The organism is Streptomyces sp. NPDC040405 (genome assembly GCF_055595765.1).
Window position 1 is genome coordinate 1580802 of record NZ_JBVIVI010000001.1, and the last position, 52823, is coordinate 1633624.

A 52823-nucleotide genomic window follows, 5' to 3' on the forward strand; every position below is an offset into this window, starting at 1 on the left:
CGGAGTGGCGCCGCAGATCGCATCTCCTTCAGCGCCCTCCCACCACGTCTCCCTCCCCCCCCCCCCCTCCCCCTTCCCCCCCCCCCCCTCCCCCCCCCCCCCCCCCGGGACGGTGGGATCAGGCCCGGCGGAAGCTCAGGGTTTCGCCCAGGGCGCCTGCGCGCCAGAGGTCCTGGCAGGCGTCGGCCATGCGGTCGAGGCCGTCGACCACCGAGCCCCAGACGATGCCCGGGACCCAGCCCGCGTCACCGTTGATGAGCAGGTTGTTCCGCTCGTAGAACAGCGCCAGGTCGACCACTTGGCGCTTGCCCTGGTGCTTGGCCTGGGACTCGTAGCCGTAGGACTTCGTGCCGAGCTGGGTGTCGGAGAAGGTGAAGTAACACAGGTCCCCGGGGATGGGCGTGATCGTGGGGTTCTCCAGCGGTGGCTCCTCGGGGGCGAAGGGTGACAGCAGCGCGTAGATCTCGTTCCGCGCGTACTTGGCGTGATATACGTCACCCCCGAGCGGCAGCGCGTTCCAGACCGCCTCGCAGGTGATCGGTGCGCGGTCGTCGAGGAGTTTCGCGGTGCAGGTCACTCCGCGCTTTTCGAGCGAGACCTCGATGAACCGGTCGGCTCGGTCAACCATCGACATTCCTCCAGGTCGCTTCGGAACCAGTCTTTACCAGTCCTACCCCAGGGGACACGCTCAGCATCGTCTGTATCAAGGGCTGGAAACGACCGGCATATATTTCGTGGGTTCGGGTAGCCGCGCGCCCATGGCTCCACCACGTGGGAAAGACATCGATAGCAGAGCAAAAGGGGCATCCCGTCGATCGCTTCTGGTCGGCGGCGCGGCTCTTGGCCTGCTGGGCGCGGTCGGCTGTAGCCGGGTGTCCAGCACGGACGCCAGGGACGGGGGCAATCTGCTGGAGCGCCTGCGGGCGCAGGGTACGGTCCGACTGGGAATTGCGGGGGAGATCCCATTCGGCTATATCGACAAGAATGGCGACTTCACCGGTGAGGCGCCGGAGATCGCGAAGGTCATCTTCAAGCGGCTGGGGGTGGACAAGGTCCAGCCGGTGCCGACCGAGTTCGGCTCCCTGATTCCGGGACTCCGTTCGCAGCAGTTCGACGTGGTCTCCGCGGGGATGTACATCAACCCCGAACGCTGCGCCCAGGTGATCTTTTCCGACCCGGACTACCGCATGCGGGACGCGTTCATCGTCCGCAAGGGCAATCCGAAAAATCTGCACAATTACGACGACATCGTCAAACAGAAGGCCAAAATGGCCACCGGTACGGCTTATGCCGAGATCGATTACGCCAAGAACGCCGGGGTCAAGGAGAGCGACATGCTGATCCTCCCGGACCAGCTGGCCGGTCTGCTGGCGGTGGAGCAGGGCCGGGCCGATGTGTTCGCGGGCACGACCGTGACCGTGCACAACGTGGTCAAGCAGCGGAACAGCAAGCGGGCCGAGGCGACCGAGCCGTTCCAGGCCATGCTCGACGGCAAGCCGGACATCGGGGCGGGCGGCTTCGCCTTCCGGCCGGAGGAGACCAAGCTCCGCGATGCCTTCAACGTCGAGCTGCACAAGATGAAGAAGAGCGGTGAGCTGTTGCGCATCGTGCGGCCCTTCGGTTTCACCGAGGGCGAGATGACTGATCTGACCGCCGAGGAGCTGTGCAAATGACGGCCGGGCTGTGGGAACACTGGCTTCTTCCGGGCGTCTGGATCACGATCCAGCTGACCCTGTTCAGCGCGGTCTTCGCCCTTGTCGTCGCCTTCGGCATCGGCATGGCGCGCACCTCGCGGTCGCGGTTCGTCCGCTTCCTCACCGCCGCCTATGTGGAGATCTTCCGCGGTACGTCGGCCCTGGTGCTGATGTTCTGGCTGGCGTTCGTGATGCCGCTGGCCTTCGGCTGGCAGCTGTTCCCGATGTGGGCGGCGGTGCTGGCCATCGGGCTGAACTACGGGGCGTACGGCTCCGAGATCGTCCGCGGCGCGATCGCCTCCGTGGCGCCCGCGCAGCGCGAGGCGGCCATCGCGCTCAGCTTCACCCCGGCGCAGCGGATGCGGCGGGTGATCCTGCCGCAGGCGGTCCCCGAGATGATCCCGCCGTTCAACAATCTGCTGATCGAGATCCTGAAGGCGACGGCGCTGGTCTCAGCCGTGAACGTCGCCGACATCACCTTCGCCGCCCAGCTCTCCCGGCTGGCGACGGGTGAGAGTGCGCAGATCTACTCGATCATCCTGGTCCTCTACTTCGTCCTGGCGTTCATCCTGACCCGGCTGATGCGGCTGCTGGAGCGGCGCGCCAAGGCGAACATCGGTCAGGCGCCGGCGAAGGGCTCGCTGGTCACGCGCAAGCTGATCGGCAAGCAGGAGACCGAGCAGTCGCGCAACATCGTCGTCGGAGGAGGTGCCCAGTGAAGTGGGACTGGGACGTGGCCAAGGACTTCCTCCCGCAGCTGGGCCACGGGCTGCTGATCACGCTGGAGGCCACCGCCCTCGGCTCGATCCTGGCGTTCGCGCTGGGGCTGGTGTGGGCGATGGCGTTCCGCTCGCCGAGCCGCTTCGTACGCTGGCCGGTGGGGGCGGTGACGGAGTTCATCCGCAACACCCCGCTGCTGGTGCAGCTGTTCTTCTTCTTCTATGTGCTGCCCACCTGGGACATCAAGTTCTCGGCGCTGACCACCGGTGTGATCGCGCTCGGGCTGCACTACTCGACGTACACCGCCGAGGTCTACCGGGCCGGTATCGACGGGGTCCCGGTGGGCCAGTGGGAGGCGGCCACCGCGCTCAGCCTCTCCCGGGGCCGCACCTGGCTGGCGGTGATCCTTCCGCAGGCGATCCGCCGCGTGGTGCCCGCCCTCGGCAACTACGTCATCGCGATGCTCAAGGACTCCCCGATGCTCGCGCTGATCGGCGTCGTCGACATGCTGCAGAAGGCGCGGGGCGAGGCCTCGTCGTCCTTCCACTACATCGAGCCGTTCACGATGGTCGGCATCGCCTTCATTCTCATCGCCTATCCGGCATCTCTTCTCATGCGAGCCCTGGAGCGTCGTCTTGGCCACTGAAACCGACCACACGAATCCTGCCGTGGACGGCAGTGAACTGATCCGCTTCGACAAGGTGACCAAGCGCTTCGGCAGCAATACGGTCCTGGACGACCTCGACTTCTCGGTCTCCTCCGGGAAGCACGTCACCCTCATCGGCCCGTCCGGCTCCGGCAAGACCACGATCCTGCGGCTGCTGATGACGCTGCTCAAGCCCGACGAGGGCACGATCAAGGTCGACGGGGACTACCTCACCCACGAGGACCGGGGCGGCCAGCTGGTCCCGGCGGGCGAGAAGCACACCCGTGAGGTGCGCAAGAAGATCGGCATGGTCTTCCAGCAGTTCAACCTCTTCCCCAACATGCGGGTGCTGCGGAACATCACCGAGGCCCCGGTGCACGTCCTGGGCCTGGACAAGGACGAGGCCGAGACGCGGGCGCGGGAGCTGCTCGACCTCGTCGGCCTCGGCGACAAGTGCGACATGTATCCGACGCAGCTGTCCGGCGGACAGCAGCAGCGGGTGGCGATCGCCCGCGCGCTGGCGATGCGGCCGCAGGTGATGCTGCTGGACGAGGTGACCTCGGCGCTCGACCCGGAGCTGGTGGCCGGCGTGCTGGACGTCCTGCGGGACATCGCCCATACGACGGACATCACCATGCTGTGTGTGACGCACGAGATGAACTTCGCGCGGGACATCTCCGACGACGTGCTGATGTTCGACGCGGGCCGGGTCATCGAGTCCGGCCCGCCAGAGAAGATCTTCTCGGAGCCGGAGCACGAGCGGACCCGGGAGTTCCTCAGCGCCGTGCTGTAACCCGGGGCCGAATCCCCTGCAGCCCCCGACCCGAGGGGGCGAGGTGGGCGGCTTGACGACGGCATATGCCATCGCTCAACTTCCGCTCCATTTCGCCCCCTTGAGGGCTATCGTGGTACGAAACCGCCTCCTGCGGAGGCCGTCCGGGCTACCCCACGGCCGTGACCCGCAGCGACGGCGATGACGCAAGCGGTCACCACCTGCGAGAGGGGACGCCGTGGTGCTGGGGCCCGAGCCGATCGCACCGCTCCGCTCGGTGCGGCACGCCCTGCGCATCCTGGAGGTCGTCGCCCGGCACTCCAGCGGGGTGAGCCACGCCGGGATAGCCCGCGAGACCCGGCTGCCGAGCGAGCGGCTCACCGAGCTGCTGCGGATGCTGCGCCGCGAGGGGTACGTCGAGCAGATCGCCGACGGGGCGTACATCGGCGGCGCCTCCCTCACCCTGCTGGACACCGGCCTCCCGGGGCGCGGGCAGGCCGTCGAGGACAAGCTGCAGAAGTCGCTCGGCGCGCTCCGTGACTCTGTGGGCGCGGCGGTCTACTTCAGCCGCTACGTGGACGGCGAAGTCAAGATCACGCAGTATGCGGACAGCCCGCATACGCCCAAGGTCAACGAGTGGGTCGACTTCCGCTCCGCCGCCCATGCGATGGCCGTCGGAAAGTGCCTGCTCACCCAGCTCGACCACGATGGCCGCCGCGACCACCTCGCCCGCCACAAAACGGTCCGCCTCACCTCGCGCACGACGACCAGCGAGAAGGTGCTCTTCCGCAAGCTGGACAGCCAGCCGCCCACCGTGCCCGTGCTCGACCTCCAGGAGTACGCCGTGGGCACGGTCTGCGCGGCCGTACCCGTCACGGCGGGGCACACGGTCGGCTGCCTGGCCCTCTCCCTCCCCCTGGAGCGCGCGCACCGGCTGCGGCAGGCCGCCTATCTGCTCAACCGCGAGGCGGCGCCGATGCTGCTCTCGCTGACCATCTGATGTTGGTCAAAAGCACCCTCCCGGACCAGGTAGTATTTACTTCGTCAGCACGCGCCGCTAGCTCAGTTGGTTAGAGCAGCTGACTCTTAATCAGCGGGTCCGGGGTTCGAGTCCCTGGCGGCGCACCACTGATCGACTGAATGGCCCGGTTGTTCTCGGCTTCGAGAGCACCGGGCCATTCAGCTTGTGCGGCCCTTTACCTCCAGCGTGCCCAGCAGCTCCCCGGTGGCGGCGGCGATCGCCTCGACCGCCTTGTCGAAGGCCGCGGCGTTGTGCGGGGCGGGCTGGCGGAAGCCGCTGATCTTGCGCACGTACTGCAGCGCGGCGGCGCGCATGTCCTCGTCGGTGACGGATTCGGCATACGGCGGGCGGAGCGTCTTGATGGATCTGCACATACCCACGACGGTACGCCGCCGGTCCGACAACGCGGCCGGTCGCGAGGGAGCGCGGGTCAGAGGCGGCAGCTGATCTCCATGCCGTCCTCGACGGGGAACGTCACGCCCCGGTAGCCGTTCGCGGGGTCGCGTACGTAGTCGAGATACGGCTTCAGGAGACCTTCGCCCTGGTCGACGTCGTCGGCCACGACGAGGGCGCCGGGCCGCAGGCGCGGTTCGAGCATCCGCAGCACGGGCAGGCACAGGTCCTTCCAGCCGTCGAGCAGGACGATGTCCAGCGGGCCTTCGACGTCGGCGAGGGTCTCCCGGGCGTCGCCTTCGAGCACGGTGATCACGTCGTCCAGCCCGGTCTCGGCGAAGGTCCGGCGGGCCGCGGCGATCTTCTCCTTGCTCATTTCGGTGGTGATGACGCGCCCGGTGCCGTTGTCCCGTACGGCGGCGGCCAGATGGAGCGCGGAGATCCCGAAGGACATGCCGAACTCCACGACCGTGGCGGGGCGGACGGCGCGCACCAGGTTGTAGAGCAGCTTCCCGCCCTCGGCGGATATCGGCATGTAGATCCCGGCCGCGGCGTCGGCCAGCTCCTGCGGGGCCAGCGACTCGATCGCGCCGGGCGGCAGCGACGCGCGGGCGGTGGTTTCGTCCTGCTCGGCCAGCTCGAACAGGCGGCTGAGGGCGGCTTCGACCCGGGGGTCGGCAAGGGTGTCGGTGTGTGTCATGACGGCTAGAGTAGACGCGACGTTGAGTCTTGTCTAGGAGGCCGAAACGGCTATGCTGCTCCAGGGAGGCGAGATGGCACGCGCGACACACACCGCCGAGGCGGACAGCACTAGCCGGACGGCACCGCGCCACCACGGCAACCGGCACGGGCGCAGCGAGCAGGCCCGGCTGGCGGTGCTGGAAGCGGCCGACGACCTGCTGGTGGAGAAGGGCTTCGCGGGCGTCACGATGGAGGGCATCGCCACCCGGGCGGGGGTCGCCAAACAGACCATCTACCGCTGGTGGAGCACCAAGACCGACGTCCTCATGGACGCCTTCCTCCTTGACGTGGCCGAGGACCTCACCCAGCCGGACTCCGGTGAGATCGCCGTCGACCTGCGCGCCTATCTGCGCCAACTGGCCTGGTTCCTCAGCGCCTCCGACTCCGGCGCCGTCTTCAGGGCCCTGATCGCCCAGTCCCAGCACGACCCGGAGTTCGCCCGGGACTTCCGCGCCCGGTACCTGGACGAGCAGCGCCACCGCGACCGCGCCCCGCTGGAACGCGCCGTGGAGCGGGGAGAGTTGCCGCCCGGCCTGGACCTGGCAGCCGAGATCGACCAGCTCATGGGCCCCGTCTACTACCGGGTGCTGGTGACCGCCGAGCCCGTAGGCGAGGAGTTCACCGACCGTCTGGTCGATGCCTTTCTACGGCGTCACGGGCTGGGGTAGGGGGCGTCCAGCACGAAGGCGCGCATCAGGGTGGCCAGCCGGTGCGGCTGGTCCACCGGGATCAGGGTGTAGCTGTCGGGGATCTCCACGTGGCGGCCCTGGGGCAGCAGGGCAGCCAGGCGGAGGCCGTGTTCCGGGGGCATCACGCGGTCCTCGGACGCCCAGGCCACCAGGGCGGGGCGGTCGAAGGTGCGGAGTCGTTCGGCCCAGTGCAGCAGTTCCGTGGCGGGCGGTACGCCGAGTACGTACTTCCGCAGGTCGTGACGGATGGCCGGGGACGTCCACAGGGGCCGGAACCAGGCGTCCATGAGCTCCGGCGGCACCGGGCGTTTGGTCATCCAGCCCCAGGTCATCGGCAGCCGCCGCAAGGGACGCAGCTTGAGCAGGGTGAAGGCGGTGCGCAGCCCGCCCGGGAGGCGGGCGGAGGTGTGCAGGTTCTTGCCCGGCAGGCCCGGCGGGAAGTTCTCGAACGCCTCGCACGAGGTGATGACCAGCCGCCCGATCCGCTCGTCGCGGCCGTCGGCGACGAGGGCCTGGGCGCCGCCCCAGTCGTTCATCGCGAGGGTGACGTCGGTGAGGTCAAGCCGCTCCAGGAACTCGGCGACCAGCCGGGCCACGCCGAGGACGGACAGATCGGCGTCGGGGCGCATGGGGCGGCGGTGGCCGCCCAGCGGCAGAGTGGGGACGACGCAGCGGATGCCGGGGCGGAGCCCGGCGACCACCTCGCGCCACAGCGAGCCGTCCATGGCGACACCGTGCAGCAGAACGGCGACCGGCCCCTCGCCCCCGGTGTCCTCGTACTCGATGGTGCCTGCGGAGAGTTCCACCTCGTCACGATGCGACATATGTCCGAAGGTACCCGACCCGTCACCCCAGCCGTAGACCGCTGAAGGTCACGGCCGGGGCGGCGTCGGCGCGGACGGCGACGGCGGCCTGGTAGCCGGGCGGGGCGGGCAGGTCGGTCAGGGCCCAGCCGGGCGGGGTGGCCGCGTCGGCAGGGGCCGGGGCGCCGAACTCCTCCGCGAGGCCGACGTAATGGGTGCGGAGCCCGCCCGGCAGCCCGGTTCCGATGCCCTTCAGATACGCCTCCTTGCGCACCCAGCAGCTCATGAACGCGCGCGCCCGCCGCTCCTCGTCCGGCAGCGCCGCGATGGCCGCGCGCTCGCCTGGGTGCAGCTGGCCGATCAGGCCGTCGAGCCGGTCGCCGGTGCGCCGGGGGTCGCGTTCCTCGATGTCGGCGCCGATGGGCGCGCCGCCCGACACCGCGCACAGCGCGGCGTCCCCGGAGTGGGAGAGTGAGAAGGCCAGGGTGCCGTCCCCGGCGACGGCGGGGCGGCCGTGCGGCTTGTCGCAGTCCGGCATGCCGCAGGTTTCGCGGGTGAACTCGATGTCCGCCGGGTCCGTCCCCAGATATCCGCCGAGCACGGTCCGCAGCCCCACATGCGAGGTGATGTAGCGCTCGCGCCCCGTCTCCTGCCGCATCCGCGCGGCGCGCTCGCGCTCGCCCGCGTCCAGCAGCCGGTCCGCGACCGCGGCGGCAGCGGCGGCCGACGGCGGGATCCGCAGCAGCCATACGGCGACCTCGCCGGGGCCGGGGCGGTCCTCGGGGCGGGGCGGCCCGGCGAGCGGACCCCAACCGTCAGCGGGCCGGGGGTCGGAGGGCCGGGAGTCGGAGACCGGGGCGGGGTCGACCGGGGCAGAGGCGACCGGGCGTATGAGCGGCACTGTTCCGTTACCTCCGTTGGAGTTCATCCGTGTCCGCCGTCCGGCGTCCGTCCATCGACGACCGTACCCGCCCGTCGCACCGGCAACGCCCGTGCCGCGACGCGACGTTGCCGTACGGGAACGCCCGGTGACTTCGGACACGTTCCGTTCCCGGCCGACCCGGCCACCCGGTGACACCACTACGATCGCGCACGACCGGGCACGATCTGTGATGGGGGTTTGCGATATGGCGACGGGATTCCTGACGAAGGCGGCCTCCGCGGCGACTCTCCCGGTGGCTCCCCTCTACGGCGCCTTCCTCTCGTACTTCATCTACCACCCGCCCCGGCGGCCGCATCACAAAAAGCCCGAGGACCTGGGCCTGACCAGCACCGATGTCCAGGTGCCGCTGAACGGGAAGCCGCGCGGGCTGCATGTGTGGCTCTGCCCGGGCGATACGGCCCGGGTGGTGGTGCTGGGGCACGGCCTGGGGCTGAGCAAGTCGGCGAGCCTGGCCCAGGCGGCGATGCTGAACCGGGCGGGCTACACGGTCGCCCTGTTCGACCACCGCAACCACGGCAAGAGCGTCTCGGACCCGGCGTGCTGGGGCATGAGCGACCGTCACACCGATGACGTGGTGGCGGTCATCAAGTATCTGCGCAAGAAGGAGGAGTACGCGGCGGCGCGCTTCGCCGTCTACGGCTTCTCCATCTCCGCCTTCCCCTCCTTCTATCTGCTGGGGCGGGCGGAGGACTGCCCGGTCGACGCGGTGATCTGCGACAGCGGCCCGGCTCTCGAACTGTCCCCGCTGTTCCGCAACTTCGTCGCGGCCGACGGGCTGCCGATCCCCGGCCCGCTGCGCACCGGGGTCTCCCGGAAGGCCCTGGAGACGGTCGCCGCGTCGGCGGCCCTGGCGATGCTGCGGGTGCAGTGGCCGCCGACGGCGGAGGGGGCGTACGAGCGGACGCCGATGCTCTTCCTGGCCGGTGAGCGCGACACGATGATCCCGGCCGCGGGGGTGCGGGCGCTGGGCGAGCGCTACCCGCTGGCCGAGGTGCACACGCTGCCGGACACCGACCATCTGCAGGGCATCAAGACCCAGCCGGACGTGTACGCGGACACGGTGCTGGGCTTCCTGGAACGGACGCTCAAGGACTGAGGCGCCCGGACATCGGCAGGCCCCTCCCCCGTAGGACGCGTAGGACGGGGTGGGGCCTGCCGAGGGGTGGCGCGGGGTCCGGCGTCAGTCCTTGACCTCGCAGATCACGGCGCCGGAGCTGACCGAGGCGCCGACGTCCGCGTTGAGGTTCTTCACGATCCCGGCGCGGTGGGCGTTGAGGGGCTGTTCCATCTTCATGGCTTCGAGGACGACGATGAGGTCGCCTTCGGCCACGGTGTCGCCTTCGGCGACGGCGACCTTGACGATGGTGCCCTGCATCGGGGAGGCCAGGGCGTCGCCGGAGGCGGCGGAGCCGCCCTTCTTGACGGCCTTGCGCTTGGGCTTCTTCGACGCGGCGGCCGGGGCCGCGGCCATTCCGAGGGAGGCGGGCAGGGAGACTTCCAGCCGCTTGCCGCCGACCTCGACCACCACGGTCTCGCGCGCGCCGGTGTCCTCGTCCTCGTCGGTGGCGGCGGGGGCGGCGGCGTAGGGGGCGATGGTGTTGGTGAACTCGGTCTCGATCCAGCGGGTGTGGATCGTGAACGGGTCGCTGGTGAAGGCCGGATCGGCGACCACGGCGCGGTGGAAGGGGATGGCGGTGGCCATGCCCTCGACCTGGAACTCCGCCAGCGCGCGAGCCGCCCGCTGGAGGGCCTGGGTACGGGTGGCGCCGGTGATGATCAGCTTGGCCAGCAGCGAGTCCCACGCCGGACCGATGACGCTGCCGGACTCCACGCCCGCGTCCAGCCGGACGCCGGGGCCGGTCGGCGGGTCGAAGGTGGTGACGGTGCCGGGGGCGGGGAGGAAGTTGCGGCCCGGGTCCTCGCCGTTGATGCGGAACTCGAAGGAGTGGCCGCGGATCTGCGGGTCGTCGTAGCCCAGGGCCTCGCCGTCGGCGATACGGAACATCTCGCGGACGAGGTCGATGCCGGTGACCTCCTCCGTGACCGGGTGCTCGACCTGGAGACGGGTGTTGACCTCAAGGAACGAGATCGTGCCGTCCGTCCCGACCAGGAACTCCACCGTCCCCGCGCCGACGTACCCGGCTTCCTTGAGGATGGCTTTCGAGGCGCGGTACAGGTCGGCGTTCTGCTCGTCGGTCAGGAACGGCGCGGGCGCCTCTTCCACGAGCTTCTGGTGGCGTCGCTGGAGGGAGCAGTCGCGGGTGGAGACGACGACCACGTTGCCGTGGGTGTCGGCCAGGCACTGGGTCTCCACATGCCGCGGCTTGTCCAAGTAGCGCTCGACGAAGCACTCACCGCGCCCGAAGGCGGCGACCGCCTCGCGGACGGCGGAGTCGTACAGCTCGGGGACTTCCTCCATCGTGCGGGCGACCTTCAGACCGCGTCCGCCGCCGCCGAAGGCGGCCTTGATCGCGATCGGCAGCCCGTGCTCCTGCGCGAAGGCCACGACCTCGTCCGAGCCGCTCACGGGGTCGGGGGTGCCCGCGACGAGGGGGGCTCCGGCGCGCTGGGCGATGTGGCGGGCGGCGACCTTGTCGCCCAGGTCGCGGATGGCCTGCGGGGGCGGGCCGATCCAGGTCAGCCCGGCGTCGAGGACGGCCTGGGCGAATTCGGCGTTCTCCGAGAGGAAGCCGTAGCCGGGGTGGACGGCGTCCGCGCCGGACTCGGCGGCCGCGGCCAGGACCTTGGCCTGGTCCAGATAGCTGGCCGCCGGGGTGTCACCGCCCAGCGCATAGCCCTCGTCCGCCGCGCGCACATGAACGGCGTCCCGGTCCGGATCGGCGTAGACGGCTACGCTCGCGATCCCGGCATCCCGGCAGGCACGGGCAACACGGACAGCGATCTCGCCACGATTGGCGATGAGCACCTTCTGCATGCTCTCTCTTCCCTCTTCAGAAGTTACCGTCCGGCGAGGACGGTCACGTTGCTACCCCAGGGCCCGCTTGAGGAAATCCAGTACCACGCTCGCGTAGCCTTCAGGATCGGATTGCAGCCCGAGCAGATGCTCGGCTCCCGGGAGGACGTGCGTCTCGGCCTGCGCATAGCGCTCGGCCAGCGCGTCCACCGAGGAGGGCGGCACGATCGCATCGTGCTCGCCCGACATGAACAGCAGTGGGATCTTGGCGAACTTGCCGGTCGCGGGCGGTGGCCATTGGGCGCGCAGCATCGCGGGCCCCAGGGCGCACAGGGCCCGGGTCACCACGGAACGGGACGGCTCGCCGCTCAGCGCGGGGGGCATCGGCAGCGCCTCCGCCTCCAGATACTTGCGCAGCAGCGGCGGTACGTCGTGCCCCGGGCCGCTGTCGCACACCAGCGCGTCGAACTCGAACCCGTCGTGGGTCAGCGCCCACATCGCCGAGAAACAGGAGAAGGAGAAACCGTAGACGGCGATGCGCGCCGTCGCGTACCCCTGCTTGCCGCGCAGCCAGGACACCACGGAGGTGACATCGCTCGCGAACCGGTCACCGAGCCCGAACAGCGCCCGGTCGTCGCTACTGGCCCCGTGGTTGCGGTGGTCGAACAGGCAGACCGTGTACCCGGCGTCATGCAGGAACTTGGCGTGGCCGAGGCTGTGGTGCTTGCCCGCGCCCATGCTGTGCCCGAGCACCACCACCTTCTCCGTGGAGCCGGGGCAGAGCCAGGCGTGCACCCGTTTCCGGCGGCCGAACGGGATCTCCAGATCGACGCAGGGCAGCCCGTGGTCCCGGGGATGCTCCCGCTGGGTCCGGTCGCGCGGATGGAAGGCGAGATACGCCAGCTGGGCCCCGTACAGCGGGGCTATCGGCAGCGCCGCGACCGAGAGGGCGCGGGACCCCAGCGAGGGTGGCCGCACCGGCGTCCGGGGTGGCTCGGGCATCGGCGTCCTCCGTGAGGGGGTGGAGTGTCCGTCGGCGGTCAGGGCGGTCTCGTCTCGGTCGGTGCCGTGCGGTGGGGCAGCGGGGGCGGGTACGTAAGGATGACGGCTACGAGGGGGTACGGGCGGTCACCCGCACCCCCCGGCGTGGCCCTGGTCGCCGGACCGGGCGGCCACGAAGTCCGCGTCGCCCGGTGGTCCGGAAGTGGGGGGAACGGTGGGCGGCGCGGAGCAGGAGCGGACCGCCCCGGCGAACGCCGGGAGCCGGTCCACGCCCCAGTACTTGTCGTAGCCGAGGGTGAAGAACGGCACGCCGAATGCCCCGTCCTCGCTGAGGTCCAGCAGCGCCCGGAGCCCGCGCCCGGCGCGCAGCTCCGGGTCGTCGGCGGCGGTGGCCATCCGGTCCGCGTCGGCGAGCGGAAGGCCCAGGTCGGTGGCGAGGTCCGCGATGACCTCGCGGTCGCAGACGTCCCGGCCCTCCTGCCAGCGGGCCCGGTGGACCCGCTCGATGTACGCAGGGCCGAATCCCGCGTCCAGCGCGGGAAAATACGCCAGATGCGGTACCTCCCAGACCGGGTCCCGGTCCACCGGCCAGGTGACGGCGAGCCCGCGGTCGGCGGTCAGTCGGCGCACGTCCTGAAGGATATAGAGGTGCTTGTCGCGTGACATCGTCGTGTACGGAAATGACCGCCGGTGCTCGGCCATACGGCGCTCGCCGTCCGCGTCCGGCTCCCACCAGGGGCGCCATTCCGCCACCTGTGCGACATCCGGAAAGCGGTCCATCAGATCACGGTAGGCGATCCAGCTGTACGGGCTGCGGAAATTGAAATAGAAGCGCGGCACCCTGCCGCGGCCGCCTCTGCTGCGCCTGGCCGTCATGTCCGTCCCCCTTCACCGGGACCGCTCGGATCGCTCCGACCGCCACCCGCTCACGTACTCGCTCAGATCACAATGCCACCGTCGACCTGGAACACCGCCCCGGTCACATACTCCGCCCCGACCAGGTACGCGACCATGTCGGCGACTTCCTCCGGGCGGCCGAAGCGGCGCAGCGGGATGCTCTGCTCCGCCTCCTTGCGCACACTCTCGGACAGCGCCGCCGTCATATCCGTCTCCACGAAGCCCGGCGCGACCACATTGGCCCGGATGCCGTACCGTCCGACCTCCTTGGCGAGCGATTTGGTGAAGCCGATGATCCCGGCCTTCGAGGCCGCGTAATTCGACTGTGCCGCATGGCCGTGCACGCCCGCCACCGAGGAGATGTTGATGATGCATCCGGACTTGCGCTTCATCATGCCGAATACGACCGAACGGCATATGTGGTACGTGCCGTCCAGGTTGACTTCCATGACGCCCCGCCATTCCTCGTCCTTCATCAGCAGCAGCGGATTGTCCCGCGCGATGCCCGCGGACACCACCGCCACGTCGAGAGGACCGAGCCGGTTCTCGGTGAACGCCACGAAGTCGCGCACCGCGTCGGCGTCCCGTACGTCCGTCTGGCGGCCGACCACCCGGCCGCCGTCGAGCCCGGCGGCCTCCTCTTCCAGGGCGCGGGCCGCGTCGGGGCTGGACTGGTGGCAGAACGCCACGTCGTAGCCGTCCCTGGCCAGCCGCAGCACGGTCGCGCGGCCGATGCCCCGGGAGCCGCCGGAGACCAGGGCCACCTTGCTGTGCACTTCGGACATGGTGTTACGTCACCTCTCCTGCCGGGGCCTTCAGTTCGGCGGCCGGGCGCATCGTCATCACCAGCCGCCCGACGGTGAGCACGGTCGCGTCCCCGACCAGGCTCTCCCCCTCGAACATGTACGTCTCCCCGACCTGCCGGTCCAGCCGGACGTGGTGTTCCACCACATCGCCGGGGAGGACCGGGCGGTGGTATTCGGCGTCGGTGATCCCGCCGAGCAGCATCGCCATGCCGTCCAGCACATCCGGATTGGGCTCCTCCCACGCCACCAGCACCCCCGCCACATGGCACCAGGATTCGAGGAGCACCGTCCAGGGGTAGTGGTAAGCCTCCGCGGGGGCGTCGTCCGGAACGGCCTCGTACCAGGGTTCGTTGCAGGTGACGGCCTTGAGCCCGGAGGCGCGCTCGCCCGGGACCAGCTGGGTGACCCGGTCGACCAGCAGCATGGGGTAGCGGTGCGGCAGCACCCGCTTGATCTCGTCCACGGTGATCATCGGGTGGCCTCCCGTCCGGCAGGGGCGGTGAAGCGCAGCCGGACGCGGGCGGCGAGCCCGCGCTCGGTGGTGACCTCGGCCCGGCAGCGCCAGCCGCCCGGCGCGTCGTCCCGCTCGTCCTGCCTGTCCCGCCCTTCCCGCTCGTCCTGCCTGTCCCGCTCGTCCCGTAGCCAGGTGAACTCGCAGCTCAGGGTGGAGCCGGGGAAGACCGGGCCGAGGAAGCGGGCGGACTCGACCGCCGCCAGGACGCTCCCCGGCTCGGGCAGCGTGGCGAGGGCGCCGCGCTGGACGTACTCGACGACGCACACCCCGGGGAAGATCGGGAAGCCGGGGAAGTGACCGGCGAACACCTTCTCCGTGCCGCCGACCACGACCACGCACCGGGCGGGCCGCTCCCCCGGGACCCCGGGGTCGACCACCTCCACGGTGCCGTCGACCGGTCCGCACGCGGTCGCCGTCACCTCACTTCTCCAGTTTCGACGCGAGCAGGTCGTGCACCTTCCGCAGGCAGGTGATGCTCTTCATCTCCCGCTCCTCCAGCTTCACCGCGTACTTCTTCTCCAGCTCCACCATGACCTCCAGGGCCATGAGCGAGTCGACGCCGAGGTCCTTGACGAAGTCGGCCTCGTCGGTCACCTCCTCCTCTTCCACATCGAGGACTTCCGCGACGAAGGCGCGCAGTTCGTCGAGGTCCAGCGCGGCGGTGGCGTCGGCCATGGGGGTTCCTTCCGGGGTCGGGGGTCTTCAGGGGGCGGTGGGTGCGGCGAGCGCGGCGGGCGACTCGACCGGGACGGTCGCCGCGCCCGCCGCGATCCGGCGGATCATTCCGGTCAGCTGACGGCCGGGGCCCAGCTCCACGAACCGGGCGCAGCCCAGCTCGGCTCCGAGGGTCCGGACGCTCTCCTCCCAGCGCACCGGGCTGGTGAGCTGGGCGAGTTCGCGGTCCCGCCACCGCTCGCCGCCGCGGTGGGGGCGGGCGTCCGCGTTGGCGACGACGGGGAGGTGCGCGGGGGCGAACTCCACGGCGGCCAGGGCCGTGCGCAGTTCGTCCGCGGCGGCGGCCATGAGCGGGCTGTGGAACGCGCCGCCGACGGCGAGCCGGAGCACCTTGCCGCCGCTCTCCGCGGCCAGTGCGGCGAGCCGGTCGACGCCCTCGGCGGTGCCGGAGACGACGAGGTTGCCGGGCGCGTTGGCTCCTGCGAGCCAGACCTGAAGCCCCTCCGCCCGCACCCGCCCGGCCAGCTCGTCCACGGCCTCGGCGTCGAGCCGGACGACGGCCGCCATGGTGCCGGGCGCGTGCTCGGCGCAGCGGCGCATGGCGCGGCCGCGGGCGGCGACCAGCCGTGCCGCGTCGGCGAGCGGCAGCGCCCCGGCCGCGTACAGGGCGGTGTACTCGCCGACGCTGTGGCCCGCGCACGCGGCCACCTCGCCCAGCAGCCCGGCGGCGGCCGCCTCGCGGTGGACGATCACCTGGTACGCGAAGACGGCGAGCTGGGCCAGGTCGGTGCGGCGCAGGGTGTCGTCGCCGGCCGTCAGCAGCAGCTCTCCGACGTCCGTGCCGGTGTGCTCGGAGATCTCGGCCGCCAGCGGCCAGGACGCGGTGTCCCGCCACGCCCGGCCCATGCCCGCCTTCTGGGCGCCCTGCCCGGGGAAGACCAGCGCGGTGCGCACGCCCGCCGGTATCTCACTGCCTGTCATGCGCGCCCCTTCCCGCTTCACCGGGTCCGCAGCAGCGCCGCGCCGACCACGCCGTCCCGGTCGACCGTGGTGATCAGGGCGGGGCTGCCGGGGGCGATCTCGCCGCGCTCCGCCAGCGCGAGGACGGCCGCGATCTGGAAGGCCGCGGAGGCGGCGCAGGTGTCGCCGATGGCGTCGGCCGTCGCCAGCCGCAGCGGCCGGTGGCCGCCGAGGACGTCGGCGAGGGCGGCTCGCTCGGCCTCGCCCTCGGCGCCGGGCGCCTGGGAGTCGGCGAGGGCCCGTACGTCGCCGGGCGCGATGCCGGTACGGTCCAGCAGCCGCCGTACCGCGTCGGCGAGCACCGTACGGGCGGCGGCCGGGTCCGTGGCGAAGCCGAACTCCACGCCCGCGACCTCGGCGAGCCCGGCGCGGCCGTGTTCCCGGGCCTCGTCCGCGGTCTCCAGCAGCCAGACCGCGGCGCCCTCGCCGAGCACCGCCGTCGCGTCGTCGTCGGCGCGGGTGTGCCACTCCAGCCAGGCGCGGGCGGAGGTGAACTCCTCGACCGCCCCGCACAGCACGGTGCGGGCGCGCCCCGCGCGCTGGAGCCGCAGCGCGTACCGCAGGGTGAGCAGCCCGGCGGCCCTGCCGCCCGCGATGGTGGTGTTGGGGCCCTTGAGGCCGTGCCAGATGGCGGACTGCCCGGCCGCGCAGTTCATCACCGTGTTGGGGAACCGGGCCGGGTCCACGAAGAAGGGCTTGGCGCTGACGAGCGAGTCACGGGTGAAGTCCATGATGGACTGGGCGCTTCCGGTGCTGGTGCCGAGCGCCAGACCGGTGTGCTCGCCGACACCCGGCAGCCGGTCAGCGCCGTCGCCCGCGCCCTGCCGTTCACCCGGCCGCTCGCCCTGCCGTTCACCCGGCCGCTCGCCCTGGCGTTCGCCCGGCCGGTCGCCCTCCCGCTCGCCGGAGAGCAGATGGCGGATCGCGGTGACGGCAAGCCCGGTGACCCGGTCCATGGAGCGGGTGTTCTTACGGCCGAGGATCTCCCGGATGTGGAAGTCCGGGACGAGGCACGCCTCGCGGAACGGCACCGACCACTCCTCGGGGTCCAGCGGCTTCCCGGTGCCGCGGCCGGACCGCAGCCCGCTGCTGAAGTCCGCGGCCCGCAGCCCCAGGGGCGACACGGCGGTCCAGGCGGAGATGACCGGGCGGACCGCGGCCGGAGCGTTGACCATCGGTACTCCTTCGGTAGTGGCCCGGAGGCCGGACGGGGTGCTCACAGGAACCACACCTGTTCGTACGAGGGCCATCGCGCGGCCAGCCCGTGCGCCTCGATCACCCGGACGCCGGGCAGCAGCCGGTCTGCGGCGGTGCGCCCCAGCGCGGCCAGGTCGGGCCGCTCGACCAGCACGGTCACCCCGGCGTCGAGCACCTTCGCGACGGACGCGCGCGGATCCGGCAGGGTGTCCAGCGTGCGCCCGCCGAGGCGCAGCGGCGGCTGGGGGGCGTCGGTGCGCAGGGCGTAGCCGACGGCGGGTCCGCGCAGCGCCAGATCGCAGCCCCCGCCGCTCTGCCGGTGCAGATCGGGGACGACGTAGAGGGCGTCGGCGAACTGGGTCTCGACCGATCCGCGGTACGCCTTCTCCATGATCAGCAGCCAGCGCGCCTGTCGCACCTGTTCCGTCATGGCTCAGCACACCCCCATGACCAGGCTCTTGTCCGCCGCCTTGACGTGTTCGGCGAACAGGAACGGGGACCGCTTGCTGACCTGGGGGATCTGGTCGGCCGCGCCCCGGTCGTCGGCGCAGAAGCGGCAGACGTACCAGTAGAGCCGGTCGGGGTGGTCGGCGAGCAGATCGCGGACGATCAGCGCGGTGGACGGATGGCGGCGCTCCAGGTCGGTGAGGTCGCGCGGTTTGGTGTCGCCGAGGGCCGCGCTGGTCAGGCCGGTGGCGTCGCCGCAGGTCCAGATCTGCACCCGGGCGCCGCGGTCGAGCAGCGCGGTGGCCAGCCGCAGCGCCGAGGTCACCAGGTCGCTCTGGTGGGGCGCGCCGAAGAGGTTGAGGAGGACATCGGTGGCGGGTACGGGCCGGGCCATCAGTGCCACACCGCCCGCACCTGGGATTCCAGCAGCTTGGCGGCCACGTCGTCCATCTCCACCATGCGGACGTCGGGGGCGAGGTCGGCGGCGGGCAGGGCGCGCTGGCTGGCCGAGAAGGTGTCCACCCACACCTCGCCGCCGTCGCGCAGGAACGTCTCGATGCCGGGCGCGGCGCCGGGGAGGGCGGCGGCGACCCCGTTCTCGACGAGGAACAGCACCACCCGGTGGCCGTCCCCGGCCAGCCGTGCCGCGTCGCCGACGAAGCGCTCACAGGCGGGCCCGGTCTGCGGGCCGCCGCTCTCGATCAGCAGATGGTCCGTCATGTGAGCAGTTCACCGCCGTCCACGCCGATCACATTGCCGGTGATCCACGAGGAGTCGGAGCGGGACAGCAGCGAGACGGCCTCGGCGACGTCCTCCGGCCGGGTGAGCCGCCGGTGCGGATTGAGGTCCCGGGCGTACGCGGCGAGCCGTTCGCTGTCGGGGATGCGCTCCATGGACGGGGTCGGGGTGACCCCGGCGCGCAGCGCGTTGACGGCGATGCCCGAGGGGGCGAGTTCCAGGGCGAGTTGGCGTACGTGGGACTCCAGCGCGGCCTTGGCGGCGGAGACGGCGCCGTAGTGGGGCATGACGCGGGTGCCTCCGGCGGAGGTCATCGCGTACACCTTGGCCCCCTCGCGCAGCAGGCCCGCGGTGAACAGGTCCTGGGTCCAGTAGACGAGGGAGTGCGCCATCACGTCGAGCGTCATGTTCATCTGGCGGGACGTGAGGCTGCCGTCGCCGTCGGGGGTGACGTACGGCAGCAGGGTCCCGAACGCGAGGGAGTGGACTAGGACCCGGATGCCCTTGCCGCCGGTCAGCTCCTCGAACCTCGGCAGCAGTTCCTCGCGGGTGCGGGCGGAGGCGGCGTTGGCGTTGAAGAAGTGCGCCTCGACGCCGTGCGCGCGCATCTCCTCCTGGGCGACCGCCGCCTTCTGCTGCCCCTCGGTGGTGTCGAAGTGGACGCCCAGGATGCCGACGCCCGCGCGGGCCAGCTCGTGGGATATGGCCAGGCCCATGCCGCTGGAGGCGCCCAGGACCAGGCACCAGGATCCTTCGAGTGAGGTGATCATCGGCCGCTCGCCCTCCGTAGTCCGCTCATCGGCTGCTCGCTTCCGTGCCGCCGGATCCGCCCGGGGTGACCAGGCAGACGGCGGTGTTTCCCTCGGCCGCCGCGGTGACGACGGCGTGTGCGCGGTCCGGGGTGCCGCGCAGGGCGGTGGCGAGGTGCGCCATCGGCGCCAGGCAGCCCGCGCCCGCCGGGACCCGCTCGATCCCCTCGCCCAGTGGTTCGCCCAGCGCCTCGCCCAGTGCTTTCGCGACCGCCTCGCCCACCGGGGAGCCGTCCAGCACGGCGGTGCCGGTCAGCGGGTCGCCCGACCGGTGGCCGAGGGCGGCGAGGGCGTCCCGCAGCGCCGCCGCGGCCTCCCCGGCGCCGTCGGCCGAGGCGGCGAGGGCGGGCGGCAGGAAGAACGTACGGACACCGACGCGCCCGTACGCCCGTCCGCCGCGCTCCGCGACGGCCGCCGCGGGCTCCAGCAGCAGCGCAACGGCACCGGCCTCCGAGGCGTCCGCCCCCGGCTCGCCCTCGGGCAGTGCCTCTTCCGTCGCCCCGGCGAGCAGCCGGGATGCGCGCCCGGCGGCGACGGCGCGCGCGCCGGTCTGGAGCGCCTCCAGACCGGCGACGCGGGGGCTGGTGACGGTGAGGTTGAACCCCTTGAGGTCGTGTTCGGTGGCCAGTCGGCTGCCGAAGAGGTTGATGGAGAAGTAGGGGGCGGTGACCGGGCTCAGCGCGTCGGCGCCGCCCTCCCCGACGACCGTACGGTCCATCGCGTGGTGCAGGGACACGGCCGCGCTGTTGGTGCCCACCGCGGCGCCGCGGCGCTCGGGGCCCGCCGCGGTCAGGGCGTCCTCGCCCGCGTCGGCGAGCGCGCGCTTGGCGGCGGCCAGCACGTACTGGGAGGCGCTGGGCAGGTACTTGTAGCCGCGGCGGCCCAGCGCCGTACGGAAGTCGAAGCCGTCCGGGGCCACTTCGCCCACACCTGTGACAACCAGGTCCATCAGCGGGCCTCCGCGAAGACGAGGGAGATATTGTTGCCGCCGAAGGCGTAGGCGTTGACCAGCCCGTATCCGCCGTTCAGCGGGGTGCTCCCGGACGGCAGCGGCACCGCGCACTCCGGATCGGCCGCCCCGACGGGCACGTTCGGCGGCAGCGTGCGGTGGTGCAGCATCAGGGCGGCGGACAGGGCGGCGAACGCGCCCGCCGCGCCGCCGGTATGGCCGATGAGCGCCTTCAGGCTGTACAGCGGCGGGACCTCCGCGCCGAGCACGGCGGTGAGCACCCGGCTCTCCACCACGTCGTTGAGGTCGGTGCCGGTGCCGTGCGGCACCACGAAACCGACCTCGCCCCCGCCCGCCTCGCGCAGCGCCTCCCGCAGCGCGCGCTCGATCTGCCCGCCGCCGGGCTCGGGCGCGGTCGCGTGGTGGGCGTCGCAGCTCCAGCCGCTGCCCGCGAGACGGGCGTAGCCGGGCCCGGCGCCCCGCGCGCGGGCGTGCGCGGCGGACTCCAGGACCAGTACGGCGGCGCCCTCGCCGAAGACCGTGCCGCGCCGGTCGGCGGCGAACGGGCGGCAGCGCTCGGGGTCGATGGCGCCCAGCCGGTTGAAGCAGGCGAGCGCGACCCGGGAGTACGCCTCGGCGCCGCCCGCGAACACCACGTCCGCCTCGCCCGAGCGGATCAGGTCGGCGGCGACGGACAGCGCGTACCCGCTGGCGGAACAGGCGTTGCTGACACAGGTGTTGGGACCGCGCGCGCCGAGCAGGCCGCCGACCGCCGAGGCGACCGGGAAGACCGGCGCCCAGCGGCCGGAGTCCGGGGCGGCCCGGCCCGTCCACCACGCCTCGTGCAGCTCCGTATCGCCCATGCCGCTGCTGATCGCGACGGCCACCCGGCGCGGGTCGACGCTCCCCGGCTCCGCGAGCCCCGCGTCCCGGGCCGCCTGCCCGGCGGCCTCGATGGCGAACCGCGAACCGCGCCCCAGCGGCAGCCCCTCCCACTCCGCTGGCCCGTCCGGCACGTCGGCCCCGGGCACCAGATACATCCGCGGATGGTCCATGTGGGCGTCGCTGTCGGGCACCCGGGACGGGGTGGTGCGCGCGGTGTGCATGCCGTGCCAGAAGGCGTCGACGCCCGTGCCCAGCGGCGACAGCGCCCCCACCCCGGTGACCAGGACGTCGTCCATCAGGTGCCGCTCGGCTTTCCGCTCAGCGCGTCCAGCACCCGCCGGTCGAAGGGGACCAGATGCCAGTCGCGGCGGTTCTCGATCAGCGCGTAGCCGTGCACGATGCCACCGGTGGCGGTGCGGACGAGCGCGCCGTCGCGGACCACGTAACAGTCCATGCGGGCGGTGTAGGTGAGGTCCTTGAAGATCTCCTCCACCGTGTAGACGGTGTACAGGTCCTCCTCCATCAGCGCCTCGCCGGTGATCCGCAGCCAGGAGCGCGGCACGACGGGTATCCACCTGCGGTCGTCCAGCAGCGTCTTGATGGAGATGCCGCGGGACTTCACGAAGCGGTCCTTGGCCTCCTCCATCAGCCGCAGATAGCCGGACATCTGGAGCCGCTCGGTGAAGTGGCAGTAGGGGTAGGAGATGTTCCACTTCCACGCGTGGGCGTTACGGCCCTCCGTGAGCGCCGCCAGTACGGCCCGCTCGTCGCGAGTCCCGTCCGGATACGGCTCGGTGGGGGCCTCCTCGCCCAGCCGGTCCACGGTGAACCGGCCGAACTCGCCGGGCGGTTCGGCGGGACCCGTCAGAGGGTCCGACAGGTAGGTGTCGGCGCGCAGCGAGACATGAACCTTGGCGGTGACGGCCTTGAGGACCGAGCCGTCGCGGACGACCCGCAGGGTCACCCGGAAGGCGAGCGCCGTATCGCCGTCGGAGGTCTGCGGCACCACCTCGGCCTCGGCCTCGTCGTCCAGGTGGAAGGCGTGCAGGATGCGGCTGTCCAGCGCCACGATGTCCAGCCCGAGGCCGTGTTCCTCGTACAGCCTCCGGGCGGGCGCCCCGCAGCGGGCGAAGTGGACGAGCACCGCCTCCTCGATCAGATAGTTGACGTGCTTGAAGCCGATCCAGGTGCAGATGTTGGAGCCCTCGTACCGCGGACGCAGCCGCACCGTGGTGGTGTCGGCCAGCAGGGCCTTCGTCGACATCGGCGGAACGGCGGCTCTCATCAGGTGCACTCCATGGCTGAAATCTGCGACATCGCTGAAACCTTTGGCATCCGCCGCTCGCCCGGCCCGCGCAGCAGCAGTCCGGACACGGCGTCCGCCGTGTCGTCGCCGCTGGTGATCAGCGCCTCGCCCGCACCGGCCCCGGCTTCGGCCCCGGCCGTGCCGAGCCAGCCGACCGCGGCGGCGCACTGGAGGACGCCGAGCGCGCCGGAGGCGCGGCCGAAGGCGGTGGTGAGGTCGTGCCGCGGTACGGAGGGGGGCACCGGTACACCGGCGGTGTCGGCGGCGGGTTCCTCGTAGCGCTCCGGGGTGAACCAGACGCCCGGCCCTTCGCCGCCCTCCGGCAGCAGCGCCCGGACGCAGCCCGCGAGCCCCGCGCGGCGCTCGTACGGCCCCAGGACGGCGACGGCGCGCGCCCCGCGCTCCTCCGCCCAGCGGGCGCCCTCCACGACGAGGGCGGCCGCGCCGTCCAGCAGGTCGTCGGCGGGCCGGGCGAGGAGGTCCGCCACGACGGCGTTGCGGGTCTCGACGCCGACGACCAGGGCGCGGCGGACACGGCCCGCGGCGACGAGCGTCGCGGCCCAGTGGACGGCGTCCAGACCGGACGTCGGCCCGTTGCACAGCATCAGGTTGGGGCCGCGCAGCCCGTGCCGGATCGCGACCCAGGAGGCGATCACATTGCTGGAGGCGTTGGGCAGGCTCATGGGGCTCAGCGACCGGGCCGAGTCCTCGGTGATGGCGGCGGCGGTGAGGCACGCGGTGTCGAGGTTGCCCAGGTTGGAGCTGGCCACGACGCCGACGGTGTCGCCCGGGACGGTCAGCGTCTCGCCGTCGGCTCCCTCGGCGCCATCGGCGGAAACAAGGGCGGCGTCGCATAACGCGTCGAGCGCGGCGCACAGCGCGAGTTGGGTCGCCCGGTCCTTGTAGCGGTGCCCTCGGCGGCCGATGCGGGCGCCCGTGTCGAACGGTTGGGGCGCGCACCCGGGGGCGTGCGCGCCGCGCAGCAGCGCGCCCGGGGTGTCCGCGCCGGGCAGGGCCAGCCCGACCCCCGAGACCACGACGGCGGCGCTCACCGCTCGGCCCTCTCCACTATGGCGACGGCGTTGACCCCGCCGAACCCGAACGCGTCGATCTGGGCGAACCGCAGCGCCTCCCCCTCGGCCGGGGACGGCTCGCGGACGAAGCGGAAGGCCGCCGCCTCGGGCAGCGGGTCGGTGAGGCCGAGGGTCGGCGGGATCCGGCCCGAGGTCAGCGACTTCAGCGCGACGATCACGCTGACCAGCCCCGAACTGCCCGAGGTGTGGCCGGTCATGGACTTGATCGCGGTCATCAGCGGCGTCGTCACCTCGGGGCCGAACACCTCGGCGATGGCGGTCGCCTCCGCGCTGTCGTTGAGCTGCGTACCGGTGCCGTGCAGCAGCACCAGGTCGATGTCGCCGGGGGTGACGCCCGCCCGCTGCTGGGCCTCGTGCACCGCCCGTACGATGCCCCGCGCGTCGGGCGCGGTGACATGGCGCGCGTCGCAGTTCATGCTGACGGCGCGCAGTCTGCCGAGCGCGCCGGAGCACGCGCCGGACTCCCGCGCACCCGGCTCCTCCCGGCGCAGCACCACCGCGGCGGCGCCGTCGCCCATCAGCACCCCGCGGCGCTCCCGGTCGAACGGCCGGACCCGGTCGGGCGGTTCGGCGTTCACCCGGTCCAGCAGTCCGTACATGGACTCGGTGACGGTGTCGACACCGGCCACGATCACGGTGTCCTCGGCGCCGGTGGCCAGCAGGTCGCTGCCGAGGGCGAGGGCGTACAGCGAGGCCGAGCACGCCCCCGCGAAGGTGTGGGTGCGCACCGCGCCGAACCGCTCGCGCAGCGCGGTGCCGAAGTGCAGCCGCGCCCCGGTGTCGAACGCGGTGCCGTCGCGCCAGGCCAGCTCCGCGGAGCGCAGCTCGCGCAGCCCGGTGCCGACCAGGACGGGCACCTGGCTCAGGTCCTCGCCGAGCCCGGCCTGCCGCGCCGCCTCCCCGACGGCGCGCAGCAGCCAGGCGGTGGCCCGGCCGGGCACATCGGCGCCGGGTCCCGGCCGGTCGTCTATCTCGTACGCGTGCCGCCCCCGGTAGCGGCCCGGGTCGAAGCCGCGCAGTTCACCGAGTCCGCTGGTGCCCGCGCACAGGGCCGAGAAGACCTCGTCGACGCCTTCGCCCACGCTCACCACGGCGCCCGCGCCGGTCACCAGCTGACTCATGCCCTTAGGGAGTGTCTTGCCGATCATGCCGGGCTCCCGACGCCTGGCACGGCACCTCGCGGCCCCGCGCTCGTCGCACGCAGCGCCGCTGCGCTCTCCTCACGCGGGTTGCGAGCCACCGCACCAGACGCCGCTCGCTGATCCGGCCTGATCAACAAGACACCCCCTAATCCCAGTCCGTGCCGCGCTTGCCGAAGATCACGACGGCGTTGTTGCCGCCGAAGGCGAGCCCGTTGTTCTGTACGACCCTCAGCTCGGCGTCCACCGCCTCGTTCGGTACGACGTCGAGACCGCACTCCGGGTCGGTCTCCACGTGGTTGATGGTCGGCGGGATGAACCCCTCGGTGAGGGCGAGCGCGCAGGCGATCGAGGCGAGCGCCCCGGCGGCGCCCATGGAGTGGCCGATCATCGACTTGATGGACACGGTGCGCGGCGGTGCGGCGTCGCCGAAGACCTGGCGGATGGCGCGGGCCTCGGTGATGTCGTTGGCCTTGGTGCCGGTGCCGTGCGCGGAGATGAAGTCGACCTCCTCCGGTTTGATCCGGGCGTCGTCCAGGGCGAGTCGCATGCAGCGGGCCACGCTGTCCTGGTTGGGGGCGACGGGGTGGTCCGCGTCGCAGTTGAGGCCGTAGCCGAGGACTTCGGCGTAGATCCGGGCGCCGCGGGCCAGCGCCGATTCCAGGCTCTCCAGCACCAGGACGCCCGCGCCCTCGCCGGTGAGGATGCCCTTGCGGTCCTTGTCGAAGGGCTGGCAGCGCTCCGGCGCTATGGTGCCGAGCCGGTAGAAGCCGGTGAAGGTCTTGCGGCACAGGGCGTCGGCGCCGCCGCACAGGGCGATCTCCACGTCCCCGGCGCGGATGGCGTCGTAGCCGTAGCCGATGGCGTAGTTGCCCGCCGCGCACGCCGTGGGGAGGGTGACCGCCTCGGTCCGGCTCAGGGCGAACTCCTCGGCGATGACGGCCGAAAGCCGCCCGGCGGGCACCCGGCGGGCGACGGTGGGGTCCATCCGCTCGGGCCCGAGATCGACCTCCGTCTCGACCAGCTGGTCGAGGTCGCCCGACTCCCCGTCGGTGGTGCCGATGGAGATCAGCGAGGGAACGGCGCGCAGCGCGTCCTCCGCGATCCCGGCGTCGGCCACCGCCATGCGGGCCGCCGCCACCGAGAACTGGCTCGCCCGGCCGAGGTTCTCCACGTCCAGATTGCGGATCCACCGCCCGGGTTCGAAGTCCGGGACCTCGCATGCCATCGCATGCTCGAAACCCTCGGTGTCGAACGCGGTGACCGGCCGTGCCGCGCTCTTCCCCGCGCGCAGTCCGGCGAGGAATTCCGCGGTGCCGATGCCGATGCCGGACACCGCCCCGAGACCGGTGACGACGACCCTGCGACCCGACTCACCACGCATATCGCCCTGCCTTCCGAGGAGTCCGCCGAAGGTCCTGTCACCAGCCGGCCGCGGCGGAAACGACCTCGTAGACGCCCCTGAGGTTCACCATCCGGCCCAGCTCGGCCTGGTCGATGACGACGTTGAACGTTTTTTCGAGCGCCGCAAGTATTTCAATGGCCCGCAGCGAATCCGCATCATGCTCTTCTTTGAAGAGGCTGGTCTCGGTGACCTCGTCCGGGTCGATCTCAAGGATATCCGTGACGATTTCCTTGATGGTTTCCCGACGCTCTTCGACGATGGCGGCCATTACCGCGCACCTCCATTTTCGGCATGGGCAAAGCGACGACTGCCGATGACGCTATGCGCCGGTTCCGGGGCCGACAAGCCCCGAGTCCACTACCTGTCACACCGCCCGTGAACCCAACCGGACGACAACCACTGCTGTCATAAAGCTGCACTGCGCAGCCGGTTACCGGAACGTCAGGATGCCCAATCTGCAGCAAGCTGCCACGGCGATGCCCACAGACCGCGCAAATCACCCGGAATCCGACTACCCGTCACAGCAGTCGACTAGTCGCGCTCCGCCTCCATGAGCCCCGCGCGCACGGCCCGCACCCCGGCCTGGAAGCGCGACTCCACGTTCAGGTCCCGCATGATGTCAGCCACGTAGCGCCGGTACGTACGCACCGAGAGCCCCAGCTTCCGGGCGGCCGCGTCGTCCTTGTACCCCTCGGCCATCAGCGTCAGCACCTCGCGCAGCACCCGGCCGCGCGCCCCGCCCTCGAAGGACAGCGGCCGCATCGGACGCTGCGCGGTGTCCCACATCCCGCACAGCAGCCGGTGCAGCATCGTGGCCACCGTCGAGTTCTGGATCATCGAGGCGCGGGAGCCCCCCGGGTCGCCCGGGGACCCCTCGGGCGCGATCACCGCCGCGCCGTCCACCGCCACCAGTTCCTGCCGCACGGAGGCGCACACCCGCACCTCCAGCCGCGGCACCGTGCCGACCGTGCGCTGCCACACCGCCCCGCGAATGACCCGCGGCGGGCACAGCATCCGGATCCGCACGCCCTTGCCGGACAGCTGTGCGAGCGTCTGCGCGACCAGCCGCGCATGGTCCTCGTAGGAAACTTCCGGCAGGCTCCAGATCACGTCACGCTCGGCGCGCAGCACCAGCCGCGCCACCCATCCGGCCACGACCTCGCCGTCCACCGGCAGTTCCGCGGTCGCCGAGGCCAGCACGCTGCGGCGGTGCCGGGTCACGGCGGACTCGATCAGCTGTAATGCCTGGCCGAGGGCTTCTTCCAGGTTGTCCGACCTGGCTTCCGGCTCCATACGAACCGCTCTCCTTGTGCCCGTCTCGCCGTCAATACCGTCGATACCCTCAATAGGCGTACGGTCATTTGGTTGAATTCCAAAATGGCTCAAAGGACACCCCCCGTTCCCCAGTCGAGGCACAGTAACGAGCCATCTGCCGAAACGGCAAGGAACATCATGGCTCAACTGCCCGTCAGCCGGGTAAATACCATCGCCCTTCCGCGCGGGAAGACCCTCGAACGGGGTCAAGGGGCTGCGCCCCGGCTCGGCAGATTGGTAACTTCCTCTTGAGCCAGCAAGCCTTGAGCCAGCAAGTCGTCCCTTGCCGTACGAGCGCGGACCCCCCACCCTTCAGTGGTCCCCGAAAGGCGCCGCCCCCATGGCCGCACAGAACACCGCGATCACCGACACGGCACCGGCGGGCACCCCGGGGTCGCCCACCGGCCGTCAATGGCTCGCCCTCGCGGTGCTGGTCTTCTCCCAACTCGCGGTTTGGCTCGACAACACCGTTCTGAACGTCGCTCTCAAGACACTGGCCGACCCGGACGAGGGGCTCGGCGCCAGCCCCAACCAGCTCCAGTGGAGCATCAGCTCCTACACGCTGGTCTTCGCGGTGCTGCTCTTCACCGGCGGGGTGCTCGCCGACCGCTACGGCCACCGCAATCTGCTGCTCACCGGCATGCTCGTGTTCGGCGGCGCCTCGGCCTGGGCCGGGTACGCGGGCTCGGCCACCGAACTCATCGTCGCCCGCGGGGCGATGGGCATCGGCAGCGCCCTGATCATGCCCGCCACGCTCGCGCTGATCGCCCAGGTCTTCGACGAGCGGCACCGCGCGACCGCCATCGCCATCTGGTCCGGCTCCAGCGGTATCGCCATCGCCACCGGTCCGATGCTCAGCGGGGTGCTGCTCGACCACTTCTGGTGGGGGTCGGTCTTCCTCGTCAACGTGCCGATCGTCGTGCTGTGCGTGGCCGGTTCGCTGGTGTTCCTGCCCGGGGCGGGCGCCAGGGTGCGGCAGAAGTTCGACCCGCTGGGCGTGGTGCTCTCCACCGTCGGCCTCTTCGCCATCGTGTGGGCCGTCATCGAGGGCGGTCACCGCAACGACTGGAACGATCCGGCCATTCTCGGCGCGTTCGCCGTCGGCGCGGTCCTCGTTCTGGTGTTCGTCCTGGTCGAACTGCGGGTCGCCAACCCGAGCTTCGACGTCCGGCTCTTCCGCAACCGCCGGTTCACCGGAGCGAGCGTGGCCGTGATGCTGACCTTCTTCGGCCTCAACGGCTCGATGTACTACACCAGCTTCTACCTCCAGGGCGTCCACGGGCAGACCCCGCTGGAGTGCGGGCTGTCCATCGCCCCCGTCGCGATCGGCGTGCTGCTGGGCGCGCCGCTCTCGGCGAAGCTGGTGCGGGCGTACGGGGTGCGCCGCGTCGTCGGCGTCGCCATGGTCATCGCCACGGTCGGCTTCTTCGCGTACGTCTTCCTGGACGAGCACAGCGGCCTGGGGCTGTTCTGGGTCTTCCTGATCCTCCAGGGACTCGGCATGGGCGCCGCCGTGGCCCCCACCACCGAGGCCATCATGGCCGTCCTGCCCGCCGACCGCACCGGCGCCGGGTCCGCCGTCAACAACGCGATGCGGCAGATCGGCGGCGTCCTCGGGGTCGCGGTCCTCGGCTCCATCCTGGCCGGTGTCTACCGCGGCGAGATCAGCCCCAAGCTGGACGGTCTGCCGCCGGGCGCCGCCGGTGCCGCCGAGGAGTCCCCCGAGGCCACCCGGCTCGTCGCCGGGCAGCTGCGCATGCCGCGGCTGTCCGACTTCGCCGACCAGGGGTTCGTCCACGCCATGCACGTCGCCGCGGTGATCGGGGCGATCGCCGCGGCGGTCGGCGCGGCCATCATCTGGTGGACGTTCCGGCGGGCGTCGTACGCCGAGGGCACCCGCTGATCGCCCCGTGATCCTTTCCTTGCCTCCCCGGGGGTACGGGCATAGCCTCCCGGCACAACGTCCGTATTCCGGAAGGCTGTTCCCATGCGTACAGCGGTCATCACCGCGGCAGGCGAGGTCGAGTTAAGACGGATACCCGTGCCCGACGTCGGTGACTCGGAAGTGCTGGTGCGCATCGCGGCATGCGGCGTCTGCACCATGGAGGCCAACCTGTACGCCGGGCGCATGCCCGTCTACCCGGCCGCGGCCGGACACGAGATCTCCGGGTGGGTCGAACGCGTCGGCGCCAGCGCCGCCGGGCTAGAGGACATGCCCGCCGTCGGCTCCCTCGTCACCCTCGACGGCCTCCCCCGCTGCGGCGCCTGCCGCGCCTGCCGCCGCGGCCAGTCCGCCATCTGCGTCGCCCTCCAGGGCCGGGTGCGCGAGGCGGACGGCGCGATCGCCATGGGCGCCGGGCTCGCCGACCACATCGTGCTCCCCGCCTCCCGCGTCTGGTCGGTCGGCGACACCGACCCGGCGGTCGCCGCCATGGGCGAACCGCTCGCCTGCGTCGTCCACTCCCTGCGCCGCGGAGGCTTCCGCGCCGGGGACCGGGTGACCGTCATCGGCGCCGGGTACATGGGCCATCTGCACCTGGCCGTGGCCCGCGAGCTGGGCGCGCGCGAGGTCGCGGTGGTGGAGCGCGACGAGGAGCGCCGCGCGGCGGTCCCCGAGCGCGCCGTACGCCCCGAGGACGTCCGCCAACTCCCCTCCGCGGACGTCGTCTTCGTCACCATCGCCAGCGCCGAATGCATCGCCGCCGCCCTGGCCGCCGTGGCGGACGGCGGAACGATCGTCCTCTTCGGCGGCGCCTCGGGCGGCCCATCCGCCGACCTCCCGGGCTACGAGGTCCACCGCCGCCAGCTGACGGTGACGGGCTCCTTCAGCCACGAACCGGACGACTGGCGCACGGCAGCCGAACTCCTGCGCGGCGGCGCGCTGACGGCCCGCCTGGCCGAGCTGGTGACGGCCCGGTACGGCCTGGAAGAGGTGGAGAAGGCGCTGAAGCAGGCCGCGGAAACCCCGGTCTACCGCGTGGTAGTAACCCCGTAGCCGACTCCGGCCCAGGAGGCTGCGGCCACCCTGCGGCACCGTACGTACGCCCCGACCCGCCGCCCCGCATCACCCGCCCGGAAGCGGGCGCTTGCCCCGCCGGTCGGCGTGGGCGGGGTCCAGGGGCTGTGCCCCTGGGGCTGGGAGGGGCGGGGTGGGGGAAAAACAACCGAAGGGACCACCGTTGCGCATCGGCGTACAGCTTCACCCCCAGCACACCGGCATCCAGGAACTCCGCACCGCCTGGCGGCAGGCCGACGCGCTCGGCGTCGACTCGCTGTGGACCTGGGACCACTTCCTTCCCCACAGCGGCGACCCGGACGGCACCCACTACGAGTGCTGGTCGCTGCTGTCCGCGATGGCGGTCGAGACCACGCACGCCACCATCGGCCCCCTCGTCACCTGCACCGCCTTCCGCAACCCCCATCTGCTCGCCGACATGGCCCGCACCGTGGACCAGCTCAGCGGCGGGCGGCTGGTGCTGGGGCTGGGCGCGGGCTGGTTCGAGGCCGAGCACACCGAGTACGGCATACCGTTCCCCGGACCGGCCGGGCGCATGGACGCGTTCGCCGCCTCGGTCACGGCCGTCAAGGCGCGGCTGGCCAAGCTCAACCCCGGCCCCGCGGGGCCGCTTCCGCTGCTCATCGGGGGCGCCGGGCGACGGCGCACGCTGGAGCTGGTGGCCCGCGAAGCGGACTGGTGGAACTGGTACGGCTGGGCCGCGACCGACCCGGTCGCCGAGTTCCGGGAGCTGAACCGGGCCCTGGACGAGTGGTGCGAGCGGGTCGGCCGCGATCCCGGCCAGGTGGCCCGTACGGTCATGGTCAACCCGGACCAACTGCCGCTGGCGGAGGGGTTCGCGGAGGCCGGGGCGGTGCATCTCATCCTGTCGCTGCCCGCACCGTACGACCTGGCGGCGGTCGAGAAGCTGCTCTCGGTGCGCGCCGCGCTCACCGCGTGAAACGGGAACGGCTGGGGCACCGCTTCCATCTGCTCATGGGTGCCCTGCTGGTCTCCACCCTCGGCAACGGCCTCTGCTTCCCGTTCACCGCGATCTACGTCAGCGAGCTGCTCGGCCTCGGCGCCCGGGCCGCGGGCGGGTACTTCGTCGCGATGGCCGCGGCCAGCTTCGCCGCGGCCCTCGTCGGAGGCCCGCTGGCCGACCGGCGCGGGCCGCACCGGGTGGGGGTGCTGGGCGGGGCGGCGCTCGCCGCCGGGTACGGGATGCTGGCCCCGGCCGACACCACCTCCCTGGTCCTCGCGTCGGGGGCGTGCGTGGGCGTGGGGTTCGGGCTGTTCTACGCGTCGATCGTGGGCGTCGTGGACGCGATCGTTCCGGAGAGTGGCCGCCGTACCGCGTTCTCCGTCCGGCACATCGTCAACAACGTCGGCATCGGGGTGGGTTCGGTGGCCGCCGGGCTCGCGCTGCACGGCGCGCACACCCCCGTCGGCACCCTCCGCTGGCTGTATCTGGCCAACGCGCTGGCCGCGCTCCCCCTCGTCGCGGCGACGTGGTACGTACGGCCGCGAAAGGCCGGGCGGACCGCGCCGACGGAAGCCCCGGCCGCCGACCAGACCACGTACCGCACTCTCCTCCGCGCCCGCCCCATGGCGCTGCTCATCCTCGCCCAGGCCCTCTTCGCCATCGTCGGCTTCACCCAGATCGAGGCCACGGTGCCGCTGCTGCTGCACGACGACATGGCCGTCACCCTGGGCTGGGTGAGCACCGTCGTGGCGGCCAACTCCTTCGCTCTGGTCGCCCTCCAGCCGGTCTTGAGCCGGACGCTGGAGCGGCTGCCGGAAACCGTGAGCCTGGCCGCCGGGCCGGTGCTGTGGGTGGCGGCGTTCGGCTGCGGACTCGGGGCGGCGCTGGCCGGGGACGGGGTGGCGCCGGTCCTCCGCCACGGGCTGCTGCTGGCCTTCGCGGTGATCTTCGCGGCGGGCGAGCTGACGTACTCCTCGGCCTTCTACCCGCTGCTGCTGCGCTGGTCCGGCGAGGCGGCCGTGGGGCGGGCGGGCGCGCTCGCCTCGCTGGCCTGGAACCTGGGCACGGCCACCGGGCCGCCGCTCGGGCTGTTCGTGGTGGCCCACTTCTCGGCGACGGGCAGCTGGACCGCGCTCGCGGCCGGCGCCGGCGCCGCGTTCGCGGTGGCCGCCGCACTGCACCGGCGCGCGGCGGCCGCGCCTCCCCCGGACAGCTAGGACTTCGGCAGGAAGCCGTTGTCGTACGCGTCCTCAGGGGTGACCGTCTTCTCCAGCAGCCCCTGGTCGTACATGAAATCGGCCATCCGGGCCCAGGTCAGCGGGTCGTTGACGCCGACCTCGCCGCCGTCCGTCTTCATCATCGGCGTCGTGGCCTTGAGGACCGCCTTCGCGTTCTTCTGCTGCTTTTCGCCGCGCAGCCCCGGCACGTATTTCTCGCTGAGCTTGATGGTGTCGTCCGGGTTGTCCATCGCGTAGCGCAGCCCGCGCAGCGACGCGGCGACGAACTTCTTCATGTCGTCACCGCGCTTGTCGAGCACGTCCTTCTTGACACCCAGACCGACCCCGACCAGCGGATCGCCCTTGTCCCCGGAGTCGAGCGTAATCGCCCGGACCTTCTTGCCCGCTTCCTCGAAGGAAATGGCGTCGTTGTTCAGATAGCCCATCACGCCCTCGACCTTGTTTCCGGTCAGGGCCGCCTGCTGGGTGAATCCGATGTTCTGGATCTTGGCCTGCTTCAGGGAAAGTCCGCCCTCCTTGAGAAGGGCGAGCAGACCGAAATACGTCTCGCCGAAGGGGCCGGGAGTTCCGATCTTACGGCCCTTGAGATCGGCCGGTTTCCTGATGTCCGAGTCCTGGGGCACGATCAGGCCCACGGGGTATTTCTGGTAGAAGGTCGCGATGTCCACGACCGGCAGATTGTCCGAGGCGCGCACCTGAAGCATCTCGTCGCCGCCCGCGTAGACGACGTCCTCCTTGCCGGACTTCAGCGCCCCGAAGAGGTCCTCGGCGGCGCCGTGGTGGCGCAGCGTCACATTCAGTCCGGCGTCCTTGTAATAGCCCTTCTCGGCGGCCACATAGAAGGGCGAGAACTGGATGTTCGGGGTGTAGGTCAGTCCTACGGTGATGCTCTTGCCGCCCTTGCCCGCCGCGTCCTTCGGCTCCTCGGCGCATGAGGTCAGGGTGGCCGCGGCCACCACCGACACGAGAGCCGCCCCCAGAACCCGCTGTCTGAGGGCGGTCCTCATGGTCGTCTGCACTGAACGCACGTACTTCTCCTCGCGAATCGACTCGTGAATCGGATCGTGCATCGGATACGACCGGTCGCTCACCGGTCAGTCACGCTGAGCGAGCCGCTCGACCAGCCGGACCACCCCGTACAGACCGGCGGCGAGCAGGGCGAGCATGACGAGTGTGGAGAACAGGCCGATGGTGTCGGCCGCCTGGCGCTGCACCGCGAGCAGCTGTCCCAGGCCCTCGCCGCCCATGACGAACTCCCCCACCACCGCCCCGGTGATGGAGAGCGTGAGCCCGTTGCGCACCCCGGCGAGGATGCTGGGCAGGGCGAGCGGAAGCTCGATGTACCAGAGCATTCCCCACCATCCGACGCCGTCCACTCGGGCGGCGCCCAGCACCTCGGGGTCCAGGGCGCGCAGCCCCAGCACGGTGTTGACGAGGATGGGGAAGAAGACGAGGAGCGCGCACAGCACGGCGATCGGCAGCAGCCCGTAGCCGAGCCACAGCGCGAGCAGCGGGGCCAGCGCCACGGCGGGCACGGCCTGCGAGGCGGCGATGTACGGCTGGAGCGCGGCGGCCGCCAGGTCGCTGCGGGCGATGAGATAGCCGAGCGGCAGCGCCACTCCGATTCCCATACCGCTTCCGGCCAGCGCTTCTCGTACGGTTTCCCAGGTGTAGTCGAGGAGTGAATCGTGCAGTAACTGGTCGACGAAATGCCGGGCCAAGTCGACCGGCCCTGGAAGATAGAACTCCGCCACCGCTCCGGTACGGGTGACGATGTCCCAGACGAGAAGCAGCGCCAGCCCGAATACGAGCGGCGGAAGCACTCCCCGGAACATGCCCTCCGCACGGCGCCCGCCACTGTTCTCGCGGGTCTTTCGTGCACGCCCCGGCCGGGGGAAATGCGGTTCACGCCGTGGCGTCACCGCATCCGGCTCATCGCGCGCGACGGCCTTGGCCGCCGTGACCGTCGTACCGCTCCCGTACCCCTCGCCCATCCCCAAATCCCCTTGTATTACCGGCTGTTACCAGATCCCCGGCACGCCCGCGATGCAACCTATCGCCAGCGCACACCGGTTCACAATGACGATGGGAAAACGAAACAATTCCGGTGCCGGACTTCCCTCCCCTTCCTCAGCGTTCCCCGAGAATGCCCAGCTCGGAGGCGCGCGCCCCGGCCTGGAAGCGCGAGTTGGCGTCCAGCAGTTCCAGGATCCCGGTGACATAGCGGCGGTACGTACGCACGGAAATCGCCAGATCGCGGGCGGCCGCCTCGTCGGTGACCCCGTCCCGCAGCCGCGCCAGCACCCGCCGCACCATCTCCGTACGGGCGCGGTTGCCGAAGTCGAGCGGGCGCGGGGCGGGGGTGGCGCCCGCCCAGATGGAGCGGAACATGCCGTGGAGCGAGCCGACCACCACCCGGTCCTCGATGACCGAGGTGTGCCGTCCGTTCGCCGACTCCGTGCACACCAGCGCGGTCCGGCCGTCGGCGATCACGACCGTGGGCAGGGCCACCTGGGCGATCCGGACCTGTGCGGGGCGGGGTGCGGGCGCGGGCGCGTCGGCCGCCGCCTCGGGGCCGGGCGCGGTGCCGGGGGCGGGCGCGGGCACGGACGCGGGCGGGTGCGCGGGGCCCGGGATGGGCGCGGGCACGGGCCCTGGGCCCGCCGAGCCGCCGCCCGGGGCGCGGCCGCGCAGCACCCGCACCCCCACCGCGTCGTCGTCCAGGTTCAGCAGCAGGGCGGTGAGCGCCGCGTGCGCCGCCGCCATCCGGCCGGGCGCTTCCGGGAACACGGCGTCCACCCGCCCGCGGGCCTTGGTGATCACCTGTTCGGCGGCGGCGAGGAACGCCCCGTCCGCCATCCCCACCTGCGTGAACTGCCCCGTTCTCGTTCTGCGGGCCCGGTGTTCGACGACGGTGGCCTCGATGAGGGCCCGCACCTCCCGTAACGTCCGCTCCAGAACGTCCCCCGGATCGCCGGGATCCTTCATGTCGTTATTCCTGCCTCGCGACGTGGTCAAGGTCTCGAGTGCCAAGGGCTATGGGCTTCGGCTTTTGGGCTCCGGTCCATGGGCTCCGGACGAAGGCGGTCTCAGTGGTCCGGCAGCAGCCCCAGTTCCACCGCCCGCGCCCCCGCCTGGAAGCGGGATCCGGCCCCCAGCTCCCGCATGATCTCCGCGACGTACCGGCGGTAGGTCCGCAGGGACACCTGCATCTCGCGCGCCGCCACCTCGTCGGTGTGCCCGGTGCGCAGGCATTCCAGGATGCGCCGCGTGGAGTTGGGGCACAGCCGCCCGCCCAGCCGCGGATAGTCCTCCAGCGCCACGGCGTTCCCCCAGGTCCCCGCGAACATCAGCTCCAGGGCCTGCACCGCGGCGGGATCCTCGACGAGCGACGCCTGCCGCCCGCCGTCCCGCGCCGGGTCCGGCGGTTCGTTCCGTACGTAGACGATCTGGCCGTCGATGAACAGCGCCTCCGGTAACTCCCCGTCACACACCCGGACTTCGCAGCGCGGATCGGTGCGCGCCAGCGCCCGCACCCGGGCCGCGTCCAGCGCCCGCGGCAGACACAGCAGCCGCACCGCGCGGCGTCCGCGGCCGCCCCGGGCGGGCCGGGCCAGCGCCGCGCAGACGACCTCCGACTGCTCCTCGCCGCCCGACAGGACGACGTTCACGGTCCGTTCGGCACCGTCCACGAGCGTGTCGACGACCTCGGCGAGCGGTACCTGCCCGAGAGCCTTCCCCGCCCAGGAGTCCTGGGCCAGCTCCCGCCGGTGCCGGGTGACCGTGGATTCGATCAGATCGCGGGCGGCCAGCAGGGCCCGCTCGACATAGTCGCCGGTCATGGCGGACCCCGAGGAGTCCGCCCCATGCTCAGGAGAAGGCTCGGACATCGTCACAAGACCAACCATGACTTCCCCTGCAGGGCGACAGTTACCTAGATTTGCAAATACCGGCCTGGTTCCTGGAATTTCCGTGCCTCAATACGCGGAGGCAGCATGGTGCGAAATCACTGATGACAGTAATTCGCGCACAGCGACGGCGTCAACGCGGGGCGTGAAGTAAAGAATAGACCAAGTCCGGCGCGTCAGAGCGCGACCCGGCGCTCGACCGCACGTCAAGCGGTGCGTTTTGTCAGTAAGTTACGAACCGTCAGCTCGCACGCCCCCCACTCGGACGCGATCAGTCGCGATCCGTACACGTTCCGCCACGAACCGGAACCGGCCCTGTCCGGTTGCTGCCACTGTCCCGGACGGGGGCGTGGTCACTGCCCGAACGTGATCTTGCCGAAGTCGCGCCCCTGGAAGACCGAGCCCGAGGCAGTCCCGGAGAAGCTGTTGTGGACCGCGCCCGTCTCCCGCTCGGCGGGCTCGCCGAACTCCCCCAGCCACGCGGCCAGATCGCGCCCGAACTCCGGGTCCTGCCGGGACCGTTCGACCAGCAGATCGGCCAGCCGCCGCAGCCCCTCCTCGTCGTCGTACGGGATGGCGACCGGCTCGGGCTCGCCCACCAGCACCGGCTCGGCATCGCCGCGCCGCCACACCCGGCGGGCCAGCGCGCCGAGCGATTCCAGGGCCCGCCGCCCCGCCTCGCCCCCGGCGCCCGATACCGCCGCGTTGACCGCCGCGACCAGCGCACCTGTCGTCACCGGATCCATGGGCCCCTCCCCTGCCGTTCCGACAACTCCACGCTAGCGGTGCGAACGGTCACGGATCCACCGATTCGGCACGCAGGGTGAACCAGACCGTCTTGCCGTGGTCGTGGAGGTCCGTACCCCACTCGTGGGCCGTCTTGCTGAGCAGGAACATCCCGCGCCCGCACTCCGAGAGGAAGTCCGGTTCCTTGACCACCGGCAGCGCGGTCTCGGAGTCGCGGACGGCGGCGCGTATCCCGTACGGGCGGTATTCGAGCGTCAGCACGCACTCGGGCGAGGCCGCGTGCTTGTGGACGTTGGACAGCAGTTCGGTGACGCACATCGCCGCGGGCGTGATCAGTTCCTCGCGCCCCCACAGGCGCAGCCGGGCGCCGACGGCGCGGCGCACCTCGGCGAGGTTCTGCGGGTGGACGCGGAGGCGGAATTCGTACCGCTGCGGGATGTTGTCTGCCATATGGTCCGGGGCCCCTCCAATGCGCAGCGCACTGCCGCCGTGTCACAAGAGCGATCCTGGCTCATCGGGACTGCCGCTCGCAATGTTTCGACCCATTGGCTCAAGACTGGCATATGCCGCCTGGTCGCCCCAGTCGGCGATAGGACAGACTGACGGGATGTCCTACCAGCCAGTGCCCACCGTGCGGCGCAGGCGTCTGGGTTCCACTCTGCGGAGGCTGCGCACCGAAGCGGGGATGACGCTGGACGCGGCCGCCGAAGCGCTCAACGCGGCCGCGGACGGTTCCCCTGGCGCCCGCCACTGGACCGCCCCCAAGCTGTCGCGCATCGAGAACGCCAACGCGACCATCCGCACCACCGAGGTCGAGATCCTGCTGCGGGCGTACGAGGTCACCGACCGCGACATCCGGATCGCGCTGGAGGGGCTCGCCAAGGACGCGGGCAAGCGCGGCTGGTGGCAGACGTACCGCGGAGTCGTCGCGCCCGCCTACGCCGACTACATATCGCTGGAGTCGGACGCCAACTCCGTGCGTGACTACGCCCCGCTGGTCGTCCCCGGGCTGCTCCAGACGTCCGACTACGCGCGCGAGACGATCGCCGCGAACGCCAGGGCCCGCAGCGCGTCCGAGGTCACGGCCCTCGCCGAGGTGCGGCTCGCCCGCCAGGCCGTGCTCACCCGCCCGGACACCCCGCTGCGGCTGTGGGCCGTCATCCACGAGACGGCGCTGCGCCGCCGGTTCGCCGACCGCCCGGCCATCATGACCGAGCAGCTGCGCCGGCTGCTCGACGTCGCGGAGTGGCCGACGGTCACGCTCCAGGTGATGCCGATCGACGCGGCGCCCAACCCGGGGGACGCGGGCGCGTTCACACTTGTGGGTTTCCCGGGTCCGATGCCGGATGTCGTCTCTCAGGAGAACCTGCGCGGCCCCACGTACGTCGAAGGAGTCGACGACGTCAACGTATTCGTCGACGCCTTCGGCCGCATCGCCGACAGCGCGCTGTCCCCGGATGCGACGAAGGGCCTCATCGCAGATCTCGTATGAGAAAGAGGGCCCCACACATGAACACCTCATGTACCTCTGCACCGATCGCCGGAAGCCACCGTCCGCGCTGGCGCAAGTCCTCGTACTCCGTGGGCGAGGGCCAGTGCGTGGAGATCGCCGCCAGCGGCGGACGGCTCCTGATCCGGGAGAGCGACGACCCGGACGTGGTCCTCACCACGGCCCCGGCCACGCTCGCCGCCTTCCTGCGGGGCGCGAAGGCGGGCACGTTCGACGCGTGACGCAGGTGTGACGCAGGCCGATGGGTGGCCGCCCGGCTGTGAGGCCGGGCGGCCTTTCGCTGCCGGAAGCCGGGTGGTCAGAACTGGACATCCGAGCAGGCGTAGAACGCGTTCCCGGTGTCCGCGATGGTCCAGACGGCGAAGATCACATGCCGTCCGGTCATCCCGCTCGGGATCGTCCCCGAGTGGGAGAGCGTGGACGGCGGCCGCTGACCGTTGTACGGCACGGTCAGGAACGGCTGGGACTGGAGGTTCGAGCGGGTCACCTTGGTGCTCGGATTCCAGCCGTTCTTGGTGATGTAGTACTTGAAGTCGGTGGTCGCGTGCGAGGCCGTGAACCGCCAGTTGAAGGTGTAGCTCTTCCCGGCGGTCAGCTTGGTCGCGGGCCACGCCCCGCCGCGCGGATCGTCGAGCTGGGCGAACCGGCTGTTGCCGCCCGCGCAGAGCGTCCCGTCCGCGGGCCCGCCCGACGGGAACCCCTTGGGCCCCTCCACGCTCTGCGGCTCGTACTGGATGTCGCCACAGTTGGCGACGGTCCCGTTGGCGCACAGCTTCTGCCTGCTGATCGGTGAGTCGGTGTAGCCATGACCGGTGGCACTGCCGCCGGTCGCGAGAACGGAGACCGCCGCGAGCCCGATGCCGACCACGGCGGCGCGGATCTTCTTGCGCATGCTTCGCTCCTGAAGACGTGGGGAGTGCTTCTGCGAGCCGTGCGATGCGGTCTAGACCAAGTGGAGCGTAGCCAGGGTCGACTGGTCATGTCCATACCAACTACACCGGCTGGTTCGGACCACGCTCGGAGGTCCGGTAAGATTCCGTCGTCAGCAGGCGCCGCTAGCTCAGTTGGTTAGAGCAGCTGACTCTTAATCAGCGGGTCCGGGGTTCGAGTCCCTGGCGGCGCACCTGGCTTCACGCCACTGACCTGGGGTTTTCCGGCTCACCGGAAAACCCCAGTCGCGTTTTACGAGGACGCCCGCCGGGCTGCGCGCCATTCGGGGGCGAGTACCGACCAGATCTCCATGTCGCGCCGCTTCCCCCGATACAGGAAGCTCTCCCGCAGGACGCCGTCCTTCGTCATCCCGAGCCGGCGGGCCACGGCGATGCTGGGCTCGTTCGCCGTCGAGACGTGCCACTCCACGCGGTGGATGCCGCGCTCCTCGACGGCCCAGTCGATGATCACGCGGGAGGCCCTGGTCACCAGCCCCCGGCCCACCGCCGACGGCTCCAGCCAGCAGCCCGCCTCGGCGGTGCCCTGGGCGACGTCCATCGTCCGGAAGAGGACGCCGCCGACCAGCTTGCCGTCCGCCCAGATGCCGTAGAGCCGCCCGGTGTCCGTCGCGGCCTTCTGTGCGTACGCCCGGAGGAACGTCCGGCTGGACTCCAGGTCCTTCGCGACGTCCGACAGCACGACGTGCTGCCCGATGAACTCCCGCCCCCGCTCCATATGGGCGAGGAACTCCTCGGCCTGCCACGGTTCGAGCGGGCGCAGCTCCGCGCCGTCGTCCCCCAGGGATATCGCGTACACCATCGCCCTCCACGGCCGAACCCGCCCCACCCCACGACGCGACGGATCGTCCCACGGGGGTCCGCGGCGGTGCCGCTGATTTTCCGGCGGGCCCGAAGCGGCGCGAACGCCCCGGCGCGCAGGGCGTGCCGGGGCGTTCGTACCGCTGCGGGTCGCGATCAGTCGCAGGAGGGGCACGGCTCGCAGTGGCGGACCGAGACGTCGTCGATGACCGGACCATAGGCGCCGGAGAGGGTGCTGGCGAAGGCCAGCGTCGTGGTGGAGCCGGTGGCCACGAAGGACACCTCACGGGTCACGTAGCCCATGTTCGCCATGGTCTTGCCGGTGGTGTCGAAGCTGAAGTTCTGGAAGTTCTGGCCGTCGACCAGGACATGGCCGGTCTTCAGGGCCGCACCACCGGCGGGGTTACCGGCGAGGGAGTACCTCACCGTGTACCTCTTGCCCGGCATCGTCGTGAAGGTCTGCGACACCGCGCCCGCGTTGCCACCGTTGAGGTCGACGGACTGGTCGCCCTCGGCCGCCTGCCAGAACCCGTCCCCGATCAGGTCGACGTTCCCCGCGGTCACCTTCCACGGCCCGATGGTCCCTCCCGTCCCCAGGTTCACGAACGTGTTGGCCGCCACCCTGGGCGTTTCGAAGCTGCCGTCGTCGAAGTGGCTGGCCGCGGGCGCGGCCAGCGCGGCGCCCGTACCGGCTCCCGCGAGAACACCGGCAACGATGAACGCGGCGACAAAGGTGCGAATGGGCGACATGTTCCCCTCCTGGATGAAAGATGCGCGAGCGTCTGAATTGACCGCCCGGATGAATCTCCCGCATCCCCCGGCGGAGACCAAGACCGAGTCACCGGCGCACGGGGGTGTGCGACGGCCCGAACTCCCCCGACGCGCCGGTCGGTTGGCCCGCCCGCCCCTTCCGCCCCCATGGCGCCGCGACGTCTCTACCCCATGCCGTGAGAGATCCATCGGACGTGTACGGACGGCGGCGGACCGGCGACCCCGGCCGCCAAGCGGGCGTTGGGGCCGCGGTCAAAACCTCTGACGGAGGACGGCTCCGGCGGTAGGGTCCTCGCTCGTGACCGAACCCGCGACAGAGCCTCCCTCCCACCTCACCACGACCTCGGGCGCCTACGACGCCATCGCCGTCCAGTACGCCGGACTCCCCCGCGACGACCTGCGCACCTTCCCGCTGGACCGCGCCATGCTCGCGGCGTTCGCCGAGGTCGCGCGGCCCCCCGGTGCCGGGCCCGTCGCCGAGCTGGGATGCGGCCCGGGACCGGTGACGGCGCATCTGCGGGACCTGGGGCTGGACATCTTCGGCGTCGACCTGTCGCCGGTGATGATCGGCCTCGCCCGCGAGGCGTATCCGGATCTGCGGTTCGAGGTCGGTTCCATGGACGCCCTGGACCTGGCCGACGGCTCGCTGGGCGGCATCGTGTCCTGGTACTCGGTCATCCACACCCCACCGGCGGAACTGCCCCCGTACTTCGCCGAGTTCCGCCGCGTCCTCGCCCCCGGCGGTCATCTCCTGCTCGCCTTCTTCGAATCGGAGGGCGAGCCGGTCACGCCCTTCGACCACAAGGTGACGACGGCCTACCGGTGGCCGATCGACAGCCTGGCGAAGCTGGCCGAGGACGCCGGATTCACCGAGGTCGGCCGGATGCTGCGCGAACCGAGCGAGGGAGAACGGTTCCGCCGGGGTCATCTGCTGATGCGTCTCGGCGCCTGAACGTCTCACCTCCGTCACGGAGTCGGGGAGGGCGACATAAGTCCTCCCCCACCCGGCGAGGATGCTGAGGTGGAGATCGCTGAACTCGTCCTGAAGTACGTGGAGGCACTGGTCTGGCCCGCCGTGACCGTGGGCCTGGCCTGGGGCCTGCGCAGCCACATCCGCGAGGCGTTCACGCGGATGACGCGCCTGGAGACTCCGGCGGGCGCGATCGAGTTCGAGGCGCGGGTACGGGACGTACTGAACCAGGCGGAAGAGGCGGCCACCGCCGGCCCACAGGTCCCGTTCCCCCGCCCACCGGTGACGGCGCCCCCGAACCCCGACGACGAGGACCCCCCGCTCCCCCCGTGGTGGGGACCGCCCTCCCCCGAAGAGGGAATGCCGCCCACCCCCTGGCCCCCGCCCGGGTCGGCGCCACCGCCCTCGGAGCGCGTGGAGGAGGACCTCGGCCCGTCAACCCGCGAGGAGACCCCGCGCTCGGCACCCCCGGTCCCCCAGGGATCGCCCCCGCCCCTTGAGGACTCGTGGGAGCTGCCCTATTACCCGCAGGCTGCCGCCCTCGACGCACCGTACTGGCGCGAACAGCTCAGGGAAGCCCGGACCATGGTCGACGCATCCCCCGTCGGGGCCCTCATCACGGCCTGGAACGCGCTGCTCAGCGTGCTGACGGACGTACTGCACCTCCCGGAGCGTGCCACCGGACCGCAGATCGCGCGAGCCATGACGCGGGCCGACCTGCCGCCCGACACGGTCGAGGTCTTCAACCAGCTGCGCACCCTTCGCAACCGAGCCGTGCACGGAGCCGACACCGTCACGCCCGGCGCGGCCCGGGACTTCATCGAAAGCTGCCTCCACCTCGCCCGACTGGCCAAAAACCCGAGGCGGCCTTCCCCTCCCGCGTCCCCACGCGAATACACTGAGTGACGATCGCCCCCCTGTGGCACTTACCTGCAAGCGGAGGCTGACATGACCCGTCCCTGGGAAGCCGACCCGTCCGCGTTATTCGAGCGGCGGCTCGGGAAATCCGCCGAGGAGCTGGGCAATTCCGAAGGCCGTGACGACTGCCCGGACATCTGGCAGCTCGACAACGGCGACATCGCGGTGATCGGCAGGGACCTCACGTCCGCCTACGGTCCTCGTCTGCCGGACGGGGTGAGCATCGGCCCCGACGAGCGGCTGGTCGTCATCCCCGGGAACATGCTCAGCGAGGCGAAGGCGGACATCCCCGATGCTTGATCTCCAGGCCCCCACGCTCCCGCCCGGGCAGGGCGAACAGCTCGACCGAGGCACCTACAAGCACGACTTCCGGGAGCTCGAAGCCGCGCTCCGTAACGTCGCCTCCTGGAAGCTGGAGCGCCTTCAGCACTTCGAGGAGCAGGGCAGCCCCAGCCGCGACGCGCTTCGCCAGGGGCAATGGGAAGAGGCGCTGAGGCTCCTCGAAGCGCGGCATGACAACCTGCGCGCCACCGCCGAAGAGGACGCACAGCACGGACACACCTTTCACCGGGTGCGGATGATCGAAACACCGCTGACCCCGTACGTGCAGTGGGAACTCCACTCCCACCGGCAGCGCGCCGACTACGGAGAGCGCATCCGGGTCCTGGACGCCGCGCAGGCGGCCCCCGCCGAAACCGAGGGTCCGCTGCCGGAAATCGTGGTGCTCGGCGGCAGCGCCCTCTTCCAGGTGCTCTACGACGAGACCGGGTTCTGCGTCGGCGCGGTCCGGCACACCGACCAGGACACCATCGGCAACTGGGCAGGCTACCTGGAGAAGCTCTACGCGGCGGCCGAGGACGTCACCTCGTACTTCGCCCGCGAAGTGGCGACTCTTCCCCCTCCCCGCTTGAGGAAGGACTAGACGCATCACCGAGTCCAGCGCAGACGGCGGCCAGTCCGACAACAGCACGCGCTCCGCCGTCGGCAATTCGAGGCCGCCGCCCACCACTTCGAGCAGGCCATCGCCACCTTCCAGGAGCAGGCGGCCGAGTACTGGGCCGCCACCGCGTTGTCCAACCTGGCCACGGCCCATCACCGTGCCGGACGTCTGCGCGAGGCCGCGGCCGCCGGGGAGCAGGCCCTGACCGCGCACCGCGCCCTGGACAGCCGCCGCGGCGAGGGCAATATCCTGCGCCTGCTGAGCGATGTCCGACGTGAACAGGGGGACGTCGGGCAAGCGTTGGCTCTGGCGCAAGCCGCCGTAGAGATCGCCGTCGAACTCCGCAACCTCCGCTTGGAGGGCTACTGGCTGCTCGCCCTGGGCGACGCGCAGCAGGCCCACGACCAGTGCGCCGACGCCCTCACCACCTACCACCGCTCCGCCACGCTCCACCAGCGCCTCGACGACCGCAGCAGACAGGCGATGGCCTGGCACGGCGCGGGCGAGGCGTACCACCGGCTGGGCCGTCACGCCGAGGCGGCCGACTTCCACCGCCAGGCCGCAGCCGCCCACCGCGCCCTGGGCGACGCCTGGCACGAGGCCGTAGCCCTCGACGGCCTGGCCACGGCCGTGCTCGGCGGCGGCGACCCGGAGGCGGCGCGGCGCCCCTGGGCGGAGACGCTACGGCTCCTCGCCGACTACGACGACCCACGGGCAACCGCGCTGCGCGGTGCCGTCGAACGCCGGTTGGCGGGGGTGGAACGGGCGGGCTGATCAGCCCTCGGGGGTCTGCTGGAGCTTGGCCAGGGTCAGGACGTCGCCGCCGATGCCCCAGCCGCCGTCGGCGACCTCCTCGACCAGGACGAGGGTGTTGGCCCGGGCCCGTTCGCCGTAGATCTCGACGTACAGCTCGGTCGTGCGCGTGATGATCTTCTCCTTCTGCTGCTCGTCGAGGGTTCCGGCAGGGACCTTGAAGTTCGCGAAAGGCATGGTGGCTCTCTTTCCGACAGAGGACAGCGGGACAGCGGGGACAGCCCCCAGCCTGGGCCGGTGCCGTCGCGCCAGCCAGGGCTGTCCCCACCCAGGGGTTGCCGTCCCCTGGATCGGCGCACCGGCGCGCGCGACGATGAGCGGCGTGAACCACACCCAGCTCGCCGCGTTCCTGAAGTCCCGGCGCGACCGGATCCGCCCGGCCGACGTCGGGCTGACCGCCGGTCCGCGGCGCCGGGTGCCCGGTCTGCGGCGCGAGGAGGTCGCCCAACTGGCCGGGCTCTCCGCGGACTACTACACGGAGCTGGAACGCGGCCGCGGCGCCCGGCCCTCGACCCAGGTGCTGACCGCCCTCGCCCGGGCGCTGCGGCTGAACGGCGACGCGCGCGACCACTTGTTCCACCTCGCCGACCGCCGCGTTCCCCCCGCCGCCCACGGACCGGCCGCGCACGTCCAGCCCGCGCTGCTCGGCCTGCTGGACCGGCTCACCACCACCCCGGCCCAGGTCATCACCGACCTGCACGAAACCCTCGTCCAGAACCCGCTGGCCGCCGCGCTCCTCGGCCCGCCCCCTGCCGTACGCGGCCCCGCGGCGAGCTTCGTCCACCGCTGGTTCACCGACCCGGGCGCCCGCGCCGTCTACCCGCCCGAGGACCACCCCCACCACTCCCGGGCCTTCGTCGCCGATCTCCAGGCCGTCGCCGCCCGGCGCGGCGGCGACACCACCGTGGATCGACTGGTGGCCGAATTACGGCACCGGAGCGAGGAGTTCGCCGCCCTCTGGGCCACCCACGACGTCGCCCTCCGGCGGACCGACCACAAGCGCGTCGTCCACCCCGCCCTGGGGGTCATCGAACTGGACTGCCACACCCTCTTCAGCGAGGACGGCTGCCAACGCCTGCTGTGGTTCACCGCCCCGCCCGGCACCGAGGGCGCCTCCCAACTGGAACTCCTCTCCGTGATCGGCACCCAGGACATGAAGCGCGAGCGAGCGCGCTGAAGCCGCGGGTCAGATCTGGTTCTCGCCGCCGTCGACGTACAGGTTGGCTCCGAGGATGAAGCTGCTCTCGTCGGAGGCGAGGAACGCCACGAGCGCGGCGACTTCCTCGGGGCGCCCCATCCGGCCGATCGCCAGACCAGCGGCGAGTTTCGTCTTGGCTTCGGCCGCGTTCTCCTCGCCGAAGACGGTCGTGATTCCGGGGGTGTCGATCGGGCCCGGTGAGATGGCGTTGACCCGGACGCCGCGGCCCGTGAGTTCGTTGGCCCAGGTCCGCGCGTAGGACCGGACGGCGGCCTTGGACGCCGCGTACGTGCCGAACGCGTCCGTCCCGTTGTCGGCGGTGGTGGAAGCGTTCAGGATCACCGAGGCGCCGTCGTTGAGGAGGGGGAGCGCCTTCTGAACGGTGAACAGCGTGCCCCGCACGTTGACGCCGAAGATCTGGTCGAAGTGCTCCTCGGTGACCTGCTCCAAGGTCGCGAACGTGAAGCTCGCCGCGTTCGCGAAGACCACGTCCAGCCCCCGCCCCCGGGCGCGGACCGCGTCGTAGAGCCGGTCCAGGTCGGCCAGGTTCGCGATGTCACCCGCCACCGCGGTGGCCCTCGCCGCGCCGATCGTCTCGACCGCCGCGTCCAGCTCGGTCTTGCGCCGACCGGTGATGAACACGTGCGCGCCCTCGGCTGCCAGCCGTACGGCGGTGGCCAGGCCGATCCCGGTGCCGCCGCCGGTGACGACGGCGGTCTTGCCTTCAAGCTGTCCCATGCGAATGACCTCCACAAAGTTCCGCACCGATCGATACAGAATGCGACCGTAGCACCTTCCGCACCGACCAGTACAGAAAGGTAGAGTGGGTCTCATGGAGATCCAGCGGAAGGCGCCGGTCGGCCGCCCCAGAGGCTTCGACGCCGACGAGGCCCTCGAACGCGCCATGCGGGTCTTCTGGGAGCAGGGCTACGAAGGCGCCAGCCTCACCGACCTGACCAGCGCCATGGGCATCACCCGCACCAGCATGTACGCGGCCTTCGGCAACAAGGAGGACCTGTTCCGCAAGGCCCTGGAGCGCTACTCCGAAGGCCCCGCCTCGTACGTGACCCGGGCCCTGCGAGAACCGACCGCCCGGCAGGTGGCCACCGCGTTCCTGAACGGCGCCGTCCGGGTCACCACCCGCCCCGACTGCCCCGCCGGATGCCTCGGCGTCCAGGGCTCCCTTGCCGCCGGAACCCCCGGACGCAACGCCCGCGACGCCCTCACCGCCTGGCGCAACGAGGGCACGCGCCTGCTCCGCGACCGGTTCCGGTCAGCCGTCGCCGAAGGCGACCTGCCCCCCGACGCCGACCCCGAACTGCTCGCCCGCTACCTCATGACCGTCGCCAACGGCATCGCCGTCCAGGCCGCGAGCGACATCCCCCGTGACGAACTGCAGCGGGTGGCCGACATCGCCCTACGGAACTGGCCGCCCGCGTGAGGTGATGTGCGCCCAGACGGTTTTGCCGGGACCTTGGCGCTCCTTGACGCCCCAGCCGTCGGCCAGCGCCTCGACCAGGAGCAGGCCACGGCCGTGTTCGTCAACGGAGGTGGGGGCCTTCGGGGCGGGCTGACGGTCGTGGGTGTCCGACACCTCGATCTCCAGTCGGCCGGTCTCGTGGTCGTACCGCAGCAGCAGCGCGAAGTCCCGCCCCGGGACGCGGCCGTGGAGGACCGCGTTGGCGGCCAGTTCGGCGACGACGATGACGGCGGAGTCACTGGAGTCGAGGCCCCAGGAGGCGAACTGGTTCGCGGCCAGAAGGCGAGCGAGCCGGGCCCCGCGCCGGGTGGCGGAGAATCGCTGTGCGAACGTACGTACGGTGACGGGGACTTGGTCCTGTGGTGCGGTCATGGGCGGAAGCGTTGCGGTGCGGGCGGGGGCCCGGCCAGGTATGACACCCACCCAGTTTCGTCTGTACCAGTTGACTCACTGGACTGGGGCGGTCACCGCCCGTGACGATGTACGTATGGGAGCAGACAACAGCGAACCCGAAGTCTCGGACAGCCTCAAGACGTTTGGCGCCGTATTGAAGGCGCTGCGGGATGAAGGCGGCCTCACGCAAGAGCAGTTCGCCCCGCGGGTGCGGTACTCGGTGACGTACGTCGCCAAGATCGAGCAGGGCCGCCGCTTCCCGCCGAAGGAACTCGTCCCGCGTGTGGAGGAGGTGTTGGGTGCGTTGGCCGCGCGGGTTCTGGGCGCGGCGTACCGCAGCCTGACGCGCAAGGTGGGCCTCGCGTCATGGTTCCAGCACTGGGCGGGGATTGAAGAGGAGGCGGTCACGCTCCTCACGTACGAGTGCGCGGTTGTACCGGGACTGCTACAGCCGGAGCCGTACATCCGGTCGGTCTTCGAGCGCTACATCCCGCACCTACCGGCAGAGCAGTGCGAGAAGCAGGTGATCGCGCGGCTCGCCCGGCAGAGGTTGTTCGACGATCTGCCGAACACCTCGTTCTGCTTCATCATCGAACAAGCCCTGCTGGACAGGGGCTTCGGAGGTGTCGAGGTCACCAAGGCCCTTCTCGACCACCTCCTTGAGCAGCAGGCCCGCCGGAACGTCGAGATCCAGATCATGCCGCTGCGGCAGGAGGATCACTTCGGCTTCGAAGGGCCGATGTGCCTCGCAGAAACGCCGGAGCACCGATGGGTCGGTTACATCGAAGCGCACGACACCAGCGTCCTGATCACCGACCCAAAAGCCGTAAGTGCGATGCTCCAGCGCTATGGCAAACTGCGCTCACAGGCTCTGAGCCCTCAGGCCACCACGAGCCTGCTGGAGCAGATGCGAGGAGCACTATGACTGGTTCCACCGAACTCGACTGGTTCAAGAGCAGCTACAGCGGCGGAGGCGGCGGCAACTGCGTCGAGGTGGCCGTACAGCCCGACGTGATCCACGTACGCGACTCCAAGGACACCCAACTCGGCCAGCTCGCCATCCCCCACACTGCCTGGGCGGCCTTCACCGCCCAGCTGTGAAGAAGGCGATCAACTGCTCGACCGACGGCTCGTTGGCCGCTACCGATTCGGCGGCGGCCGCTTCGCTGCGCGGGAACATGGCCTGCTCGTACGCGGCGAGGGCGGCCTCGACGTCGTCGGGGTGTGCGGCCAGGGCCTGGCCGAGTTCGGCGCCGTCCAGCATGGCCAGGTTGGCGCCTTCGCCGTCCACGAGTGCCAGGTGGGCGGCGTCGCCGAGCAGGGTCACTCCCGGCACCCGGCCCCATCGGTGCCCGATCGGCAGGGCGTAGAGGGGGCGCAGAACGGGCGGGGTGTCGCTGTCGGTGATCAGCGCCGTCAACTCCGGTGCCCAGCCGTCGAACTCGTTCGCGATCCGCGCGACCGCCGCGCGCTCATCCGTGAAGTCGATGGCGGCGAACCATTCCTGCGGTTCGGACAGCATCGCGTAGCTGTGCAGGGTCCCGCCGCGCTCCCGGTGCGACCCGATCTTCCTCCCACCCGGGCCGAGCACGAACAGCGATCCCCCGCCGACCGCCTTCGCGGCAGCCGGGTGGCGGGTGTCGGCGTCGTACAGGTAGGTCTCCACGAACGAGGTGCCCGTGTACGCGGGCGTGGCGTCCGAGAGCAGGGGCCGGACCCGGGACCACGCGCCGTCCGCGCCGACCAGCAGGCCAGTGGTGACACAGCCGCCGTCGGCGAACGTCACCTCATGGCGGCCGTCACCCAGCGCGTGGGCACGGCTGACCTTGTGGCCCCAGCGAACCGTGCCCTCCGGGAGCGAGTCGAGCAGAACCCGTCGCAACTCACCGCGCTGCACCTCGGGGCGGCCGCCCGTGCCGTCGTCGGGCTGGTCGAACACCACGGTGCCGTCCGGGGCGAGGAACCGGTACTGCTGGCGGCCCTCCAGGATCAGGCCGCGGAACTCGTCCATCAGATCCGCCGCACGCAACGCCAGTTGGCCGTTGTAGTCGTGGATGTCGAGCATCCCGCCCTGCGAACGCGCCGTCGGGGAGGGCTCCGCCTCGTAGACCGTGGCCGGGATGCCGTGCACATGCAGGACGCGGGCGAGGGTCAGTCCTCCGAGTCCGGCGCCGATGATGGTGACGTCAGCAGTCATGGTGAGTCCTTTGCGAAATGTGTCGCGGGCTGGATGTCTGCCAACCATCCAGCCGCCCGCCGACAGCGGGCCGACAACCCCCGACAACTGACCGACACCGTGGCCCGCCGCTGGCGCTAAGCTGACCGAAATCGGAGGTGGCGGTGGCGGCGGCGCAGGCGCGTGGTGGGATGGCGGGCGACATCCAGGAGCGCATCAAACGGCTCATCATCGACCGGCGACTCCCCTCCGGGGCCCCGCTGCCCACCGAGACGGACCTTATGCACTTGCTCGGAGTCAGCCGCAACTCCGTGCGCGAGGCGCTCAAGGCGCTCCAAGCCATGGGGATCGTGGAGATCCGGCACGGCTTCGGGACATACGTGGGGCCCATGTCGATGGCGCCCATGATCGAGGGGCTGATCTTCCGGACCGTCGCCGGTCACTACCGGGGCGAGGACAGCCTGCTCCAGCTGCTGGAGCTGCGCGAGGCCGTGGAGACGGGACTGATCGCACGGCTCGCCGGGCGCATACCCGAGGCGGATCTCGACGCGCTGGACCGCATCGTGCGGCGGATGGAGGCGGAGGCGGCCGAAGGGGCCGTACGCGCGGAGACGGACCGCGCCTTTCACGCCGCGCTGTACGGGAGCCTGGACAACACGCTGCTCAGCGAGGTGCTGGAGGCGTTCTGGGACGCGTTCCACCGGGTGCGTACGGACCTGGTGGACGTGGCCACCGACCCACAGGTCACCCTCGCCCAGCACCGGCGGATTCTGGAATCCGTGCGCTCCGGCGACGCCCTACGCGCCGAAGAGGCGATTCGCGACCACTTCTGCAACATTCGCAACAGACTGCGTTCGCCGCATCACGAATAAGCCGTTTTCACAGCCAGCCGCGACGGCCTCTCATTGCGCACCTTTGTCCGAATAAGGGCGCGTTTCGCCTTGCGATCATGCGAGCGCGTTCGAGACCCTGAGCTGGGTGCACCACACACCAACATGCCCTGGAACACGGGGTGTTGGGGTGCCCCGGGGGGAAACCGGACGGGCGGGGTCCGGCACACTTCGCGCACAAGCAGAAGGCGGCCATTCCATATTCGATTCCATTCGACGGGTCGGCCGCTGCCACTATCGTGCCCGTACGGCCGTGGGGGGCCGTGTTGGCCAGGAGAACGTGACGACACGCAGCCAGCCCGCGTGCGGGGGGAATGACTCATGACGTCGACGCCGACAGGCGCCCGGCAGCATTCGCATGACCAGGATCCGCATCAGCGGGTTTCGCATCAGCGGGGTTCGCATGAGCAGGGTTCGTACGACTCGTCCACCACGACTCGCTTACGCATCCCACGGCAACTGCGACCCCACCGGCGGCGGCCGCTGCCGAAGTACGACTACGAGCACTACAGCAGGCTCGCCGGACCGCTGACCCAGCCCGACCCGTCCGCCCCGTACCGCGTGCGCTACCGCAGCCTGCTGGCGGACGAGCCGCACCGGATCCGGGCCGCGCTGCTGCTGGGGGCGGCGCCGCTGGTGTCGCTGGGGCTGCTGGTGTGGCTGATCCAGCCCGCGCACTGGACGGACCGGACCGGCACCAGCCCGACCATGGCGGTGCTGGACACGGTCATGCTGGTCTCGATAGGGCTGATCGAGTTATTCCGCACGATGAACGTCGCGTCCAACGCGCACGCGACGCTCGTGGCCCGCGATCCCGTGCCGGTCGTGCCCGAGACCGGCACGAAGGTCGCCTTCATCACCACGTTCGTGCCCGGCAAGGAGCCGATCGAGATGGTGACGAAGACGCTTCAGGCGGCGGTCAGAGTACGGCACCGGGGGGAGCTGGACGTCTGGCTGCTGGACGAGGGGGACGACCTCCAAGTACGAGAGGTCTGCGCGCGCCTGGGCGTGCGCCACTTCAGCCGCAAGGGCGTCGAGAAGTGGAACCAGGCCAAGGGTCCGTACCGGGCGAAGACCAAGCACGGCAACTACAACGCCTGGCTGGATGCCCACGGAGACGCGTACGACTTCTTCGCGTCGGTCGACACCGATCACGTCCCGCTGCCGAACTATCTGGAGCGGATGCTCGGCTATTTCCGCGACCCGGACATCGCCTTCGTCGTCGGCCCGCAGGTGTACGGGAACTACGACGCGGCGGTCACCAAGGCGGCCGAGAGCCAGCAGTTCCTGTTCCACGCGCTGATCCAGCGCGCCGGGAACGCGTACCGCGCGCCGATGTTCGTCGGCACCAACAACGCGGTGCGGATCAGCGCCATCAAGAGCATCGGCGGGCTGTACGACTCGATCACCGAGGACATGGCCACCGGCTTCGAGCTGCACCGCCACCGCAACCCTTCCACCGGGCGGAAGTGGGGCTCGGTCTACACGCCGGACGTGCTCGCGGTGGGCGAGGGGCCGAACGCCTGGACGGACTTCTTCACCCAGCAGCTGCGCTGGTCGCGCGGCACGTACGAGACGATCCTCAAGCAGTTCTGGAAGGCGCCCGCCTC

62 protein-coding genes, 2 tRNA genes and 1 pseudogene (1 of these 65 only partly in view) are annotated in these 52823 nt (G+C 71.2%); 26 read left to right on the plus strand and 39 right to left on the minus strand.

What is annotated here, in order from left to right; translation table 11 throughout:
• Positions 1 to 118: 118 nt before the first annotated feature.
• Complete coding sequence (locus ACZ59A_RS06320; RefSeq protein WP_468052268.1) at positions 119 to 628, minus strand: DUF3830 family protein; 510 nt, start codon at positions 626 to 628, stop codon at positions 119 to 121.
• A 130-nt stretch (positions 629 to 758) separates the two neighbouring features.
• On the opposite strand from ACZ59A_RS06320, the gene ehuB reads away from it, so the two are divergent.
• The 6 genes from ehuB (at position 759) to ACZ59A_RS06350 (ending at position 4960) form a co-directional block, all read left to right on the plus strand.
• Complete coding sequence (gene ehuB / locus ACZ59A_RS06325; protein ID WP_468052498.1) at positions 759 to 1673, plus strand: ectoine/hydroxyectoine ABC transporter substrate-binding protein EhuB; 915 nt, start codon at positions 759 to 761, stop codon at positions 1671 to 1673.
• Positions 1670 to 2413, plus strand: coding sequence for an ectoine/hydroxyectoine ABC transporter permease subunit EhuC (ehuC, locus tag ACZ59A_RS06330; protein WP_470954198.1), 744 nt, complete (start codon positions 1670 to 1672; stop codon positions 2411 to 2413). The genes ehuB and ehuC overlap by 4 nt, the downstream gene beginning before the upstream one ends.
• On the plus strand, positions 2410 to 3060 hold the full coding sequence (gene ehuD, locus ACZ59A_RS06335) for an ectoine/hydroxyectoine ABC transporter permease subunit EhuD (protein WP_468052264.1): 651 nt from the start codon (positions 2410 to 2412) through the stop codon (positions 3058 to 3060). Before ehuC ends, ehuD begins: the two co-directional genes overlap by 4 nt.
• 22 nt (positions 3061 to 3082) lie before the next feature.
• Complete coding sequence (gene ehuA / locus ACZ59A_RS06340) at positions 3083 to 3853, plus strand: ectoine/hydroxyectoine ABC transporter ATP-binding protein EhuA (RefSeq protein WP_468052262.1); 771 nt, start codon at positions 3083 to 3085, stop codon at positions 3851 to 3853.
• Between the two features lie 217 nt (positions 3854 to 4070).
• Positions 4071 to 4832, plus strand: coding sequence for an IclR family transcriptional regulator domain-containing protein (locus ACZ59A_RS06345; RefSeq protein ID WP_470954202.1), 762 nt, complete (start codon positions 4071 to 4073; stop codon positions 4830 to 4832).
• Positions 4833 to 4883: 51 nt separating this feature from the next.
• Positions 4884 to 4960 (plus strand) — tRNA-Lys (locus ACZ59A_RS06350).
• Positions 4961 to 5011: 51 nt separating this feature from the next.
• Here ACZ59A_RS06350 and ACZ59A_RS06355 read toward each other — a convergent pair.
• Both ACZ59A_RS06355 and ACZ59A_RS06360 read right to left on the minus strand, forming a co-directional pair.
• Complete coding sequence (locus tag ACZ59A_RS06355) at positions 5012 to 5227, minus strand: DUF2277 domain-containing protein (RefSeq protein WP_470954205.1); 216 nt, start codon at positions 5225 to 5227, stop codon at positions 5012 to 5014.
• A gap of 56 nt (positions 5228 to 5283) precedes the next feature.
• Positions 5284 to 5946: an O-methyltransferase gene (locus ACZ59A_RS06360; protein ID WP_470954208.1), complete on the minus strand. Its 663-nt coding sequence runs from the start codon at positions 5944 to 5946 to the stop codon at positions 5284 to 5286.
• Positions 5947 to 6019: 73 nt separating this feature from the next.
• On the opposite strand from ACZ59A_RS06360, the gene ACZ59A_RS06365 reads away from it, so the two are divergent.
• A complete protein-coding gene (locus ACZ59A_RS06365) occupies positions 6020 to 6655 on the plus strand; it encodes a TetR/AcrR family transcriptional regulator (protein ID WP_470954211.1) in 636 nt (211 codons plus the stop codon).
• Here the strand turns inward: ACZ59A_RS06365 and ACZ59A_RS06370 are convergent.
• A complete protein-coding gene (locus ACZ59A_RS06370; protein WP_470954214.1) occupies positions 6640 to 7500 on the minus strand; it encodes an alpha/beta fold hydrolase in 861 nt (286 codons plus the stop codon). The genes ACZ59A_RS06365 and ACZ59A_RS06370 overlap by 16 nt on opposite strands.
• A 22-nt stretch (positions 7501 to 7522) precedes the next feature.
• Positions 7523 to 8380, minus strand: a complete 858-nt coding sequence (locus tag ACZ59A_RS06375) for a 4'-phosphopantetheinyl transferase family protein (protein WP_470954217.1) — start codon at positions 8378 to 8380, stop codon at positions 7523 to 7525.
• A 226-nt stretch (positions 8381 to 8606) separates the two neighbouring features.
• Between ACZ59A_RS06375 and ACZ59A_RS06380 the strand changes: the two genes are divergently transcribed.
• Positions 8607 to 9518 (plus strand): alpha/beta hydrolase, encoded by a 912-nt coding sequence (locus ACZ59A_RS06380; RefSeq protein ID WP_470954220.1) that lies wholly within the window; start codon positions 8607 to 8609, stop codon positions 9516 to 9518.
• Between the two features lie 84 nt (positions 9519 to 9602).
• Here ACZ59A_RS06380 and ACZ59A_RS06385 read toward each other — a convergent pair whose 3' ends face one another.
• The 21 genes from ACZ59A_RS06385 to ACZ59A_RS06485 all read right to left on the minus strand — a co-directional run bounded on the left by ACZ59A_RS06385 (position 9603) and on the right by ACZ59A_RS06485 (position 27512).
• Entirely contained in the window at positions 9603 to 11357 is a 1755-nt protein-coding gene (locus ACZ59A_RS06385; protein WP_470954222.1) for an acetyl/propionyl/methylcrotonyl-CoA carboxylase subunit alpha, read from the minus strand.
• Positions 11358 to 11408: 51 nt separating this feature from the next.
• Positions 11409 to 12338, minus strand: coding sequence for an alpha/beta hydrolase family protein (locus ACZ59A_RS06390; RefSeq protein ID WP_470954225.1), 930 nt, complete (start codon positions 12336 to 12338; stop codon positions 11409 to 11411).
• Between the two features lie 126 nt (positions 12339 to 12464).
• On the minus strand, positions 12465 to 13214 hold the full coding sequence (locus ACZ59A_RS06395) for a DsbA family protein (RefSeq protein ID WP_470954228.1): 750 nt from the start codon (positions 13212 to 13214) through the stop codon (positions 12465 to 12467).
• A 62-nt stretch (positions 13215 to 13276) separates the two neighbouring features.
• Complete coding sequence (gene fabG / locus ACZ59A_RS06400; RefSeq protein ID WP_470954230.1) at positions 13277 to 14020, minus strand: 3-oxoacyl-ACP reductase FabG; 744 nt, start codon at positions 14018 to 14020, stop codon at positions 13277 to 13279.
• A 4-nt stretch (positions 14021 to 14024) separates the two neighbouring features.
• Positions 14025 to 14513: a 3-hydroxyacyl-ACP dehydratase FabZ family protein gene (locus ACZ59A_RS06405; RefSeq protein WP_470954233.1), complete on the minus strand. Its 489-nt coding sequence runs from the start codon at positions 14511 to 14513 to the stop codon at positions 14025 to 14027.
• A complete protein-coding gene (locus ACZ59A_RS06410; protein WP_470954236.1) occupies positions 14510 to 14974 on the minus strand; it encodes a 3-hydroxyacyl-ACP dehydratase FabZ family protein in 465 nt (154 codons plus the stop codon). Before ACZ59A_RS06410 ends, ACZ59A_RS06405 begins: the two co-directional genes overlap by 4 nt.
• 1 nt (position 14975) lies before the next feature.
• Positions 14976 to 15230, minus strand: a complete 255-nt coding sequence (locus tag ACZ59A_RS06415) for an acyl carrier protein (protein WP_468052962.1) — start codon at positions 15228 to 15230, stop codon at positions 14976 to 14978.
• Between the two features lie 27 nt (positions 15231 to 15257).
• Positions 15258 to 16211: an ACP S-malonyltransferase gene (locus tag ACZ59A_RS06420; RefSeq protein ID WP_470954239.1), complete on the minus strand. Its 954-nt coding sequence runs from the start codon at positions 16209 to 16211 to the stop codon at positions 15258 to 15260.
• Positions 16212 to 16228: 17 nt separating this feature from the next.
• Entirely contained in the window at positions 16229 to 17425 is a 1197-nt protein-coding gene (locus tag ACZ59A_RS06425; protein ID WP_470954242.1) for a beta-ketoacyl synthase N-terminal-like domain-containing protein, read from the minus strand.
• A gap of 41 nt (positions 17426 to 17466) precedes the next feature.
• Entirely contained in the window at positions 17467 to 17877 is a 411-nt protein-coding gene (locus ACZ59A_RS06430; RefSeq protein ID WP_468052956.1) for a hypothetical protein, read from the minus strand.
• A 3-nt stretch (positions 17878 to 17880) separates the two neighbouring features.
• A complete protein-coding gene (locus ACZ59A_RS06435; protein WP_470954673.1) occupies positions 17881 to 18288 on the minus strand; it encodes a hypothetical protein in 408 nt (135 codons plus the stop codon).
• Positions 18288 to 18614 carry a hypothetical protein gene (locus ACZ59A_RS06440; protein ID WP_470954245.1) on the minus strand — a complete coding sequence of 109 codons (327 nt, stop codon included), beginning with the start codon at positions 18612 to 18614 and terminating at the stop codon, positions 18288 to 18290. The genes ACZ59A_RS06435 and ACZ59A_RS06440 overlap by 1 nt, the downstream gene beginning before the upstream one ends.
• Positions 18611 to 19402 (minus strand): SDR family oxidoreductase, encoded by a 792-nt coding sequence (locus tag ACZ59A_RS06445; protein ID WP_470954247.1) that lies wholly within the window; start codon positions 19400 to 19402, stop codon positions 18611 to 18613. The genes ACZ59A_RS06440 and ACZ59A_RS06445 overlap by 4 nt, the downstream gene beginning before the upstream one ends.
• Before the next feature lie 25 nt (positions 19403 to 19427).
• Complete coding sequence (locus ACZ59A_RS06450) at positions 19428 to 20390, minus strand: beta-ketoacyl synthase N-terminal-like domain-containing protein (protein WP_470954249.1); 963 nt, start codon at positions 20388 to 20390, stop codon at positions 19428 to 19430.
• Positions 20390 to 21571 (minus strand): beta-ketoacyl synthase N-terminal-like domain-containing protein, encoded by a 1182-nt coding sequence (locus tag ACZ59A_RS06455; RefSeq protein WP_470954251.1) that lies wholly within the window; start codon positions 21569 to 21571, stop codon positions 20390 to 20392. Before ACZ59A_RS06455 ends, ACZ59A_RS06450 begins: the two co-directional genes overlap by 1 nt.
• On the minus strand, positions 21571 to 22560 hold the full coding sequence (locus ACZ59A_RS06460) for a hypothetical protein (protein WP_470954252.1): 990 nt from the start codon (positions 22558 to 22560) through the stop codon (positions 21571 to 21573). Before ACZ59A_RS06460 ends, ACZ59A_RS06455 begins: the two co-directional genes overlap by 1 nt.
• Positions 22560 to 23633: a beta-ketoacyl synthase N-terminal-like domain-containing protein gene (locus tag ACZ59A_RS06465; protein ID WP_470954254.1), complete on the minus strand. Its 1074-nt coding sequence runs from the start codon at positions 23631 to 23633 to the stop codon at positions 22560 to 22562. Before ACZ59A_RS06465 ends, ACZ59A_RS06460 begins: the two co-directional genes overlap by 1 nt.
• On the minus strand, positions 23630 to 24796 hold the full coding sequence (locus ACZ59A_RS06470) for a beta-ketoacyl synthase N-terminal-like domain-containing protein (RefSeq protein ID WP_470954255.1): 1167 nt from the start codon (positions 24794 to 24796) through the stop codon (positions 23630 to 23632). The genes ACZ59A_RS06465 and ACZ59A_RS06470 overlap by 4 nt, the downstream gene beginning before the upstream one ends.
• 166 nt (positions 24797 to 24962) lie before the next feature.
• On the minus strand, positions 24963 to 26198 hold the full coding sequence (locus ACZ59A_RS06475; RefSeq protein WP_470954258.1) for a beta-ketoacyl-[acyl-carrier-protein] synthase family protein: 1236 nt from the start codon (positions 26196 to 26198) through the stop codon (positions 24963 to 24965).
• Between the two features lie 37 nt (positions 26199 to 26235).
• Positions 26236 to 26487: an acyl carrier protein gene (locus ACZ59A_RS06480; protein ID WP_468052938.1), complete on the minus strand. Its 252-nt coding sequence runs from the start codon at positions 26485 to 26487 to the stop codon at positions 26236 to 26238.
• A 263-nt stretch (positions 26488 to 26750) separates the two neighbouring features.
• The gene (locus ACZ59A_RS06485; protein ID WP_470954260.1) at positions 26751 to 27512 is read right to left on the minus strand and encodes a helix-turn-helix transcriptional regulator; all 762 of its coding nucleotides are present in this window, start codon (positions 27510 to 27512) and stop codon (positions 26751 to 26753) included.
• Between the two features lie 361 nt (positions 27513 to 27873).
• On the opposite strand from ACZ59A_RS06485, the gene ACZ59A_RS06490 reads away from it, so the two are divergent.
• From ACZ59A_RS06490 to ACZ59A_RS06505, 4 genes are all read left to right on the plus strand, one after another.
• On the plus strand, positions 27874 to 29436 hold the full coding sequence (locus ACZ59A_RS06490) for an MFS transporter (protein ID WP_470954263.1): 1563 nt from the start codon (positions 27874 to 27876) through the stop codon (positions 29434 to 29436).
• Between the two features lie 84 nt (positions 29437 to 29520).
• Positions 29521 to 30528, plus strand: coding sequence for a zinc-dependent alcohol dehydrogenase (locus tag ACZ59A_RS06495; RefSeq protein WP_470954265.1), 1008 nt, complete (start codon positions 29521 to 29523; stop codon positions 30526 to 30528).
• Between the two features lie 184 nt (positions 30529 to 30712).
• Entirely contained in the window at positions 30713 to 31489 is a 777-nt protein-coding gene (locus ACZ59A_RS06500) for an LLM class F420-dependent oxidoreductase (protein ID WP_470954267.1), read from the plus strand.
• Complete coding sequence (locus ACZ59A_RS06505) at positions 31486 to 32730, plus strand: MFS transporter (protein ID WP_470954270.1); 1245 nt, start codon at positions 31486 to 31488, stop codon at positions 32728 to 32730. The genes ACZ59A_RS06500 and ACZ59A_RS06505 overlap by 4 nt, the downstream gene beginning before the upstream one ends.
• Here ACZ59A_RS06505 and ACZ59A_RS06510 read toward each other — a convergent pair.
• The 6 genes from ACZ59A_RS06510 to ACZ59A_RS06535 all read right to left on the minus strand — a co-directional run bounded on the left by ACZ59A_RS06510 (position 32727) and on the right by ACZ59A_RS06535 (position 37856).
• On the minus strand, positions 32727 to 33779 hold the full coding sequence (locus tag ACZ59A_RS06510; RefSeq protein WP_470954272.1) for an ABC transporter substrate-binding protein: 1053 nt from the start codon (positions 33777 to 33779) through the stop codon (positions 32727 to 32729). The genes ACZ59A_RS06505 and ACZ59A_RS06510 overlap by 4 nt on opposite strands.
• A gap of 66 nt (positions 33780 to 33845) precedes the next feature.
• Positions 33846 to 34382 carry an ABC transporter permease gene (locus ACZ59A_RS06515; RefSeq protein WP_468052990.1) on the minus strand — a complete coding sequence of 179 codons (537 nt, stop codon included), beginning with the start codon at positions 34380 to 34382 and terminating at the stop codon, positions 33846 to 33848.
• 499 nt (positions 34383 to 34881) lie between these two features.
• Positions 34882 to 35739, minus strand: a complete 858-nt coding sequence (locus tag ACZ59A_RS06520; protein WP_470954273.1) for a helix-turn-helix transcriptional regulator — start codon at positions 35737 to 35739, stop codon at positions 34882 to 34884.
• Positions 35740 to 35840: 101 nt separating this feature from the next.
• Positions 35841 to 36593: a response regulator transcription factor gene (locus ACZ59A_RS06525; RefSeq protein WP_470954275.1), complete on the minus strand. Its 753-nt coding sequence runs from the start codon at positions 36591 to 36593 to the stop codon at positions 35841 to 35843.
• A gap of 419 nt (positions 36594 to 37012) precedes the next feature.
• Positions 37013 to 37405, minus strand: coding sequence for a hypothetical protein (locus ACZ59A_RS06530; protein WP_470954277.1), 393 nt, complete (start codon positions 37403 to 37405; stop codon positions 37013 to 37015).
• 49 nt (positions 37406 to 37454) lie between these two features.
• Entirely contained in the window at positions 37455 to 37856 is a 402-nt protein-coding gene (locus ACZ59A_RS06535) for an ATP-binding protein (RefSeq protein ID WP_470954279.1), read from the minus strand.
• Between the two features lie 157 nt (positions 37857 to 38013).
• On the opposite strand from ACZ59A_RS06535, the gene ACZ59A_RS06540 reads away from it, so the two are divergent.
• Both ACZ59A_RS06540 and ACZ59A_RS06545 read left to right on the plus strand, forming a co-directional pair.
• Positions 38014 to 38898 carry a helix-turn-helix domain-containing protein gene (locus tag ACZ59A_RS06540; protein ID WP_470954282.1) on the plus strand — a complete coding sequence of 295 codons (885 nt, stop codon included), beginning with the start codon at positions 38014 to 38016 and terminating at the stop codon, positions 38896 to 38898.
• Positions 38899 to 38915: 17 nt separating this feature from the next.
• Entirely contained in the window at positions 38916 to 39137 is a 222-nt protein-coding gene (locus ACZ59A_RS06545; RefSeq protein ID WP_470954285.1) for a DUF397 domain-containing protein, read from the plus strand.
• Between the two features lie 77 nt (positions 39138 to 39214).
• Here ACZ59A_RS06545 and ACZ59A_RS06550 read toward each other — a convergent pair whose 3' ends face one another.
• A complete protein-coding gene (locus ACZ59A_RS06550; protein WP_468052913.1) occupies positions 39215 to 39808 on the minus strand; it encodes a lytic polysaccharide monooxygenase auxiliary activity family 9 protein in 594 nt (197 codons plus the stop codon).
• Between the two features lie 157 nt (positions 39809 to 39965).
• Between ACZ59A_RS06550 and ACZ59A_RS06555 the strand changes: the two genes are divergently transcribed.
• Positions 39966 to 40039 (plus strand) — tRNA-Lys (locus tag ACZ59A_RS06555).
• Between the two features lie 59 nt (positions 40040 to 40098).
• On the opposite strand, the gene ACZ59A_RS06560 is transcribed toward ACZ59A_RS06555, so the two are convergent.
• A complete protein-coding gene (locus ACZ59A_RS06560) occupies positions 40099 to 40662 on the minus strand; it encodes a GNAT family N-acetyltransferase (RefSeq protein WP_470954676.1) in 564 nt (187 codons plus the stop codon).
• Between the two features lie 158 nt (positions 40663 to 40820).
• Positions 40821 to 41414, minus strand: a complete 594-nt coding sequence (locus tag ACZ59A_RS06565; protein WP_470954288.1) for a choice-of-anchor C family protein — start codon at positions 41412 to 41414, stop codon at positions 40821 to 40823.
• A gap of 319 nt (positions 41415 to 41733) precedes the next feature.
• Here ACZ59A_RS06565 and ACZ59A_RS06570 point away from each other — a divergent pair, with 319 nt between their 5' ends.
• From ACZ59A_RS06570 to ACZ59A_RS06590, 5 genes and pseudogenes are all read left to right on the plus strand, one after another.
• Positions 41734 to 42387, plus strand: coding sequence for a class I SAM-dependent DNA methyltransferase (locus tag ACZ59A_RS06570; RefSeq protein WP_470954291.1), 654 nt, complete (start codon positions 41734 to 41736; stop codon positions 42385 to 42387).
• A 69-nt stretch (positions 42388 to 42456) separates the two neighbouring features.
• Positions 42457 to 43311 (plus strand): DUF4145 domain-containing protein, encoded by an 855-nt coding sequence (locus ACZ59A_RS06575; protein WP_470954294.1) that lies wholly within the window; start codon positions 42457 to 42459, stop codon positions 43309 to 43311.
• Positions 43312 to 43353: 42 nt separating this feature from the next.
• A complete protein-coding gene (locus ACZ59A_RS06580; RefSeq protein WP_470954297.1) occupies positions 43354 to 43623 on the plus strand; it encodes a hypothetical protein in 270 nt (89 codons plus the stop codon).
• Positions 43616 to 44245 carry a DUF6879 family protein gene (locus ACZ59A_RS06585; RefSeq protein ID WP_470954300.1) on the plus strand — a complete coding sequence of 210 codons (630 nt, stop codon included), beginning with the start codon at positions 43616 to 43618 and terminating at the stop codon, positions 44243 to 44245. Before ACZ59A_RS06580 ends, ACZ59A_RS06585 begins: the two co-directional genes overlap by 8 nt.
• Before the next feature lie 57 nt (positions 44246 to 44302).
• A pseudogene (locus tag ACZ59A_RS06590) lies at positions 44303 to 45037 on the plus strand (tetratricopeptide repeat protein); the annotation flags it as partial.
• On the opposite strand, the gene ACZ59A_RS06595 reads toward ACZ59A_RS06590, so the two are convergent.
• Positions 45038 to 45253 (minus strand): tautomerase family protein, encoded by a 216-nt coding sequence (locus ACZ59A_RS06595; RefSeq protein WP_470954303.1) that lies wholly within the window; start codon positions 45251 to 45253, stop codon positions 45038 to 45040.
• Positions 45254 to 45389: 136 nt separating this feature from the next.
• On the opposite strand from ACZ59A_RS06595, the gene ACZ59A_RS06600 reads away from it, so the two are divergent.
• Complete coding sequence (locus tag ACZ59A_RS06600) at positions 45390 to 46253, plus strand: helix-turn-helix transcriptional regulator (protein WP_470954306.1); 864 nt, start codon at positions 45390 to 45392, stop codon at positions 46251 to 46253.
• Positions 46254 to 46262: 9 nt separating this feature from the next.
• Here the strand turns inward: ACZ59A_RS06600 and ACZ59A_RS06605 are convergent, their stop codons facing one another.
• Positions 46263 to 47012 (minus strand): SDR family oxidoreductase, encoded by a 750-nt coding sequence (locus tag ACZ59A_RS06605; RefSeq protein WP_470954309.1) that lies wholly within the window; start codon positions 47010 to 47012, stop codon positions 46263 to 46265.
• A gap of 94 nt (positions 47013 to 47106) precedes the next feature.
• Here ACZ59A_RS06605 and ACZ59A_RS06610 point away from each other — a divergent pair, with 94 nt between their 5' ends.
• Positions 47107 to 47715 (plus strand): TetR/AcrR family transcriptional regulator, encoded by a 609-nt coding sequence (locus tag ACZ59A_RS06610; RefSeq protein WP_470954312.1) that lies wholly within the window; start codon positions 47107 to 47109, stop codon positions 47713 to 47715.
• On the opposite strand, the gene ACZ59A_RS06615 is transcribed toward ACZ59A_RS06610, so the two are convergent.
• Positions 47692 to 48126, minus strand: a complete 435-nt coding sequence (locus ACZ59A_RS06615) for an ATP-binding protein (protein ID WP_470954314.1) — start codon at positions 48124 to 48126, stop codon at positions 47692 to 47694. The two genes, ACZ59A_RS06610 and ACZ59A_RS06615, sit on opposite strands and share 24 nt — an antisense overlap.
• A gap of 115 nt (positions 48127 to 48241) precedes the next feature.
• Here ACZ59A_RS06615 and ACZ59A_RS06620 point away from each other — a divergent pair, with 115 nt between their 5' ends.
• Both ACZ59A_RS06620 and ACZ59A_RS06625 read left to right on the plus strand, forming a co-directional pair.
• Positions 48242 to 49072 carry a helix-turn-helix domain-containing protein gene (locus ACZ59A_RS06620; protein WP_470954316.1) on the plus strand — a complete coding sequence of 277 codons (831 nt, stop codon included), beginning with the start codon at positions 48242 to 48244 and terminating at the stop codon, positions 49070 to 49072.
• Entirely contained in the window at positions 49069 to 49248 is a 180-nt protein-coding gene (locus tag ACZ59A_RS06625) for a DUF397 domain-containing protein (RefSeq protein WP_470954319.1), read from the plus strand. The genes ACZ59A_RS06620 and ACZ59A_RS06625 overlap by 4 nt, the downstream gene beginning before the upstream one ends.
• Here ACZ59A_RS06625 and ACZ59A_RS06630 read toward each other — a convergent pair.
• Positions 49232 to 50344: an FAD-dependent oxidoreductase gene (locus ACZ59A_RS06630; RefSeq protein ID WP_470954322.1), complete on the minus strand. Its 1113-nt coding sequence runs from the start codon at positions 50342 to 50344 to the stop codon at positions 49232 to 49234. The genes ACZ59A_RS06625 and ACZ59A_RS06630 overlap by 17 nt on opposite strands.
• Positions 50345 to 50514: 170 nt before the next feature.
• Here ACZ59A_RS06630 and ACZ59A_RS06635 point away from each other — a divergent pair, with 170 nt between their 5' ends.
• Positions 50515 to 51195: a FadR/GntR family transcriptional regulator gene (locus ACZ59A_RS06635; RefSeq protein ID WP_470954325.1), complete on the plus strand. Its 681-nt coding sequence runs from the start codon at positions 50515 to 50517 to the stop codon at positions 51193 to 51195.
• 339 nt (positions 51196 to 51534) lie between these two features.
• A protein-coding gene (locus ACZ59A_RS06640; protein WP_470954328.1) for a glycosyltransferase family 2 protein crosses the window boundary here: on the plus strand, positions 51535 to 52823 show its 5' portion. 577 nt of this gene lie beyond the right edge of the window; only the first 1289 of its 1866 coding nucleotides appear in the window; its start codon is at positions 51535 to 51537; its stop codon lies off the right edge, out of view.

What these genes read in the sequence shown, in the direction of transcription:
- ACZ59A_RS06565 (WP_470954288.1), bottom strand. Translation starts at nt 41,414, where the DNA reads ATGTCGCCCATTCGCACCTTTGTCGCCGCGTTCATCGTTGCCGGTGTT.
- ACZ59A_RS06360 (WP_470954208.1), bottom strand. Translation starts at nt 5,946, where the DNA reads ATGACACACACCGACACCCTTGCCGACCCCCGGGTCGAAGCCGCCCTC.
- ACZ59A_RS06480 (WP_468052938.1), bottom strand. Translation starts at nt 26,487, where the DNA reads ATGGCCGCCATCGTCGAAGAGCGTCGGGAAACCATCAAGGAAATCGTC.
- ACZ59A_RS06580 (WP_470954297.1), top strand. Translation starts at nt 43,354, where the DNA reads ATGACCCGTCCCTGGGAAGCCGACCCGTCCGCGTTATTCGAGCGGCGG.
- ACZ59A_RS06490 (WP_470954263.1), top strand. Translation starts at nt 27,874, where the DNA reads ATGGCCGCACAGAACACCGCGATCACCGACACGGCACCGGCGGGCACC.
- ACZ59A_RS06445 (WP_470954247.1), bottom strand. Translation starts at nt 19,402, where the DNA reads ATGATCACCTCACTCGAAGGATCCTGGTGCCTGGTCCTGGGCGCCTCC.
- ACZ59A_RS06635 (WP_470954325.1), top strand. Translation starts at nt 50,515, where the DNA reads ATGGCGGGCGACATCCAGGAGCGCATCAAACGGCTCATCATCGACCGG.
- ACZ59A_RS06455 (WP_470954251.1), bottom strand. Translation starts at nt 21,571, where the DNA reads ATGGACGACGTCCTGGTCACCGGGGTGGGGGCGCTGTCGCCGCTGGGC.
- ACZ59A_RS06470 (WP_470954255.1), bottom strand. Translation starts at nt 24,796, where the DNA reads ATGAGTCAGCTGGTGACCGGCGCGGGCGCCGTGGTGAGCGTGGGCGAA.
- ACZ59A_RS06625 (WP_470954319.1), top strand. Translation starts at nt 49,069, where the DNA reads ATGACTGGTTCCACCGAACTCGACTGGTTCAAGAGCAGCTACAGCGGC.
- ACZ59A_RS06370 (WP_470954214.1), bottom strand. Translation starts at nt 7,500, where the DNA reads ATGTCGCATCGTGACGAGGTGGAACTCTCCGCAGGCACCATCGAGTAC.
- ACZ59A_RS06515 (WP_468052990.1), bottom strand. Translation starts at nt 34,382, where the DNA reads ATGGGAATCGGAGTGGCGCTGCCGCTCGGCTATCTCATCGCCCGCAGC.
- ehuC (WP_470954198.1), top strand. Translation starts at nt 1,670, where the DNA reads ATGACGGCCGGGCTGTGGGAACACTGGCTTCTTCCGGGCGTCTGGATC.
- ACZ59A_RS06435 (WP_470954673.1), bottom strand. Translation starts at nt 18,288, where the DNA reads ATGGCCCGGCCCGTACCCGCCACCGATGTCCTCCTCAACCTCTTCGGC.
- ACZ59A_RS06365 (WP_470954211.1), top strand. Translation starts at nt 6,020, where the DNA reads ATGGCACGCGCGACACACACCGCCGAGGCGGACAGCACTAGCCGGACG.
- ACZ59A_RS06550 (WP_468052913.1), bottom strand. Translation starts at nt 39,808, where the DNA reads ATGCGCAAGAAGATCCGCGCCGCCGTGGTCGGCATCGGGCTCGCGGCG.
- ACZ59A_RS06475 (WP_470954258.1), bottom strand. Translation starts at nt 26,198, where the DNA reads ATGCGTGGTGAGTCGGGTCGCAGGGTCGTCGTCACCGGTCTCGGGGCG.
- ACZ59A_RS06355 (WP_470954205.1), bottom strand. Translation starts at nt 5,227, where the DNA reads ATGTGCAGATCCATCAAGACGCTCCGCCCGCCGTATGCCGAATCCGTC.
- ACZ59A_RS06385 (WP_470954222.1), bottom strand. Translation starts at nt 11,357, where the DNA reads ATGCAGAAGGTGCTCATCGCCAATCGTGGCGAGATCGCTGTCCGTGTT.
- ACZ59A_RS06595 (WP_470954303.1), bottom strand. Translation starts at nt 45,253, where the DNA reads ATGCCTTTCGCGAACTTCAAGGTCCCTGCCGGAACCCTCGACGAGCAG.
- ACZ59A_RS06450 (WP_470954249.1), bottom strand. Translation starts at nt 20,390, where the DNA reads ATGGACCTGGTTGTCACAGGTGTGGGCGAAGTGGCCCCGGACGGCTTC.
- ACZ59A_RS06545 (WP_470954285.1), top strand. Translation starts at nt 38,916, where the DNA reads ATGAACACCTCATGTACCTCTGCACCGATCGCCGGAAGCCACCGTCCG.
- ehuB (WP_468052498.1), top strand. Translation starts at nt 759, where the DNA reads ATGGCTCCACCACGTGGGAAAGACATCGATAGCAGAGCAAAAGGGGCA.
- ACZ59A_RS06525 (WP_470954275.1), bottom strand. Translation starts at nt 36,593, where the DNA reads ATGACCGGCGACTATGTCGAGCGGGCCCTGCTGGCCGCCCGCGATCTG.
- ACZ59A_RS06415 (WP_468052962.1), bottom strand. Translation starts at nt 15,230, where the DNA reads ATGGCCGACGCCACCGCCGCGCTGGACCTCGACGAACTGCGCGCCTTC.
- ACZ59A_RS06390 (WP_470954225.1), bottom strand. Translation starts at nt 12,338, where the DNA reads ATGCCCGAGCCACCCCGGACGCCGGTGCGGCCACCCTCGCTGGGGTCC.
- ACZ59A_RS06620 (WP_470954316.1), top strand. Translation starts at nt 48,242, where the DNA reads ATGGGAGCAGACAACAGCGAACCCGAAGTCTCGGACAGCCTCAAGACG.
- ACZ59A_RS06530 (WP_470954277.1), bottom strand. Translation starts at nt 37,405, where the DNA reads ATGGATCCGGTGACGACAGGTGCGCTGGTCGCGGCGGTCAACGCGGCG.
- ACZ59A_RS06395 (WP_470954228.1), bottom strand. Translation starts at nt 13,214, where the DNA reads ATGACGGCCAGGCGCAGCAGAGGCGGCCGCGGCAGGGTGCCGCGCTTC.
- ACZ59A_RS06630 (WP_470954322.1), bottom strand. Translation starts at nt 50,344, where the DNA reads ATGACTGCTGACGTCACCATCATCGGCGCCGGACTCGGAGGACTGACC.
- fabG (WP_470954230.1), bottom strand. Translation starts at nt 14,020, where the DNA reads ATGTCCGAAGTGCACAGCAAGGTGGCCCTGGTCTCCGGCGGCTCCCGG.
- ACZ59A_RS06420 (WP_470954239.1), bottom strand. Translation starts at nt 16,211, where the DNA reads ATGACAGGCAGTGAGATACCGGCGGGCGTGCGCACCGCGCTGGTCTTC.
- ACZ59A_RS06440 (WP_470954245.1), bottom strand. Translation starts at nt 18,614, where the DNA reads ATGACGGACCATCTGCTGATCGAGAGCGGCGGCCCGCAGACCGGGCCC.
- ACZ59A_RS06320 (WP_468052268.1), bottom strand. Translation starts at nt 628, where the DNA reads ATGGTTGACCGAGCCGACCGGTTCATCGAGGTCTCGCTCGAAAAGCGC.
- ACZ59A_RS06585 (WP_470954300.1), top strand. Translation starts at nt 43,616, where the DNA reads ATGCTTGATCTCCAGGCCCCCACGCTCCCGCCCGGGCAGGGCGAACAG.
- ACZ59A_RS06425 (WP_470954242.1), bottom strand. Translation starts at nt 17,425, where the DNA reads ATGGTCAACGCTCCGGCCGCGGTCCGCCCGGTCATCTCCGCCTGGACC.
- ACZ59A_RS06615 (WP_470954314.1), bottom strand. Translation starts at nt 48,126, where the DNA reads ATGACCGCACCACAGGACCAAGTCCCCGTCACCGTACGTACGTTCGCA.
- ACZ59A_RS06460 (WP_470954252.1), bottom strand. Translation starts at nt 22,560, where the DNA reads ATGAGAGCCGCCGTTCCGCCGATGTCGACGAAGGCCCTGCTGGCCGAC.
- ACZ59A_RS06610 (WP_470954312.1), top strand. Translation starts at nt 47,107, where the DNA reads ATGGAGATCCAGCGGAAGGCGCCGGTCGGCCGCCCCAGAGGCTTCGAC.
- ACZ59A_RS06485 (WP_470954260.1), bottom strand. Translation starts at nt 27,512, where the DNA reads ATGGAGCCGGAAGCCAGGTCGGACAACCTGGAAGAAGCCCTCGGCCAG.
- ACZ59A_RS06520 (WP_470954273.1), bottom strand. Translation starts at nt 35,739, where the DNA reads ATGAAGGATCCCGGCGATCCGGGGGACGTTCTGGAGCGGACGTTACGG.
- ACZ59A_RS06380 (WP_470954220.1), top strand. Translation starts at nt 8,607, where the DNA reads ATGGCGACGGGATTCCTGACGAAGGCGGCCTCCGCGGCGACTCTCCCG.
- ACZ59A_RS06540 (WP_470954282.1), top strand. Translation starts at nt 38,014, where the DNA reads ATGTCCTACCAGCCAGTGCCCACCGTGCGGCGCAGGCGTCTGGGTTCC.
- ACZ59A_RS06430 (WP_468052956.1), bottom strand. Translation starts at nt 17,877, where the DNA reads ATGACGGAACAGGTGCGACAGGCGCGCTGGCTGCTGATCATGGAGAAG.
- ACZ59A_RS06535 (WP_470954279.1), bottom strand. Translation starts at nt 37,856, where the DNA reads ATGGCAGACAACATCCCGCAGCGGTACGAATTCCGCCTCCGCGTCCAC.
- ACZ59A_RS06600 (WP_470954306.1), top strand. Translation starts at nt 45,390, where the DNA reads ATGAGCGGCGTGAACCACACCCAGCTCGCCGCGTTCCTGAAGTCCCGG.
- ACZ59A_RS06605 (WP_470954309.1), bottom strand. Translation starts at nt 47,012, where the DNA reads ATGGGACAGCTTGAAGGCAAGACCGCCGTCGTCACCGGCGGCGGCACC.
- ACZ59A_RS06405 (WP_470954233.1), bottom strand. Translation starts at nt 14,513, where the DNA reads ATGATCACCGTGGACGAGATCAAGCGGGTGCTGCCGCACCGCTACCCC.
- ACZ59A_RS06495 (WP_470954265.1), top strand. Translation starts at nt 29,521, where the DNA reads ATGCGTACAGCGGTCATCACCGCGGCAGGCGAGGTCGAGTTAAGACGG.